This window comes from Zhengella mangrovi (genome assembly GCF_002727065.1).
Taxonomy (GTDB): domain Bacteria; phylum Pseudomonadota; class Alphaproteobacteria; order Rhizobiales; family Rhizobiaceae; genus Zhengella; species Zhengella mangrovi.
In genome coordinates this window covers 1-55,885 of sequence record NZ_PDVP01000009.1, presented here as the reverse complement: position 1 = coordinate 55,885, position 55,885 = coordinate 1, and the positions used below count along the sequence as shown (strand labels likewise).

The window sequence follows — 55,885 nt, the reverse complement described above, 5'->3', positions numbered from 1 at the left end:
AGGTTGTCGCGGATCACGGAGAGGTCGACCGACAGTCCGACGGCGATAAAGAACAGGCCGAGCAGCAGGCCGCGGAACGGCTCGATATCTGCTTCCAGCTCGTGCCGGTAGCTCGATTCCGCGAGCATGACGCCGGCCAGGAAGGCGCCCATGGCCATCGAGAGCCCGGCCCATTGCAGCAGCATGCCCGACCCTATGACGATGAACAGCGCCGCCGCGATCATCACCTCGCGCGCGCCGGTGTTGCCGAGAAACCGGAAGGCCGGGTTGAGCAGGTAGCGCCCGGCCAGCACCACCGCTGCCACCGCCGCGACCGCGATCGCCACATCCGCCCAGATATTGCCCGGCGCGTCCGGCGAATAGGGGGCCAGGAAGGATGCCAGCGCCAGCAGCGGCACGATGGCGAGATCCTGGAACAGCAGGATGGAAAAGGCCGTCTGGCCCCAGCGTGTGTTTGTCGCGCCGTCGTCGTCCAGCAATTGCAGGGCAAAGGCGGTGGAGGACAGCGCCAGGCCGAAGCCCGCGATCAGCGCACCGCTGCCGCCCATCAGGCCGGTGGCCAGCAGCGCGGCGTAGATCACGAGGCCCGCGCCCAGCACCTGTGCCAGCCCCAGGCCGAAGATTGCGCGGCGCATGGCCCACAGCCGGGCGGGTTTCAGTTCCAGGCCGATGATGAACAGCAGGAAGACCACGCCGAGTTCGGCGACGTGCATGATCTCCTCGGCATCGGTGATCCGCTTGGCGATCGGGCCGATCACGATCCCTGCTGCCAGGTAACCGAGGACGGTCCCAAGGCCGATTCGCTTGAAGATCGGGGCCGCGATGACGGCGCCGCCCAGCAGCAGCAGTCCTTCGGTGAAAAGCGAGGCGGATTCGGTCGCCATGGTCAGTTCCGTGTTCCCTTCCTTCCCCCCGTGCCATTGATTGTTGCAGGCTGCGCCAATAGATGGAACAGGAAACCGCAACAATAGCCAGATCCGGCCGGACCTGGCGCTGTCTGATGGATTGGAAGGTCATGGCCAGGGCTGCCGACATGCGCGAACTGGAAACGCGCGTCCAGGAACTTGTTGAAGCGGCGGGCCGGGCCGGTGCCGATGCGGCCGACGCGGTTGTGGTGCGTGGTGGCTCGACATCCGTGTCGGTGCGCCTCGGCAAGGTTGAGAACACTGAATCGTCGGCCAGCGACGATGTGTCCCTTCGTGTCTTCTGCGGCAAGCGTGTCGCCAGCGTGTCGGCGACCACCGGCTATGATGCCGCGCGGCTGGCCGAACGCGCCGTCGCCATGGCCAAGGCCTCGCCGGAAGACCCGTTTGCCGGCCTGGCCGACCCGGAGCGGCTTGCCCGCGACATTCCCGACCTCGACCTGTTCGACCCCGCCGAACCCGCGCCCGCGGCCATGACCGAGACCGCGCTGGCCATGGAGGCAGCGGCCATGGCCGTCCCTGGCGTCGCCAACTCGCTGGGTGCCGGCGTGTCGGCCGGGTTCGGCGGCCTCGTCCTGGCCACGTCGCACGGCTTTCTCGGCAGCTACCAGTCCAGCCGGTTTTCGCGTTCCGTTTCCGTGCTGGCCGGCGAGGGCACGAAGATGGAGCGCGATTACGACTTTTCCTCCCGTCAGCATTTCGCCGAGCTTGAATCGCCCGACGTGATCGGCCGAAGGGCGGGCGAACGGGCGGTTCGCCGCCTCGGCGCACGCAAGGCGAGGACCGGGCCGGTGACGGTCGTCTTCGATCCCCGCGTCGCGCGCGGCCTGGCCGGTTCGCTCGCCTCGGCGATCAACGGCGCGGCCGTGGCGCGCAAGACCTCCTTCCTGCGCGACCGGATGGGACAGGCCGTCGCTTCCTCCGCCATCACGCTGACCGACGAGCCGCGCCGGGTGCGCGGACCGGCGTCGCGCCCCTTCGATGGCGAAGGCGTTGCCGGCGAGCCCCTGGTCATGGTCGACAGGGGCATCCTGCAGCACTGGTTTCTTTCGTCGGCAACGGCGCGCGAACTGGGCCTCCAGACCAACGGGCGCGGCGTGCGCTCCGCCTCGTCCGTCGTGCCGTCTTCGACCAACCTGGCCATCGAGCCGGGCGATGCCTCGCCGGAAGACCTGATCGGCTCGCTGAAGAGCGGCTTCTACGTGACCGAGGTCATCGGTCAGGGCGTCAACATGGTCACCGGGGACTATTCGCGCGGGGCCTCCGGCTTCTGGATCGAGAACGGCGAACTGGCCTGGCCGGTTTCCGAGGTCACCATCGCGTCCAATCTGAAGGACATGTTCATGGCGATGACGCCGGCCAATGACATCGACCGGACGTTTTCCACTGCCGCACCCACCCTGCTCGTGGAGGGCATGACGCTTGCCGGCGAATGACGCGGCCCTTGTCGGTCTGGACGGCGAGCTGGCCCTGTTGCGCGAGGCCGCGCGTGAGGCCGGCCGGATCGCCCTGCGCTATTTCCGCCGCGATCCCGATGTCTGGATGAAGGACGGCAATTCGCCGGTCAGCGAGGCCGACCTCGCCGTCGACAGCTTTCTGCGCGACGGCCTGATGGCCGCCCGGCCGGACTATGGCTGGCTGTCGGAGGAAACCGCCGACGACCTGGCAAGGCTCGAGGCGCGCCGCACCTTCGTCGTCGACCCGATCGACGGAACCCGGGCCTTCGTCGATGGCAGGGACGTCTGGTGCGTTTCCGTCGCTATCGTCGAGGACGGCCGGTCGATTGCCGGCGTGCTGGATTGTCCTGTCCTCGACGAGGTCTACGAGGCCAGCGCCGGCGGCGGAGCGCGCCGCAACGGCGAGCCGCTCGCCGTCAACGGCACCCGCGACGAGCCGGTCTTGGGCGGTCCGGCCTGGATGACGCGCCAACTGCCCGCCGCCCTGCGCGACCGCATGCACCGCATCGCGCACATCCCGTCGCTGGCCTACCGCCTGGCCATGGTGGCTGACGGCCGGCTCGACGGAACCTTCATCCGCCCCGACAGCCACGACTGGGATATCGCCGCCGCCGAACTGGTCCTGCGCGAGGCCGGCGGATCCCTCGTCGGCAGCGATGGCGACACGCCGCCCATGGCGACCCGCAATTCCCGTCACGGCCGCATGGCGGCGGGGTCGCCGGCCATGCTTCCACAATTGCTGTCAACCTTGCGGACGATGACTTGAAATCGCCATCCCATGGTTTCAATACGCGCCGCAGTATGCTCTATGCTCCTTGCAATCCTCCCCAGAAGGACGTGTCCTCATGACTGATGCTCCGGAAAAGAAGCAACTCCTCCACCTCGTCTTCGGCGGCGAGCTCAAGGCGCTCAACAGCACAGAGTTCCGCGACCTCGATGCGCTGGACATCGTCGGTGTCTATCCGGATTTTCAGTCGGCCCGGACCGCCTGGCGCGCCAAGTCCCAGGAAACCGTGGATAACGCGCTGATGCGCTACTATGTCGTTCATCTCCATCGGTTGCTGGAGCCGGACGAAAAGGTCTGACCGGGGTGACCCTGGTGCAGCCCGGAACCGGACGGCGGGTAAAGAAGGTCACGCCTCTCAAGCGTGCGTGGATTGCGATACGCGAGCCGCTCGCCCGCTCCATGATGGTCAAGCATGCCGTCGCGCGCCTGATCTACGGCTGGCTCGTGCTCGTCATGCGGACCAACCGCCTCGTCGAGGGATCGGTTGACCTGCCCGGGCTGTCGCGTGGCGAACGGAGCATGATCACGACCACCTGGCACGGGCGGCACTTCATGTTTGCCTGCCTCAACCGCTACCGGGTTCCGTTGACGATCATGGTCTCCCGCTCTGCCGACGCGGAGATGAACGCCATGGTCCTCAAGCTCGGGGGGATCGAGACGGTCCGTGGCTCAGGCGGTCGGGCCGGCCAGCACCGGGCGGAAAAGGGCGGCGCCAGTGCCCTGATCCAGATGAAGCGCGTGCTGGACGCCGATGAATGGGTCGGCATGGTCGCCAACGTCATCAAGGGGCCTGCGCGCGAGGCCGGCATGGGCGTCATCACGCTGGCCCGTATCTCCGGCAAGCCCATCCTGCCCGTGGCCTATCAGACCAGCCGGCGGATCGTGCTTGAAAAGAGCTGGGACAAGTCGGTCATCAACCTCCCGTTCGGCCGCGCCGCGTCCCTGGCCGGCGAGCCCATCCATGTCGCCGCCGACGCGACCGACGAGGAAATGGAGGCGGCACGTCAGCGCCTGACAGACGAACTCAACCGCATTCACGACCGCTGTGATGCGCTGCTGGATGGCCGGGCATGAGCGATCGTCTCGCCCGTTCGATCCTCTGGACCTACCGCTGGCTCGGCTGGGTCGCCTATCCGCTCGTCGGCGGGTACATCGGATGGCGCGCGGCCAAGGGCAAGGAAGACAGGCGGCGGCGCAAGGAGCGCTATGGTATCACGCGCATGCCGCGCCCGGACGGGCCGCTGGTCTGGATCCACGCTGCTTCCGTGGGCGAGATGAGCGCGGTGTCGCCGCTGGCCGAGCAGATCGCCGATCTCGGGGTCAACGTGGTCCTGACAACGGGAACCGTGACCTCCGCCCGGATTGCCCGCGACCGCTTCTCCGGCAACATCATCCATCAATATGTGCCGCTTGATCTCAAGCCATCGGTGTCGCGCTTCCTGGGCCATTGGAAACCGGACCTGGCGATAATCGCCGAATCGGAGATCTGGCCGCTGACGATCCTCGAACTCGGCGCCCGGCGGGTGCCTCAGGTTCTCGTCAACGGCCGCCTCTCGGACCGCTCCTTCAAGGCCTGGACCAAGCGGTCTTGGCTGGCGGAAGCGCTCCTGGAAAACCTCGCGCTCGTCATGGCCCAGTCCGATGTCGACGGCGAGCGTTACCGCTCGCTGGGGGCAAGGCCGGTGATCGTGACGGGCAACCTCAAGGTCGACACGCAGGCACCCACCGTCGACCTGGGCGAACTGGAGCGGCTCACCGAGCAGGTTGCCGGCCGCCGCACATGGGTTGCCGTTTCCACCCACGACGGCGAGGAGGTGATTTGCGCCGAGGTGCATCGCACGCTCAAGCGCCGCCATCCGGATCTCCTGACCATCATCGTGCCGCGCCATCCCACCCGTGGCGACGACGTCGAATCCGCGCTCGGCGCCATGAACCTGGCCGTCGCAAGGCGCAGCCGTGGTGACCGGATCACCGCCGAGACCGATATCCTCCTCGGCGATACGATCGGCGAAATGGGCCTCTACTTGCGCCTCGCGGACATCGCCTTCGTCGGCAAGTCGCTGACGGGCGAGGGCGGGCAGAACCCGCTCGAGCCGGCCATGCTCGACTGTGCCATCCTGTCGGGCAAGAATGTCCAGAATTTCCGCGAGAGCTACCAGCGCCTGATCAAGAACGGCGGTGCCAAGCTGGTCAAGGACAAGGAAATGCTGGCCGGTGCCGTCAATTACCTCTTCAACAACGAAGCGGTCCGCGTGTCGATGAAGCAGAACGCGGTCCAGACCGTCGAAAGCATGCGCGGCGCCCTGGCGCGAACCATGCGCGGCCTTGAGCCCTTCATCCATCCGCTCGTCGTGGAGGCGCGCCTCGACCGCGGCAAGAAGGGCGACGATGCATGAGCGGTGAGGCTCCGCCGTTCTGGTGGCGGAAACCGGGATGGCAGGCTGCGGTTCTCTGGCCGGCATCCTTCCTCTATGGCCGGGTGGCCGGCTGGCGCATGGACATGGCCCGCCCGCCCTATGCGCCGCTGCCAGTCCTGTGTGTCGGCAATTTCACCGTCGGCGGGTCCGGCAAGACCCCTGTGGCCATCGCCATGGCGAAGGCGGCGCTCGCTGCCGGCCGCAAGCCGGGCTTCCTGAGCCGCGGCCATGGCGGCAGCCATGCCAGGCCCCACCTTGTCGATCCGGCCCATGACACCGCGCGCCATGTCGGCGACGAACCGCTGCTGCTGGCCGCCCATGCGCCCGTGGCCGTCACCCGGGACCGGAAGGCCGGTGCGGCCCTGCTCCGCGAGACGGGCTGCGATTTCCTGATCATGGACGATGGCTTCCAGAGCCGCCGCATCCATTTCGACTACAGTCTGCTCGTCGTGGATTCCCGCCGCGGTCTCGGCAATGGCCACATCATACCCGGCGGACCGGTACGCGCGCCGGTCGTCACGCAACTGCGCCAGGCCAGCGCCCTTCTCGTGATCGGTGACGGCGACGCCGCGTCGCGCCTCGTTCGCGTGGCCGCCCGCGCGGCCCGGCCGGTTTTCCACGCCCATGTGCAGCCGCGCGAGGCGGTTCGTTTCGCCGGTCGCAAGTTCGTGGCTTTTGCCGGCATCGGCGAGCCCGAGAAATTCTATGACACGGTCGAGGCCTGTGCCGGGTATGTCGCGGCCTCGCGTAGCTTCGCCGATCACCACTTCTACACCGACGACGATCTGCAGGAACTCCAGGCGCTGGCGGCCTCCAACGGCGCACGCCTGATCACCACGGCCAAGGACGCCGCGCGCCTGACCGGCGGAACGCTATTGGCCAAAGCCTTTCGCGAACAGATCGAGGTGCTCGAGGTGGAGACGGTGTTCGACAGCCCGGACGCGCCGGCGCGCATCATCCGCCAGACCCTGGAAGCCTTCCGCGCACGCCGCGACCGTGGCCAGTCCTGACCGGCGAGACGGTCAGCGCTTGCGCCACTCTGGGTGGGCATCCAGTTCCCGCTGGTGCGAGACGAGGGCATCCCTGTAGGCTTCCTGCCGCTCGACGGACCAGTATTTCAACTCGTCGAGCGCGATCGGCTCGCCGGTGACGGCACAGCGCACGAACGTGCCCGGCGACAGCACCTGGTAGTCGCCATCCAGATATCGGATGCGCGCCTCGCGCGCGCCGGGGCCTTCGAAACGGTTCATCGGAGCCTGCCTTTCATGCCGCACGTTTGACGCCACAAATTCCCGTCCGCGTCAAGGCGTCAGGCGATCAACGCCGGGCGAACAGCTTTTCGATGTCGGAGAGCTTGAGCTCGATATAGGTGGGCCGGCCATGGTTGCAGGTGCCGGAACCGGGCGTGGCTTCCATTTGCCGCAGCAGGGCGTCCATCTCTTCCGGCTTCAGCCGCCGCCCGGACCGCACGGAGCCGTGGCAGGCCATGGTGGCCGCGATGTGATCGACCCGCTCCTTCAGGAGGTCGGTCGTGTCATTGTCTGCAAGCTCGTCGGCGAGGTCGCGCACCAGGCCGGCGACGTCGGTGTCGCCCAGGATCGCTGGCGTTTCCCGCACGGCCACGGCGCCGGGACCGAACCGCTCCAGTGCCAGGCCGAACCGTGCCAGCACGTCGGCATTTGCCGCGAGCCGTTCGACGTCTTCGTCCGGCAGGTCCACGATCTCCGGCAATAGCAGCATCTGCGAGGCCAGCGGCCGGGAATGCAGTGCCTGCTTCAGAGCCTCGTAGACCAGCCGTTCATGTGCCGCATGCTGATCGACGATGACCAGTGAATCCGTGGTCTGGGCAACAATGTAATTCTCGTGGATCTGGGCCCGCGCCGCGCCCAGCGGCTGGGCCATCTGCTCCGGCCTCGCCTCCATCCGGGTCGCGCGCGCATCTGCCGAAGGCGTGACGACGGTCGTGAAGGCGGCCTGCAGCTCTTCACCGAACCCGTTTGGCGTGGTCAGCGGCCGGTGGAACGAGGTCGCCGGATCGAAGGGCGCGGTCGGCCGGTCGGGTTGCCAGGCCCCGTAGGAGGAAGCGCCCGCAGACGGCGCGGCCGAAGGCGCGCTCGCCGGTCGGAACGCGGCCATCATGGCGTCGGCGGCCCCGGTCGAGGGCCGGATGCCCGCGCCCGCAAGCGCCTGCCGGATGGCGCCGACGATCAGCCCGCGTACCAGCCCGGGATCCCGGAAACGGACATCGGCCTTGGCTGGGTGCACGTTGACGTCGACCAGGGCCGGGTCGATGTCGATGAACAGCGCCGCGACCGCGTGACGGTCCCTCGGCAGCGTGTCGATATAGGCGCCGCGAATGGCCCCGGCCAGCATCTTGTCGCGCACCGGCCGGCCGTTGACGTAGACATATTGCGCCAGTCCGTTGCCGCGGGAATAGGACGGGATGGACGTGTGTCCGGTCAGTCGCACGCCCTCGCGCTCCGCGTCGATCTCCAGCGCGTTGACCGCGAACTCCTCGCCCATCACCTGCGCGATGCGGCGGATCTGCGCGCCATCGCTCGAACCGCACCCGGCCAGGTCCAGCAGGGTCCGGTCGGAGCCGGACAACGAGAAGCGCACATGCGGAAAGGCGATGGCGATGCGCTTGACGACGTCGGTGATCGCCGCGCTTTCCGCGCGCGCGCTTTTCATGAATTTCAACCGCGCCGGCGTGGCGAAGAACAGGTCGCGCACCTCCACCAGCGTGCCCGGGTTGCCCGCGGCCGGACGCGGGCCCGTCACCCGCCCGCCTTCGACCAGGATCTCGGCGCCCTCGCCGCCATCCCGGGGCCGCGACCGGATCGTCAGCCGCGACACCGAACCGATCGACGGCAGCGCCTCGCCGCGAAATCCTAGCGAGCGGATGTCGAAAATGTCGTCGGAGAGCTTGGACGTGCAGTGGCGCGAGATCGCCAGCGGCAGGTCGTCGGCCGTCATTCCTGAACCGTCATCCGTCACGCGGACCAGGTTGACGCCGCCGCCGGCGGTGACGACCTCGATGCGGGCGGCGCCGGCGTCCAGCGCGTTCTCCACCAGTTCCTTGACGACCGAAGCCGGCCGCTCGACGACTTCGCCGGCGGCAATCTGGTTGATGACGGTTTCGGACAGGTGGCGGATGGTCATCCGCTTCTCATACAGGGATTCGGCCTTGCGAGGCGAGGGGGCTATCCCTCCCGGTTGCGCATGTGGTGGCCCAGTCGCTCCACGTTCTGCCAGATCAGGTCCCGCAATTGTGGCTCGGCCACGGTCTCGTCCAGCGCCTGGCGGAAGCAGGTCAGCCAGCCCTCGATCTCGGCCGTCCCGATCTCGAAGGGCAGGTGGCGCCGGCGCAGCATCGGTGCCCCGCGCTTCTCGATGAAGGTCTGCGGTCCGCCGAGCCACATCATCAGGTATTCGGTCAGCTTCTCCTCGCTTTCCGACAGGTCCCCCGGGTGGATGTCCCGCGTGGCCCGGGCCTCCGGCAGCGTATCCATCAGGGTATAGAAGCGGGCTGTCAGGCGTTCCACCGCCGGCTGTCCGCCGATGGCTTCGTAAAGACTGATGGTTTCGCTCACGATATCACTCCGGCTTGCAGATCTGGCCGCGCGACATGGCAACGCCGGTGCGGGCGAGCAGCATGACGATGACGGCCACCAGCAGCCCATAGAGGATCTTGCCTGCCAGCAAAAGGCCAGCGCTTCCGATGGCCTGTCCATAGGCCAGCGTGGAGATGGTGAGCGCCGCCATCGGGAAGGAATAGGCCCACCAGGTGATCATGAACGGCAGCCGCCGGACCTTGCCGAGCTGGGTCGCGAAGATCAGCGCGAACAGCACGCCGCTGTAGTAGAGGACGCGGGCGAAGGGATCGATGCCGCCGGTCAGGCCGATCCAGGACACGAAGCCGACAGCCGGCGGTGCGATCAGGATCATCAGCGTCGGCATCAGCCGTTCCGGCAGCGGCGCATGGAAGATCAGCCGGTTGAAGACCAGCGTTGCCAGCACGATCCAGAACAGGATGCCGACGGAAAAGAAGAACCAGGAAATCTCCACGTGGCCGAGCCGCATCCCGGCGATCGGGACAAGGATGTTGCCGACGGCCGGGATGAACCAGGCCGGGTTCAGGTGCGCGGCCTCGAACCTGCGATCGCCGATCCAGGCCGAAACGACGGCCAGCGTCAGCACCAGTTGCAACGCGGTTCCCGTGGCCCAGAAGATCTCGCCCCAGCGGTCATGCATCGGCGTGAGCGCGGTGGCGATCAGGATGAGGCTGATGCTGGCCGCGGGGAAGAAGGCGAGCCGCACCGGATGGTTCCAGTCGGCCCGAACGGCAATCGGGTGGCGGACCGCCTTGGCGAGATAGAGGGCGGCAACGGCCAGGAAGACCAGCGATGTCAGGCCGAGCAGCAGCATCGGCGCGACCGTGTGCGCATCGGAGACATGCTCGAGGCGCATGGTGGCAAGCGTCAGGCCCGCCAGTCCCATGACCACGGCGAAAAGCCCGACCGGCACATGTTCCAGCCTCGAAGGGGAATGATCGGCGGGCGCGCCCGCGGCAATGTCAGACATGATACGCTCCATGCTTATATATGAAAACATGTTAATGTATATTCATATGGCATGCAAGCGTTGACTTGCGTCAGGGACGCTTGATCAGGCAGTCTTCCAGGCGCGACAGGCCGCGTTCCAGCGCCTGCCAGTCCGCGTCTCCCATCTCGGCAAAGACGGCTGCTTCGTAACTGCGGGCAAACGGCGCGAGTTCGGCATAGATGCCGCGGCCGGCCCGTGTCAGTTCGAGATGCTCGACGCGGCGGTCGTTCTCGTCCGATTCCCGTTTCAGCCATCCGCGCTTCTCCAGCGCCGCGACGGCCCGGCTCACCTTGGTCTTGTGTTGTGAGGAATGCGTGACGATGTCGCTGGCGGTCGCGCGGCCGAACTGGCCGAGCGATGCCAGCACCCGCCATTCCGGGCGTGTCATCCCGTGACGCTCGCGATAAATGCGCGAAAAGGAACGGCTGACCAGATCGGCGAGCCGGTTGAGCCGGTAAGGCAGGAAATCCTCCAGCGCCAGGTCTGCGGCGGGATCCTCCGCCTTGCTTGTCTTCGTGTCGGTGGCCATCGTCGCATCCGGGATTGTTGCACATTCAACAGTTGCAATTTCAACAAAAAATTGGCGTTGTCAATTCGCCGCACGGCAATGCGGCGGCGAGGGCGCGGCAGCGGCCTGGGGTCCCGACCGGCCACGGCCATGCTGCACCGCGTCGTCTTTTGTGCAGTGCTCCGCAAGATTGCTATCTTGCATAACTTTCCGCGATTTGCTTCAACCATGCGTGAAATCGGCAGGCTTGGGAGGCAAAATGGAAGCGGCTGGCGCGATAGACGCCTTTGATCGCAAGATCATGGCATTGCTGCAGGATGATGCGCGCCTGACGAATGCCGACCTGGCCGACCGTGTCCACCTCTCGCCTTCACAGTGTTCCCGGCGCCGGCAACGGTTGGAGGAAACAGGTTACATTGCCGGCTACCGAGCCAGCCTCGACCGGGAGCGCCTCGGATTTGGCTTCGTCAACATCATTTCCGTGACTTTGGCGACCCATAACCGGGACAATGCGCACCGGTTTGCCGAATTGATCCGCCGCCTCCCTGAAGTCCAGGAGGCGCATGCCCTCACCGGCGAGATGGATTATCACCTCAAGGTCGTCACGCCGGATCTCAAGGCGCTGTCGGCATTTGTCAACGACGTCTTGCTGCCCCACGAGGCCGTGGCGCATGTGAAGACGGCGATCGTGCTCGAGACCTTGAAGGACAACGGGTCGCTGCCCATCGAAATTCGTTGACCGCTTGGACGGTTTATTGAATGATGTATCAGCTGTTCGCATCGGCGGCGGCGGGGAACTGCAGGATCGCACCAGGATGAAGCAATATAATGCATCAACCGAATGGAGCTTGTTGCAAAATCCTGCATAAAATGGAATGAATGCCGCGCGGCAGGCTGATCTGCCGTCGGCGAGGAAAGCTAGGAAACCGTAGGGAGGAGTTCCGGTGAAACCTGTATCCTTTAAATCTCTCGCAATGGCGGCCGTTATCGGCGCCGGCGCGCTCATGGGCACATCCGTCGCGTCCTTCGCGCAGGAAGTGACGCTCAAGCTGCATCAGTTCCTGCCCGCGCAGGCCAATGTCCCGAAATATGTGCTCGATGTCTGGGCCGACAAGGTCGAGAAGGATTCCAACAACCGCATCAAGATCGAGCGCTACCCGTCCATGCAGCTCGGCGGCAAGCCGCCGGAACTGATCGACCAGGTCACCGACGGCGCGGTCGACATCGTCTGGACCGTGGTCGGCTACACGCCGGGCCGCTACCCGCGCACCGAGGTCTTCGAACTGCCCTTCATGATGACGTCGGCCGAGCCGGTGTCGCGCGCCTTCTGGGAAATGTTCGAGAAGGACATGAAGGACGCCGAGTTCAAGGACGTCCACATCATCGGCGCCTGGGTCCACGGGCCTGGCATGCTGCACACCAAGAACCCGGTCCGTGCGCCGGAAGACATGAAGGGTCTGAAGATCCGTGGCGGCTCCCGCACCGTCAACATGCTTCTGGAAGAGCTCGGTGCCACCCCGGTCGGCATGCCCGTTCCGGCCGTGTCCGAGGCCCTGTCCAAGGGCGTCATCGACGGTACGACCATTCCGTGGGAAGTGACGGCCGCGCTGAAGGTTCCGGAACTGGTGCACAATCACACCGAGTTCTCCGGTCGCGCGCTCTACACCGTCACCTTCGTGCTGGCGATGAACAAGCAGAAGTACGAGAGCCTGCCGGACGACCTGAAGAAGGTCATGGACGACAATTCCGGCATGGAATTCTCCGCCTTCGCCGGCAAGACCCAGGAATACTATGACGGTCCGGCCCGCGAGCTGGCGGTCAAGGCCGGCAACAACATCATCACGCTGAACGCGGAAGAGACCGCCAAGTGGCGTGAGGCGGCCCAGCCGGTTTACGACAAGTGGATCGCCGACATGGACTCCAAGGGCTACGACGGCAAGGCGCTTGTCTCGGAAGCCGAGGCGCTGATCAAGAAGTACTCCGATCAGGCCAAGTGATCGTGGCGGAGGCGGCTGCCCGGCGGCCGCCTCCCTCGCTTTCCTGGCGATTCGAAACGCTGTCGGCCGACCGTGTTTCGCATCGCCACGACAGAGTGCTGTTTCAAACCGATCGGGAGGACCATATGACCAGACGATTGTTCAAGACGCTGGCCGCTGCCGCACTGCTGGGGGCTTCTGCCCTGGCCACTGCCGGAAGCGCCTGGGCGCAGGAAGTCACCCTCAAGCTGCACCAGTTCCTGCCCGCCCAGGCCAACGTGCCGAAGCTGGTGCTCGACGAGTGGATCCGCCGCGTCGAGGAAGCTGCCGGCGGCAAGGTCAAGATCGAGCACTATCCGTCGATGCAGCTCGGTGGCAAGCCGCCGGAACTGATCGACCAGGTCACCGATGGCGTTGTCGACCTGGCCTGGACGGTCAACGGCTTCACGCCGGGCCGCTTCCCGCGCTCGGAAGTCTTCGAGCTGCCGTTCATGATGACCAATGCGGAAGCCGTCTCGAAGGCCTATTGGGACCTCTTCGAGAAGGAGATGAAGGACACCGACTTCAGGGATGTCCACATCATCGGCACCTGGGTCCATGGTCCCGGCGTCATGCACACCAACAAGCCGGTCAACACGATGGATGACCTCAAGGGCATGAAGTTCCGCGCGCCGAGCCGCGTGGCAACCCAGTTGCTCGAGCAGCTTGGCGCCGCCGCCATCGGCATGCCGGTCACCGCCATTCCCGAGGCCCTGTCGAAGGGTGTCATCGATGGCGCGGTCATCCCGTGGGAGGTCACGACCTCGCTGAAGGTTCCGGAACTGGTGCACAATCACACCGAGTTCGCCGACGGCTACGCCTTCTACACCGTCACCTTCACGCTGGCCATGAACAAGGCCAAGTACGAAAGCCTGCCCGACGATATCCGCAAGGCCATTGATGCCAATTCGGGCCTGGAGTTTTCCGCCTTCGCCGGCAAGACCATGGCCGGTGCCGATGGCCCGGCCCGCGAACTGGCCGTGAAGGCGGGCAACAACATCATCACCATTTCTCCCGAGGACAGCGAGAAGTGGAAGGCGGCCGCCCGGCCGGTCTATGACAAGTGGGCTGCCGACATGGATGCCAAGGGGATCGACGGCAAGGCGATGATCGCCGAGGCCCAGGCGCTCATCGCCAAGTACACCGGCAACCAGTGAACGCGGGACCACCTGCTATACGCAAAGCGAATGGCAGGTGGCCCTTTTCAATTGGCGGGACAGGCGGCCATGCCGCATTGCTGCCGCTGATCCGGCGGCGGACACGGGCAAACCGGCCGCTGCCATGAACAAGGGGAGGCACGGCAATGGCACGCGCCATTGAATGGCTGGCACGCTTGCTGGCACTGTTGGGCGGTCTCGTGCTGGTCGCGCTGACGATCATCACCTGCATTTCGATTGCGGGCCGGGCCCTCATATCGCTCGGTCTCGGACCCGTGCCCGGCGATTTCGAGCTTGTCGAGGCAGGCATGGCTTTCGCCATTTTCGCCTTCCTGCCCTGGTGCCAATTGAACCGCGGCCATGCCAACGTCGATCTCTTCACCAGCTTCCTTTCGGAACGGACGAACCGCTGGATCGACCTGATCGCCGAAATCGTCATGGGCATCATCGTGGTGGTCATCACGTGGAAGCTCAAGGACGGCATGTTCGACAAGATCCGCTACCACGAGACCACCTTCATCCTGCAGTTCCCGGTCTGGTGGGCCTATGCCGCCAGCCTCGCGGCCGCAGCCATCGGCTGCATCATTGCGGCCTGGATGATCTTTGTCCGCCTGCGTGAGGTGGTGACCGGAAAATCGGAATTTGGTCCCGGCCTGGGAGTGCACCATTGACCCACTTGGAAATCGGTATCTGGTCCTTCCCGGTCCTGCTCCTTCTCATCTTTCTGCGTCTTCCCATCGGCCTGTCCATGCTCGTGGTCGGAATGGTCGGGTCCTGGATGGTCAGTGACTTCAACTGGCTGCCGATCATGTCGAAGATGAAGAACGAGACCTACTCGACCTTCTCCAGCTATTCCCTGTCGATCGTCCCGCTGTTCTTCCTGATGGGCCAGTTCGCCACGCTGGGCGGCATGTCGCAATCGCTGTTCAAGGCGGCAGAGACCTGGCTGGGGCACCGGCGCGGCGGTGTCGCCATGGCGGCCGTCGGCGCCTGTGCCGGTTTCGGCGCGATCTGCGGATCTTCCCTGGCAACGGCCGCGACCATGAGCCAGGTCGCCCTGCCGGAATTGCGCCGCTACGGCTATTCCGGCGCGCTGGCCACCGGCACGCTGGCCGCGGGCGGCACGCTGGGCATCCTCATCCCGCCATCGGTCGTCCTGGTCATCTATGCCATCCTGACCGAGCAGAATATCGCCAAGCTTTTCGTCGCGGCCTTCATTCCCGGCATCCTGGCAGCCATCGGCTACATGATCGCCATCTCGATCTACGTCCGCATCTACCCGAAGTCCGCCGGAACGCGGGAACGCGCCCCCTATTCGGAACGCTTCCGGGCGCTGTTCGACGTCTGGCCGGTGCTCATCGTGTTCCTGCTCGTCGTCGGCGGCATCTACATGGGCTGGTTCACCCCGACCGAGGGCGCCGCCGTCGGTGCGGCCGGCACCGGGATCATCGCCTTCATCAACGGTGGCCTGACCCGCCGAACGCTCATGGAATCGATCCTGGCCACGGCATCCGCCTCCGCGATGATCTTTTTCATCGTCTTCGGCGCCTCCATCTACAACGGCTTCCTGGCGTTGTCGCAGGTGCCGCAGGAAGTCGCCGAATGGGTCGTTACCCAGGGCTTCAATCCGTGGGTGGTGCTCGTCTTCATCCTGCTGGTCTACCTTGTCCTCGGATGCGTCATGGATTCGCTGTCCATGATCCTGCTGACGATCCCGATCTTCTTCCCCATCGTGTCCGGTCTCGAATACGGCCTGACCCCGGAGGAATTCGCCATCTGGTTCGGCATCCTGGTCCTGATCGTCGTGGAGGTGGGGCTGATAACGCCACCAGTGGGCATGAACCTTTTCGTCATCAACTCGATGGCCAAGGATACGCCCATCGCGTCGACCTACCGCGGCGTGCTTCCGTTCGTGACCTCGGACCTGGTGCGCACAGCCATCCTGGTCATGTTCCCGTCGATCACGCTGGGGCTGATGCGGCTGCTCTACTAGGCCCTTTCGGCGCAAGCCGCCGGGCAGGGAAACCGCCCGGCTTGCGCCGGCACGGACCGGACAGGAAAAAACCGCCGGCGGTGCGTGATGCACCGCCGGCGGTTTTCGTTTGAATGGCACCTGCCGGCAGGCGCCGCGTTGTCGTTACGGGCCTATTGCGCCGCGGCCGGCAGCCCTGGCCTGGCGGGACCTTCCAGCCGCCCGCCCAGGTCGCGCACGGCCTGGTACTGGGTCAGGAAGACGTTCCCGGTCATGTGATGGAAGAAATCCGAGCGCTTCAGCCGGTCCATTACCGGGCCCTTGACCTCCGACATGTGGAATTTCACGCCCAGCGTCTTCAGCCGTTCGTTGATCGCCTCGATGGATTCCAGCGCGCTCATGTCGATCGCGTTGACGGCGGGGCACATCAGGATCACGTGCTTCAATTCCGGGCGCTTGGCGACCATGTCGTAGACCTGGTCTTCTAGGTAGCGCGCGTTGGCGAAGTAGAGGCTCTCATCGACCCGCAGCGTCAGGATCGCCGGGTCCGTGATCACATCATGGCGCTGCACGTTGCGGAAATGCTCCGTGCCGGCGACCTGGCCGACCACCGCCATGTGCGGCTTGGAGGAATTGTAGAGGTGAATCAGGACGGAGAGGGCGACGCCGGCGGAGACGCCCAGTTCGACGCCGAGGAACAGCGTGACGAAAATGGTCGCGGCCACGGCGATGAAATCGGCCTTCGAATAGGTCCAGGTTTTTTTCAGGATCGAGAAATCGACCAGCGACAGCACCGCCACGATGATGGTCGCGGCCAGCGTGGCCTGCGGCAGGAAGGCGAGGAGCGGCGTGAGCACGATGGTCGCGATGGCCAGGCCCACCGCCGTCATCGCGCCGGCGGCCGGCGTTTCCGCCCCGGCGTCGAAATTGACCACGGAGCGGGCAAACCCGCCCGTCACCGGGTAGCCGCCGGTGATGCCCGACGCGACGTTGGCCGCACCGAGGCCGATCAGTTCCTGGTCGGGGTTGATCCGCTGCCGCTTCTTGGCGGCCAGCGTCTGCGCCACCGAGACCGATTCCACGAAGCCGATGATCGAGATCAGCACCGCCGAGCCGATCAGGCCCGCCCACAGGTCCGGCGAAAAGGACGGGATGGTCAGGGGCGGCAGGCCCTGCGGCACGTCGCCGACGAGCTTGACGCCCTTGTCGCCCAGGCCGAAGACGAAGGCGACGAGGGTCGTCACCGCCACCGCGGCAACCGGACCGGCCTTGGACAGGATGTCGGCGGTCTTTGGTCCGAAGCCGCGCGACAGCAGCAGCGGCTTCAGCCCCTTGCGGACCCAGAACAGGAAGGCGGTGGATGCCACGCCGATCACCAGCGTGATCGGGTTCGTGTTCGGGATGTGCGAGATGAGGGAGACCACCAGTTCGTAGAGATTGTGGCCCCCCGCCTTGACGCCGAGAATATGTTTCAGCTGGCTGGCCGCGATGATGATGCCGGATGCCGTGATGAAACCGGCGATCACCGGGTGCGACAGGAAATTGGCCAGGAAGCCGAGCCGGAAGACGCCGAGACCCAGCAGAAAAAGCCCTGACAGGAAGGCCAGCGTGATCGCGGCGGCCATGTATTCGGGCGAACCGGTCTGGGCGATGTTGCCGACCGCCGTCGCGGTCATCAGCGAGACGACGGCGACGGGCCCGACGGCGAGCGCCCGGCTTGTGCCGAAGAGCGCGTAGGCGACGAGCGGCAGGATGGAGGCGTAAAGGCCCATTTCCGGCGGCAGGCCGGCCAGCAGCGCATAGGCCAGCGATTGCGGGATCAGCATGATCGTCACGATGATCGCGGCGACGAAGTCGTTCAGCGCGACATCGCGATTGTATTCGCGTCCCCAGTCGAAGACCGGCATGACCCGCCGGAGCCGGCCGCTTACGGCCTTCAAGGTACCATTCATACTGTGTTCGCGCGTCGAGCGCGCCCCCTGGTTATGGTCGGCGCCAGCCCGCCCGCCGCATGGCGGCGGGCAGGGTGACGCGACCGGCCGGCCGGGGGAGCCCGGTCCGGCTGGTTCAGCCCCGCATCTGCTCGACGAGCATGAACAGGTTCGCGCACCGCGCGCCGCTGCGGCAGTAGGCCAGCATCGGGCGCGGCAAGGTGTCGATGGCCGCCGTCATGTCGCTGACGTTGTCCGGCGTGATCGCGCCGGAGACCACCGGGATGAAGCGGAATTCCACGCCGGCTTCCTTCGCGGCGGCCTCGATCAGCGCATGGTCAATCGCGCCGTCCTCGGTGTCCGGCCGGTTGCAGACCAGGCTCTTGAAGCCCGCGTCGGCGATCGGCTTGACGTGGTCCGGGCTGATCTGCGGCGCGACGGCGAAGTCTTCGGTGATCTGGCGGATTTCCATGCGTTTTATCCCTCGTGATGCAGGGGCCGGCCTTGTCTTGAAACGGCCGGCCCGGCGGTTGACGGTATCAGAGCCCGTTGACCGGGACCTTGAGGAACGTCTTGCCGCTTTCGTCTTTCGGAGGCAACTGGCCCGCGCGCATATTCACCTGCAGCGAGGGAATGATGAGCTTGGGCATGTCCAGCGTTGCATCGCGCGTCTCGCGCATGGCGACGAACTCGTCTTCCGAAATGCCGTCCCGCACGTGGATGTTGTGTTCGCGTTCCGCCTCGACGGTGGTCTCCCACTGGATGTCGCGTCCGTTCGGGCCGTAGTCGTGGCACATGAACAGCCGCGTCTCGCCGGGCAGTTCCAGCACGCGGTGGATCGAGCGGTAAAGCGTGCGCGCGTCCCCGCCGGGGAAGTCGGCCCGGGCCGAGCCGCCGTCGGGCATGAACAGCGTGTCGCCAACGAAGGCGGCGTTGCCGATCACGTGCGTCATGCAGGCCGGCGTATGGCCGGGCGTGTGCATGGCGTGCGCGGTCATGGTGCCGATCTGGTAGCTGTCGCCATCCTTGAACAGCCGGTCGAACTGCGATCCGTCGCGCTGGAACTCGGTGCCTTCATTGAAGATCTTGCCGAACGTGTCCTGCACGATCCTGATGTTCTCGCCGATTCCCAGCTTGCCGCCGAGCTTGCCCTGGATATAGGGCGCGGCCGACAGGTGGTCGGCATGGACATGGGTCTCGATGATCCACTGCAGGTCGAGCCCGTTGGAGCGGATGTGCTCGATGATCCGGTCGGCGCCGTCGTAGCTGATGCGGCCGGCGGCGTAATCGATGTCCATCACCGAATCGATGACCGCGCAGGCAGTCGAGGCCGGGTCCTTCACGACATAGGAGATCGTGTTGGTCGGTTCGTCGAAAAACGCGGTGACCTCGGGCTTCAGGGACATGTCTGGGACGAAAGGCAGGGACATGGTGACACTCCTCGCTTTGAATTCTCTTGGGCTCACGCGGCCTTCAGCCTGAGTGAGCGGTGAAGCGCCATGCGCGCGGCAGCGATGCCGGCCATCATGGCCAGAAGGAAAACGGCGGTGGGGCCGAATCCGATCCCGAGCGCCGGAATGGCGCCACCCGGACAGAAGCCGGCGATCCCCCAGCCGACGCCGAAGGCGGCCGATCCGCCGATCAGCTTGGCGTCGATGGTCCGGCTTGTCGGCACGAAGAACTTCGGCGCGTAGACCGGCTTGGCCATGGCGCCGAACAGGATGCGGTAGCCGATGGCCGTGGGGATCAGGGCGCCGCCCATCACGAAGATCAGGCTCGGGTCCCAGGCCCCGGCGATGTCGAAGAAGTTGACCACCTTGGCCGGGTTGGCCATGCCGGACATGGCGATGCCGATCCCGAACACGATGCCGGCCGCAAGGGCGGAGAGGAAGGATTTCATGGCGTCAGGCTCCGATCACGTGGCGCATGACGTAGACGGTAAGGCCCGTCGTGATCATGAAGGTGATGGTGGCCAGGATGGACCGTGGCGAAAACCGCGCCATGCCGCAGACGCCGTGGCCCGAGGTGCAGCCCGACCCGTAAGTCACGCCCACGCCGACGATGAACCCGCCGACGATCATCGCCGGAAGGGTCACCGGAACTGCGAAGGGAACAATTCCGCCCGCCAGGACGTAGAGCATGGGTCCGGCGACCGCTCCGATCAGAAAGGCGATGCGCCAGCCGTTACCGGCGGTATACGGCGGAAGAATGCCGCCGACAATGCCCGTCATTCCGGCGATCCTGCCGTTGAAAGCCATCAGCATCACCGCCGACAGGCCGATCAGCACGCCCCCCGCAAGTGATTGAAATGGCGTAAAATCCGTTACCATGTTCCGCTCCCTTGGATTTGTCTTTTCGACATGCGGCTTGTTTTCCACCGTTGTGTTTGCTATATATGTGAAAGTGTTCATATATGCAAGATAAAAGATGTTAGCGATGATCTCGACACCGGAAAAGGGTCTGCAGGCACAGATGGATATCGATGAAATCGGCAAGTCGGCGGAAGACGCCGCCAGTCTTCTGGCCGTGATGGCGAATTCCAACCGCCTGATGATTCTCTGCCACCTCATGAATGGCGAGATGGCTGTTCAGCCGCTGGCCGATGCTGTCGGCATGACCCAGTCGGCCCTGTCGCAGCAATTGTCCAAGCTCAGGGCCCTCAAGCTGGTCTCCACCCGTCGCGACGGCCGGACCATCTACTACTCGGTCGCCTCCGACAAGGTCTGCCGCGTTCTGGAAACGCTCTACGATATCTATTGCGCGCCGCGCAAGGCGGGCCAGAACGCCGAAGCCGCCGCGATCTGAAACCACGGCGGCCTCGCAAGGACGAAAGGCCGGCCTGTCAGGCGGCCTCGAACAGTCCGCCGGCACCGGACAGTTTTGACAGGTGATGATCGGTATCGCCGAACAGGATGTCGATCATCGTGATCCGCTTGAAATAGTGGCCGATCGCATATTCCATCGTCATCCCGACGCCGCCGTGGAGCTGGATGGCGTTCTCGCCGGCCAGCCGGCCGCCGCGACCGATCTCCACCTTGGCGGCAGACACGGCGCGCCCGCGCTCGTCCGCATCGTCGCTGTCGGCCATCATCGTGGCATACATGGTGATCGAGCGGCCCTGTTCGAGCGCGATGAACATGTCCACCGCCGCGTGCTGCAGCACCTGGAACTTGCCGATCTCGACGCCGAACTGCTTGCGCGTCTTCAGGTACTCGACAGTCAGCTTTTCCATCGCTTCCATGTTGCCCACCGCCTCGGCGCAGAGCGCCGCGACGGCCTGGTCGACCACCTTGGCGATCAGCGGATAGGCGCCGCCCTCCGGCCCGAACAGGCGTGACGAGTCCACCGAGACGTTTTCCAGCGTCACCTCGGCGGCCCTGGAGCCGTCCTGCAGGCGGTAGCCGCGCCGCGTCAGCCCGGCCGCATCGGCATCGACGAGGAAGACGCACAGGCCGGCCTCGTCGCGTACATCGCCCGAAATACGGGCCGAAACGAAGATCTTGTCCGCCGTGTCGCCGTTGAGCACAAGGCTCTTGGCGCCGTTGAGCACGTAGCTGTCGCCCTTTTTCTCCGCCGTGGTCTCCACATGTGCGAGATCGTAGCGGGCGTGGCGCTCGCTGTGGGCAAAGGCCAGCTTCAGCGATCCGTCCGCGATCGCCGGCACCAGCTCCCCGCGCTGCGCGTCATTGCCGCCTTCGCGCACGAAACCGCCGCCCAGCACCACCGTGGCGAACCAGGGCTCCAGCACCAGCGCGCGGCCGAAGCTCTCCATCACCAGCATGATGTCCTCGGCATCGCCGCCGAGCCCGCCGTCCTCTTCGGCGAACGGCAGCATCATCAGGCCCATCTCGGCATAGCGGTTCCACATCGCCTGGCTGTAGCCTTCCGGCTCGGCCATGTAGGCATTGCGGCTCTCGAACCCGTACTCGTTGGCGAGCATCCGGTCGAGCCCGTCCTTGAGCATGGATTGTACTTCACTCAGGTCAAAGTCCATTTGTCCGTGTCCTGTCAGGGTCTCAAAGCCCGAGCACCGCCTTGGCGATGATGTTCTTCTGGATCTCGTTGGATCCGCCGTAGATCGAAACCTTGCGGTTGTTGAAATAGGACGGCGCGGCATGGGCCGCGTAGTCCGGGCCGATCGGCGGCTCGTTCCAGCCCTGGCCGGTGTCATGCTGGAACGGCATGGCATAGGGTCCCATCACTTCCATCAGCAGGTGCGTGGTCGCCTGCTGGATCTGCGAGCCCTTGATCTTGAGGATCGAGGAGGCCGGGTCAGGCTTGCCGGTATTGCCGCGCTTGGCATCGGCGGAGACCACCCGTAGCTGCGTCATCTCCAGCGCCTTGAGGTCGATTTCCACCGAGACCAGCTTCTCCATGAAGCGCGGGTTCTCGATCAGCGGCCGTCCGCCCGACATTTCCTTGGCCGCCAGTTCGCGGATGCGGGCGATACGCTGCTTCGACATGCCGATACGGGCGATGTTGGTGCGCTCGTTACCGAGCAGGAACTTGGCATAGTCCCAGCCCTTGTTCTCCTGGCCGACGAGGTTCTCCACCGGCACCTTCACGTCGGTGAAGAAGACCTCGTTGATCTCGCGGCCGCCGTCGATGGTGATGATCGGGCGCACCTCGATGCCCGGCGTCTTCATGTCGATCAGCAGGAAGGAAATGCCCTCCTGCTTCTTGGCCTGCGTGTCGGTGCGCACCAGGCAGAAGATCCAGTCGGCATATTGCGCCAGCGTCGTCCATGTCTTCTGGCCGTTGACGATGTAATGGTCGCCCTCGCGCACCGCCCGCGTCTTCAGCGAGGCGAGGTCGGAGCCCGCGCCCGGTTCCGAGAAGCCCTGGCACCACCAGTCGTCGAGATTGGCGATACGTGGCAGGTAGTGCTTCTTCTGCTCCTCGCTGCCGAAGGTGTAGATCACCGGGCCGACCATGTTGACGCCGAAGGCAAGAGGCGCAGGGCAGGGGAATTTCTGCAGTTCTTCCAAGAAGATGTACTGCTTCATCGGGTCCCAGCCGGTGCCGCCCCATTCCTCCGGCCAGTGCGGGACCGCCCAGCCCTTCTCGTTCAGGATGCGCGTCCAGCGCACCAGCCCGTCCTTGTCCGGATACTCGCCATGGATCATGGCGTCGTAGATGTCCTTGGGCAGGGCTTCGCGGAAGAAGGCGCGCACCTCCTCGCGAAAGGCATTTTCCTCGTCGGTGAAGCGAAGATCCATCGCGGTCTCTCCTCAAACGATCTCGAACAGGCCGGCGGCTCCCATGCCGCCGCCGATGCACATGGTAACGACGGCATACTTGACGCCGCGCCGTTTGCCCTCGATCAGGGCATGGCCGGAAAGCCGCGAACCGCTCATGCCGTAGGGATGGCCGACGGAAATGGCACCGCCGTCGACGTTGAGCTTCTCCGGGTCGATGCCGAGCTTGTCGCGGCAATAGATCACCTGCACCGCGAAGGCCTCGTTCAGTTCCCACAGGCCGATGTCGTCCACGGTCAGGCCGTGGCGCTGAAGCAGCCGCGGCACGGCGAAGACCGGGCCGATGCCCATTTCGTCGGGCTCGCAGCCGGCCACGTTGAAGCCGCGCAGGATGCCGAGCGGCTCCAGGCCCTTCTGCTCGGCGAACTTCGATGACACCATCACGTTGGCCGAGGCGCCGTCGGAAAGCTGCGAGGCATTGCCCGCCGTGATCGTGCCGCCTTCGTAGACCGGCTTCAGCCCTGCCAGGCCTTCCGCCGTCGTGCCCGGACGCGGTCCCTCGTCGTGGGTGATCTCCACGTCCTGGTGGCTGACTTCCTTGGTCGCCTTGTCGATCACGGCCATCGTCGCCTTGATCGGCGCGATCTCGGCGTCGAACCGGCCGGCCTCGCGGGCGGCGGCGGTGCGGCGCTGGCTCTCCAGCCCGTACTCGTCCATCTGCTCGCGCGAGATGCCGTAGCGCTTGCCGACGATTTCCGCCGTGTCGATCATCGGCAGGTAGACCTCCGGCTTGATCGCCATCAGGTTCTCGTCCTTGAGCATGTAGGTGTTGCGTTTGTCGTTCTGGACGAGGCTGATCGATTCCAGACCGCCGGCAATGCCTGCTTCCACGCCGTCGTTGCGGATGGCATTGGCCAGCAGCGCCATCGACTGGAGGCCCGACGAGCACTGCCGGTCGATGGTCGTTCCGGCCGCCGTCACCGGCAGGCCCGCGGTCAGCAGCGCGCGCCGCGCCACGTTCAGGCCAGTCGCGCCCTCCTGCATGGCGCAACCCATGATGACGTCCTCGATCTGCCCGCCTTCCAGGCCGGAGCGTTCGAGCGCGTGGCGGATGGCGTGGCCGCCCAGCGTGGCGCCGGGCGTGTTGTTCAGGCCGCCGCGATAGGCCTTGCCGATCGGCGTGCGGGCGGTGGATACGATGACGGCGTCAACCATGTCAGTCTCCCTTGGGGTCGTTGGCGGCGGCGCGAGCTTCTTCGGCCGCCTCGCGTTTGAGATCAATCTTGGAAAGCTTGCCGACGGGCGTTCGCGGCAGGGCATCGCGAATGGCGAGCGCGCGCGGCATTTCGTGTGGTCCGAGCCGCTCCTTGAGATAGGCCTGCAGCGCCTCAAGCGTCAGGTCCGGTGCACCGTCGCGCAGCTTGACGAAGGCCTTGGCGCTCTCGCCGCGATAGCCGTCGGGCACGCCGATCACCAGCGCCTCTTCCACGTCCGGGTGCGTGTAGATCGCCTGTTCGATCATCTGCGGATAGACGTTAAAGCCGCCCGAGATGATCATGTCCTTCTTGCGGTCGACGATGGTGAAGAAACCGTCCTCGTCCATGAAGCCGATGTCGCCGGTCAGGAACCAGCCGTCGGCGAAGCTCGCCGCTGTTTCTTCCGGCCGGTTCCAGTAACCCGACGTCACGTTGTTGCCGCGGATCGCCAGTTCGCCGGTTTCCCCTTGCGCCAGTTCGCGTGACGGCTCCGCCAGGTCGACGATGCGCAGGAAACAGCCCGGCAGCGGGATGCCGATCGTGCCGGCCTTCTGCGGCCAGCCACGTGGCAGGTTGGTGCCGGCCGGCGAGGTCTCGCTCATGCCCCAGCCGCCGAGCAGTTCCAGCCCGGTCTTGCCGGTGAACCGGCGCGCGACCTCCACGGGCATGGGCGCTCCGCCGGACGCCGCCAGCGTCAGCGCCGACAGGTCGCGTTTCTCGAAGCCCGGCGTCTGCGTCATCGCGATCCACATGGTCGGCACGCCCGGCAGCACGTTGGCGCCGGCCTCGATCTCGTCCAGTGCCGCGGCGGGGTCGAAGCGCGTGCGCAGCAGGCATTCGTTGCCGCCCTTCAGGCTGCGCAGCAGCACCGCCGAAAGACCGTAGATATGAAACAGCGGCAGGTAGACCAGCACCTTTTCGCCATCCGGCTTGACCAAGCCCCAGATGTCGTACCAGGCCGTGTAGGACGACACCGCCCCGGAAATGTTGCGGTGGGTCAGCATGGCTGCCTTGGGCATGCCCGTGGTGCCGCCGGTGTATTGCAGCAGCGCGAGGTCATCGATGTCCGTGGTCACGGAGGGCGGGGCGCCCGCCCCGGCCACGAAGTCGTCGTGGCGGGTGATGGCCGACCCCTCGGGCATCGGCCCGGTGTCCTCGCTGGCGCCCCAGGCCGCGTCGTCGAACACGACAACCCGGTCCACCAGGCCCTTGTCCGCCAGCAGGGCCGCACCGGCGCCCAGCTTGCCGAAATTGGTCGTCACCAAGAGCCGTGCGCCCGAATCCGCCAGCTTGTGCGCCAGCACCACCGGCGCATCGAGCGGCGACAGGTGCACGACGACGGCGCCGATCTTCATCAGCGCGAAGAATGTCACCGGATGGGCAGGCGTGTTGGGCAGGAGCAGGGCAACGCGGTCGCCCCGCGAAATGCCGGCTCGCGCAAATCCGGCGGCAGCTTCGCCGGCCATCCGGTCCAGGTCGCCATAGGTGATCGCCCGCCCGCGGAAGTCCAGCGCCGTCCGCCCGCCATGGTCGCGCGCGCCGTCTTCCAGGATCGCCTGGATGGGAAACAGCGCCAGCGTGGCCGGATCCGGGAGGTGGCCCCCCGGATAGACCTTTTCCCATGGCCAGCCACCGGCTGGCGGAGCGGGCAGGGCGGTCATGAGGCGTCCTTGAAGCGCTTGCCCTCGCTTGCCAGGCGGCGCAGCAGGGGCGAGACCTCGAACACCGCCGCGCCCGTGCGGCCGTGCCAGTGGTCAAGGCGCTCGACGATCGTCGCGAGTCCCAACGTCTCGGCCCAGTGCATCGGGCCGCCCTTGCCGATCGGGAAGCCGTAGCCGTAGATCCAGACGACATCGATGTCGGAGGCCCGCTGCGCGATGCCCTCGTCGAGGATCTTCGCGCCCTCGTTGATCATCGGGTAGATCGTCCGCTCGATGATCTCCTCGTCGGAGATGTCGCGCCGGTTGATGCCCTTGGAAGCCGCGGTGTCGAGGATCAGCTTTTCGACCCAGGCATCGGGGATCGGCGTGCGCCCGTCCTCGTAGCGGTACCAGCCCGCGCCCGTCTTCTGGCCGTAGCGGCCGGCCTCGCACAGCGGGTCGGCGAGCGCCGCGGTCTTGCCGAGCGACTTGCGCGTGCGCCAGCCGATGTCGTTGCCGGCCAGGTCGCCCATCTGGAACGGTCCCATCGGCCAGCCGAAATCGCGGAACGCCTTGTCGACTGTCTCCGGCAGGGCGCCTTCCAGCAGCAGCGCCTCCGACTGCGCCGAGCGCGCAGCCAGCATGCGGTTGCCGACGAAGCCGTGGCAGACGCCGACGACCACCGGCACCTTCTTTGCCTTCTTGCCCACGGCCATCGCCGTGGCCAGGACGTCCGGCGCGGTCTTGTCGCCGCGCACGATCTCCAGCAGCTTCATGACGTTCGCCGGCGAGAAGAAATGCATGCCGATCACGTCCTGCGGCCGATTGGTGAAGGCGGCAATCGCGTTGACGTCGAGGTAGGACGTGTTGGAGGCCAGGATGGCGCCCGGCTTGGCGATCCGGTCGAGCGTCTTGAACACCTGTTCCTTGACGCCCATTTCCTCGAACACGGCCTCGATGATGATGTCGCAATCGGCCAGGTCGTCATAGGAGGTCGTGGGCGTGAACAGTGCCATGCGCTTGTCCACGTCTTCCGCCTTCATCGAGCCGCGCTTGGCGGAAATCTCGTAATTGTTGCGGATGCGCTCCAGCCCCTTGTCCAGCGGCTCCTGCGCCATTTCCAGGATGGTCACCGGGATGCCGCCGTTGACCAGCGACATGGCGATGCCGCCGCCCATCGTGCCCGCGCCGATGACGCCGGCCTTCTTGACTTCGCGCGGCTTCACGTCCTTCGTCACGCCGGCCACCTTGCCCGCCTCTCGCTCGGCGAAGAACAGGTGACGCTGGGCGCGCGACTGGTCGGAATTCAGCAGCTTCAGGAAGATCCGCAGTTCTTCAGCGTAGCCTTCCTCGAAGGGCATGGTGATGGCATTGCGCACCGACTGCGCACAGGCATGCGGCGCTTCCAGCCCGCGCGCCTTCTTCGTCATGTCCTTCACAAGCGCGTCGAAGGCGGAAATGTCGGCCCGGGCCGTGGTGATCCTGTCTTCCCGGTCGCGCGGCAGCGGCGTGTGCTTGCCATCGGCAATGGCCTTGCGCAGGAAGTCCACGGCGCCGGCCACAAGGTCCTCGCCCTCCACGATCGCATCGACCAGCCCGTCCGCCAGGCATTCCTTCGCCGGCATGAAGCGCCCGGCGACAATGGCCTGCAGCGCCTTCTCCGGACCGATGACACGCGGCAGCCGCTGCGTGCCGCCCGCACCGGGAATGAGGCCGAGCTTCACTTCCGGAAGGCCGCACATGGCCGAGGGCACGGCAACCCGGTAGCGGCAGCCGAGCGCCAGTTCCAGGCCGCCGCCGAGCGCCGTGCCGTGGATGGCGGCGACCGTCGGCTTGGTCGAGAAGCTCTCCAGCGTCGCGATCAGCGTCAGCAGGCTCGGCTCCAGCCGGGGGCCGCCAAATTCCGAAATGTCGGCGCCGGCCACGAAGGTACGGCCCGCGCAGGTCACCACCACGCCCTTCACGCTGTCGTCGTCGCGCAATGCGATCAGCGCCTCGTTCAGCGGCGCGCGCATGGCGTGGCTGAGCGCGTTGACGGGCGGGTTGTCGATGATGACGACGGCGATCTCATTGTCGCGCGTGACGGTGACGATATCGTTCATGGGGCCTCCGAAAGCAAAGAATGTTGGTGCGGGCGGTCAGGCGCCGCCGGGTTCTGAAAGGAAATCCTGGATCAGCCGGGCCGTGGCCTCCGGCTGCTCGACGCAGGGAATGTGTCCGGCGCCGGGAATGGTCTCGAACCGCGCGCCCGGGATCCTGTGTGCCATCGCCTTGACGAGCGACGGCGGTGTGGAACCGTCCTCCGCGCCGACCAGGGCGAGAACGGGCAGGTCGAGCGCCGCGCTGGACGCGGTCAGGTCGCAATCGCGCAAGGCCGCGCAGGTGCCGACGTAGCCTTCCACCGGCGAGCGGGTCAGCATGGCCTTCATGCCGGCAAACAGCGGATTGTCGTCGCGCCGGAAATCGGCGGTGAACCACTTCTCCATCACGCCGTCGGCAAGCGGGCCGATGCCGTTCGCGCTCACGGCCTCGATGCGCTGGTTCCAGCCGGCCTCGTCGCCGATCTTCGGCGCCGTGCCGATCAGCACCAGCCGGCCGACGAGGGCGGGCCGGGCCGCCGCGATGCCCTGGGCGATCATGCCGCCGACGGAGAGCCCGCAGACATGGGTCTTCTCCACGCGAAGATGGCCGAGCAGGGCCATGAGGTCGGCCACGTGGTCGTCCATGGCATAGGGCGCGGCGGTCGCCTCCGACAGGCCGTGGCCGCGCTTGTCATAGCGGATGACGCGCACCCGCCCGGCGAGTTCGCTTGCCACCGCATCCCAGATGCGGAAATCGGTTCCCAGCGAATTGGCGAAGACCAGGCACGGCAGGTCGCCTTCGCCCGTGTCGTCGTAATGGATCGCCACGCCGTTGACGCGTGCGAACTTCATTCCGGGTTCCTCCCTTTTCCTGACATACTACCGAGTATGTTGGAAATCTGACCGTGGGTCAATCGTCATTCACGGATCATGAAGGGTCGATCGTCATGAAAACAAATTCAAACAATTGAATATTTCCTTTGAACGTGCTCTTTTGGCCCGACAAGAAAAAGCTCCATGGAGGAAACCATGCGTCGTGACGCAGATGCCATCGCGGACCATTTCCGCCTGACCCGACGCCAGATGCTGATGCTGGGAAGCAGCGGCCTGGCGGCCTTGGCCTTCGGCCTATCGGCCCGTCCGGCGCGCGCCGTCGGGAACGTTGCCCTGGGCGACGCCGAGGTCACCATCGTCTCTGACGGCACGCTGACGCTGCCCCTGTCATTCATCGCGCCCGACGTGCCGAAAGACGAACTCGACGCGCTGCTGAAGGCCAATGGCATGGCGACCGATGCCGTGACACCTGATTGCAACGTCACCTTCTTAAGGTCGGGCGACCGCCTGGTGGTCTTCGATGTCGGCTCCGGGTCGAATTTCATGCCGACGGCTGGCAAGCTCCTGGCGAACCTGGAGGAAACCGGCATCGATCCCTCCGAGGTGACGGACGTCGTCTTCACCCATGCCCACCCCGATCACCTGTGGGGTCTGGTCGACGATTTCGACGAGATGATCTTCCCGGAAGCGAATTACTACATCGGCCAGGCCGAATGGGATTTCTGGCGCGCCGATGACACGCTCGCGGCCATGCCGGAAGAGCGCAAGACCTTCGTGGTCGGTGCGCAGAGCCGCCTCGCGGTACTCGAGGACCGGATCAACCTGATCAATCCGGGCGCCGAGGTCGTTCCCGGGGTCGAGGCCATCGACACCTCCGGCCACACGCCCGGCCACCTGTCTTACATGCTGCACGGCGGATCGGAACAGTTGCTCGTCATCGGCGACGCGATCAGCAGTTCCGTCATTTCCTTTGCCCATCCCGAATGGCCCTATGGAAGCGATCAGGACCCGCAGAAAGGCATCGAGACCCGCACGGCGCTGATCGACCGGCTCGCCTCCGACAAGGCCCATGTGGTCGGCTACCACCTGCCGCATCCGGGCAAGGGCCGCGTGGAAAAGGACGGAACGGCTTACCGGTTCGCGGCCGGCTGACGCCGGCAGGAGCGGACGTCATCTCCGGCGGAAAAAGGCTCGGGAAGGGCCTTGGGCGGCAGCCGGATCGACAGGTCCGGACGGAATTCTATTCCGCCGGGTCGTGGCCGGTCCGGCGGAAGGCCGCCGCGATGGATCCCTCCAGCATCCAGGCGAGCCCCATCCGCGCGCCAAGCGCGATCGAGATCATGACGACGGGCGCGGAAAGGGCCAGCGTCGATACGGCGCTCACGCCCTGGCCGATCGTGCATCCCATGGCGAAGACGCCCCCGGTGCCCATCAGGAAGCCGCCGGCCATGTGGCGGGACAGTTCGCGCGCGTCGTCGCAGGCTTCCCAGCGCATGTCGTCGGCCCACCAGGCACACAATGCGGCGCCGAGAACAACGCCGATCATCAGCCCCACGCCGTAATCCGGCACGACGCCGGTGAACGTGGCAAAGTGCATGATGGTGTCGCCGACCGGGACGACGAAGGACGCCGCCTCGATCTGGACCGGCTGGAAGGCGTGGTGAGCGGCCGTCGAGGTGGCCCACCAGCCGAAGGCGACGGCGAGGCCGAGCACGATGCCGGTCAGGATCCGTCCGCGGCTGCGCCGGAAGGCGGCATCCCGGAAGGCCCAGGCGAGCATGAGCGTGGCCACCGCGACGGCCACGGCGATGGACAGGTCCGCCCCGGCAAAATGGGACGCGATGTCGCCGAGTGACTGGCTTTTCACCGGCGCCAGGTCGATCGCCAGGTTATCGACGATTTCCACGCGAAGCTGGGCGATCAGCCCCTTCTGCGCTGCCAGTGCGGAAAGGCCGAGCACAAGCAGCACGACCACGGAGCGCAGGCTGCCGCCGCCGGCCCGCACCAGCGCGCCAAAGCCGCAGGTCCCGACCAGCGCCATGCCGAAGCCGAAGGCCAGTCCGCCGATCACGGCGCCGGTCACGCCGAACAGCGGCGACAGGTAGAACGAGCGGGAAATGTCGGCCACGCCGCCATGGATCATGGCCTGGGTCGCCATCAGTGCGACGGCAGCCGCGAGGATCCAGCTGGAAAGACCCGTCGAATCGGCGGCGTACCAGTGCCGCTCCAGTGCCGACAGGGTGCAGAAGTGCGTCCGCCGCGCGGCATAGCCCATCACCAGCCCGGCAAGCAGGCCGGCCAGGGGCAGGAACCAGGGCGATTCCGCAAATTCCATCGCGCTTCCTCCGGACCGTCCTGTTTCCCCACGCCGGGGCTGGACAGCCTCGTTCTCTTGCCGGTGATCGTACCTGCCAGCTTGGCAGAGTGCAATCGCGCGTGAGCGGCACCGGCCGGGCATGAAAAAAGCCGGCCCGCGGCCGGCTTCGGATCGGTGAGGCTGGCCGGATGGCGGCTGGCTATCCCTCGGCCTTGCCGTCGCCGCTGCGCACCGGCGCGCAGAACAGGCCGTAGAGGGTTTCGATCACCGGCGCCACTTCCTTGCTGGCGAGCGAGTAATAGATCATCCGCCCGTCACGCCGGGTCTCGACGAGCTGGTCGAAGCGCAGACGCGCCAGTTGCTGCGAGACCGCCGCCTGCGGCATGTCCATGATCTGCTCGAGTTCGGAGACCGACTTCTCCCCCTCCGCCAGCAGGCAGAGGATCAGCAGCCGGCTTTCATGGCTGAGCGCCTTCAGCAGGTCGCTGGCCTTGCGCGCCTGCGCGATCAGTTCGCTCATCTGCTCCGGGGCGGATGGATCGAGTTGAGGAAGGGCCATGGTCAATATCCCGCGTTCCGGCCATGGACAGTCGGAACCTATTTATTCAAACTTCTACATGCATAGCATGGTGCGACGCAAAAAATCAATTCGACGGCTGCAATTTGCCGATGAGTTCGTCCGCGAGGTACCAGAAGAACTGGTCACCGGGATAGCCACGGATACGCCCGATTTCCTGTCCGTTGTCAATCAGCACGAAGGTCGGAGTGAATCGCTCGCGCGCCACGTAGTCCAGGTCCTCGGGCCAGGGCCTGGTGATGTCGACACGGCGCAGCGGTGCGACCTGGCCTTCCCTGGTCTTCGGCCAGGCCGGTGCGATCTCGGCGTTGAAGCGGGCGCACCAGGCACAGCCGGGCTGCTCGAGCATGAGCATTTCCGCCGCACCGGCCGGAGCCGCCGCGGTCATCAGGAGACCGATCGCCGAAAGGGTGCGAATGAATTTCACGGGATCACCTCATTTTCGATTTGCAACATATAGCGTATTCCGCATACATTCCAGCCCTCACATGCCGAAGACGATGCCTGCACGGTGCAGCCGGCGGTGACGGGAGGAATGATGCTCGATGTCAGTCTGTGGGGCGCGCTGGTTGCAGGCGTCCTGTCGTTCGTTTCGCCCTGCGTTCTGCCGATCGTTCCGCCGTACCTCGCCTGGCTGGCCGGCCTGAGCTTCGAGGAGCTCAGGGAAAGCGAGACGGTCCGCGGGCGGTCGCGCAAGATCGTCATGGCCGCCGTGGCCTTCGTTCTCGGATTCTCCACCGTCTTCATCATGCTCGGCGCCACGGCGTCCGTCTTCGGCCAGGCCATGCGCCAGGCACTCGCCTGGTCGATCCGGATCGGCCCGCTGGACATCAACGTGCTGGCCGCCGTCGCGGGCCTGGTCATCCTGGTCATGGGCCTGCACTTCCTCGGTGTCTTCCGCATCGGCCTGTTGTACCGCGAGGCCCGGGTCCAGGTGGAGAAGAAACCGGCGGGCCTGCTCGGCGCCTACGTCATCGGCTTGGCCTTCGCCTTTGGCTGGACCCCTTGCGTCGGCCCGGTTCTCGCTGCCATCCTCTTCGTTGCGGGAACCGAGGATACCGCGATGCGTGGCGCCATGCTTCTTGGCGCCTATTCGCTCGGCATCGGGGTTCCCTTCATCATCGCGGCGCTGTTCGCAAGCCGCTTCATCGCCGCCGCGCAGCGCTTCAAGCGCCACATGCACAAGGTGGAAATGGCCATGGGTGGCCTGCTCGTGATAACCGGGTTGCTGTTCATGACGGGCCAGATGTCGCGCATCGCGCAATGGCTCATCGACACCTTCCCCGTGTTCCAGACCATCGGTTGAGGAGAAATCGCATGATTCGCCTGATTGCCCTTTTTGCAATGCTCCTGCTGCCTGCCGTGGCCTTGTCCGCCGAGATCGGCGATGACGGCCTGCACAAGGAGCCCTGGTTCGCAAACACGTTCCGGGACGTCGCCGAGGACATCCAGACCGCCAAGGCGGAAGGCAAGCGTCTTGCCATCGTCTTCGAGCAGCGGGGCTGCATTTATTGCCGCGCCATGCACGAGAAGCTGCTGTCCGATCCCGAGGTCGCCGACTACATCAAGGCCAACTACATGGTCGTCCAGTACAACATGTTCGGCGACACCGAGGTCACCGACCTGGACGGCGAGGATCTGACCGAGAAGACCGCCGCCCGCAAATGGGGCTATGTCTTTACGCCGACGATCGTTTTCCTGCCCGAAGACGTGCCGGAAGGCGAGACGACCGTCGCCAAGGCCGCCGTCGCCACCATGCCTGGCGCGTTTGGAAAATGGACCTTCCTGAACATGTTCCGCTGGGTCCGCGAGAAGGGCTACGAGGGCGACGAGCACTTCCAGAAATACCATGCCCGCATCATCAACGAACTTCGCGCCGCAGGACGCCTTGATGCGGAGTAAGGGATGCGCCAGCATGGGAATGTGCCTTCAATGCGGGACGTCCGTGCGACGAACGATATATATAGAAATTCATATTTATGCATTGAAAGCGGCGGCTTCAGGCGCTAAGGTGCCGGGCTGAAGGAGAAGGGGGAGGCGGATCAACCGCCTGCCGGAATAGCGGAGGAGATATGAACCCGATGAAAATGGGCACAGGACTGGTGACACTTGCCGCGGCCTTCATGGTCGCCGCATCTGCCGGCGCGGCCGAGGTTGCGCCCGACGCCGTTGCATTTACCGATGACGGGGTCAGTGCATCGCTGACGGGCCAGGCGGGCGATCCCGCCGCCGGTGCCAAGACCTTCAAGGATCGCAAGCTGGGCAACTGCCTGGCCTGCCATGCAAACAAGAAAATGGAAGGCGAGCTTTTCCACGGCAATGTCGGTCCGGCGCTCGATGGCGTCGCCGACCGCTGGAGCACCGCGGAACTGCGGGCCATTGTCGTGAATTCCAAGCAGGTCTTCGGCGAGGAAACCGTCATGCCCGGCTTCTACTCGCTCAAGGTTGGACTGAATCCGCGCGAGGACCTCGTCGGCAAGACGATCCTGTCGGCGCAGGAAGTTGAGGATGTCGTGGCCTATCTCGCCACGCTGAAGGAATGATTGGCAGAAAGGAGCCTCATCCCATGACGATGACAAGAAGACAGGCCCTCGGGTTTGGCGCTGCCGCGGCTGCCTTTGCGGTGACGGGCTTCCGGGCCCTGCCCGCCATGGCATCGGCCGAGGACGCCGACAAGATGGTGATGGATTTCACCGGCGGCAAGGCGCCGGAGAGCGGCAAGATCATGCTCAACACGCCGGAAATCGCCGAGAACGGCAACACGGTTCCGGTCTCCGTCGAGGTCGAGAGCGCCATGGAAGGCGATGACCTCGTCGATTCCGTGCTGATCCTCGCCGACGGCAACCCGAACCCGGCCGTGGCCACGTTCCATTTCACCGCGATGAGCGGATCCGCCGCGGCCACCACGCGCATCCGTCTGGCAAAGACGCAGAACGTGATCGCCGTCGCCAAGATGAAGGACGGCTCGGTCTACATGGACAAGAAGCAGGTCAAGGTCACCATCGGCGGCTGCGGCGGCTGATCAGGCAAACGAGGATAGAAGAACATGGCAAAGTCCAAACCCCGCGTGAAGGTTCCCAAGTCCGCGTCGGCCGGGGAAGTCATCACCATCAAGACCCTGATCAGCCACGAGATGGAATCGGGGCAGCGCAAGGACAAGGAAGGCAAGCCGATCCCGCGCCAGATCATCAACAAGTTCACCTGCGAGTTCAACGGCCAGCCCGTGTTCTCCTGTGACCTCGATCCGGCTGTCTCGGCGAACCCGTATTTCGAGTTCAATGCCAAGGTCAACGAGAGCGGCACCTTCAAGTTCACCTGGGTTGATGACGATGGCTCGGTCTACGAGACCGAGAACGAAATCACGGTGAAATGAAAATAAACGCCGGAAAGGGACCTCTGGATCCGTTTCCGGCGGACCGTTCCTGGGAGGGAAATCACGTGAAAAAGACAATTCTCATGATGGGCGCGGCGCTGGGTCTGGCAATGGCCGCCGGCGTGACGGTGCTCAAGGCGGACCCGATCGACGCCAAGCTCGAGATCGACGGCAAGCCGATGGTGACGCGCACCAAGGCACCGGAAGGCCATCCCTTTGACGAGGTGATGTCCGGCTGGCTCTTCCGCGAGCCCGAGACCCGGTCGCTCGAAGAGGATCCGTTCGAGAATCCCGGCATGCTTTCGGTGGAAGAGGGGGAGCAGATCTGGAACACGGTGGAAGGCACGGCCGGCAAGTCCTGTGCGACCTGCCACGGGGATGCCTCGGAGAGCATGAAGGGGATTTCGGCGCACTATCCCAAGTGGGATGCCGAAGCAAAGCGCCCGATCAACATCGAGTTGCAGATCAACAAGTGCCGCAAGGACAAGATGGGGGCTGAGCCTTACGCCTTCGACAAGGGCGGCCAGAAGCCGCTGACGGCCTACATCAAGAACCAGTCGCTCGGCGAGCCGGTCTCGATCGACCTGAGCCAGGGCGACATGCAGGCCTGGTGGGACAAGGGCAAGGAAGAGTACTACACCCGCACCGGGCAGCTCGACCTGTCCTGCGCGTCCTGCCACGAGGTCAACATGGGCAAGATGATCCGTGCGGACCATCTCAGCCAGGGCCAGGTCAACGGCTTCCCGACCTACCGCCTCAAGTCCGGCCTGACCTCGGTTCACAACCGCTTCCGCGGCTGTATCCGCGATACGCGCGCTGAGATGCCGAAGGCCTTTTCCGACGAGTTGATGGCGCTCGAGGTCTACGTGACCTGGCGCGGCACCGGCCTGTCGGTGGAAACGCCGGCAGTTCGCCAGTAAGTCACTGCTTGCGCCGGGGGCGGCCACTGCCGCCGGCGCAGGGAATTCCAGCGAACGTGGGAACCGGTATCACTCCCTCATTCGCGTGAAAGCAAGGAAAGGGCACTGACGCGGTTCAACCGATCGCCGAAATGCCCTGATACTGAACAGACACAAGCGACATGCGGGGAGGATGTGTTCCGGGCCGATGGGTCCGGGATGCTCCTTCCTGTTACCAACGGACAACCGTCCACGAGGACCGGAGAGACTGAACGATGCTGACCAGACGCGATTTCCTGATGGCTACTGCCGCCCTGTCGGCGATCACCGGTCCGGCCCTTGTCGGCAACTGGTCGCGCGCCGCCGCGCAGCAGGCGCTGACCGAAGAGGATCTGCTGGCGACGAAGGACTTCGGTAACGTCACCCTGGTTCACATCACCGACATTCACGCCCAGATGAAGCCGCTCTACTTCCGCGAGCCGTCGATCAACCTGGGCGTCGGCGAGGTCAAGGGCAAGCCGCCGCATGTCACCGGCGCCGACTTCCTCAAGCTCTACAACATCGAGCCCGGCAGCCCGCATGCCTATGCGCTGACCTCGGAGGATTTCGTCGCCCTGGCGAACACCTACGGCAAGATGGGCGGACTTGACCGGGTTTCCACGGTCATCAAGCGCATCCGCGCCGACCGGGGCGACGACAATGTTCTTCTGCTTGATGGCGGCGACACCTGGCAGGGCTCCTACACTGCGCAGCAGACCGCCGGCCAGGACATGGTCGAGGTCATGAATGCACTGCAGCCTGATGCCATGACCGGCCACTGGGAGTTCACCTACGGCGCGGACCGCGTGAAGGAACTCGTCGAAAGCCTGCCCTTCTCCTTCCTGGGGGGCAACATCTACGATGCCGAGTGGAACGAACCGGCCTTCGAGGCCTGGAAGATGTACGACAAGGGCGGCGTCAAGGTGGCCGTTATCGGCCAGGCCTTCCCCTATACCCCGATTGCCAACCCGCGCTGGATGTTCCCCAACTGGTCGTTCGGCATTCGCGAGGAGGACGTGGTCAAGAACGTCGAGGAAGCTCGCTCGGAGGGCGCCGACGTGGTCGTGCTGCTGTCGCACAACGGCTTCGACGTCGACCGCAAGCTCGCCAGCCGTGTTCAGGGCATCGACGTCATTCTCACCGGCCACACGCATGATGCACTTCCCGAACCGGTCATCGTCGATGGGACGCTGGTCATCGCCTCCGGATCGAACGCCAAGTTCGTGTCGCAGGTCGACCTCGACGTCCGGGACGGCAAGGTCCAGGGCTACCAGTACCGCCTGATCCCGATCTTCTCCGATGTCATCACGCCGGATGCCGAGATGACCGCGCTGATCGACAAGGTCCGTGCGCCTTACGAGAAGGAACTGGGCCGCGTCATCGGTCACACCAGTTCGCTGCTTTATCGCCGCGGCAATTTCAACGGCACCTTCGACGACCTCTTCTGCCAGGCCCTGCTGGAGGAGCGCGAAGCCGACATTTCGTTGTCGCCGGGCTTCCGCTGGGGAACGAGCCTGGTCCCCGGCCAGGACATCACCGTGGAAGATCTCCACAATGCCTGCGCCATGACCTATCCGTCGGCCTATCGGTCGATGATGTCGGGCAAGATGCTCAAGGACATCATCGAGGATGTCGCCGACAATCTCTTCAACACCGATCCCTACTATCAGCAGGGCGGCGACATGGTCCGCATCGGCGGCATGGGCTACACGATCGATGTCAACGCTGCCATGGGTTCCAGGATTTCCGGCATGACGCTCCTGAAGACCGGCGAGGCCATCGATCCGGCCAGGGAATATGCCGTTGCCGGCTGGGCGTCGGTCAACGAAGCCACCGAAGGTCCGGCCATCTGGGATGTTGTCGAGGGCTACCTCGCCAAGCATCCCGAGGTCGCGATCGAGGAAAACCGCTCGGTCGTGGTCAAGGCCTGATTGCCGGAAAGAACAAGGCATGGGCTGTCGACAGTCAGCCTTTGCCATGATACATAGAAAAAACTGAATATTTAAATACGGGCGATCCGGGAGGATAGCGATGACGGAAACGAACGGGAAAGGCGCTTCCAGGCGCAGCTTTCTGAAGGCCGGCCTTGCCGGCGGAGCGGCTTTTGCGGCCGGAACGGTGGCGGCGCGCGCCGGTGGCGATCCTGCCATTACGGAGATCCAGGACTGGAACCGCTACCTCGGCGACGGCGTCGATGCGGCGCCCTACGGCAAGCCGTCGGAATTCGAGGCGGAAGTCGTTCGCCGCAACGTTCCCTGGCTGACGGCCGACGCGGTTTCCTCGATCAACTTCACGCCGCTGCATGAACTCGATGGCATCATCACGCCGAACGGGCTCTGCTTCGAGCGCCACCATGCCGGCACGGCGATCATCGATCCGGCCGAGCACCGCATCATGATCAACGGCCTGGTTGACCAGCCGCTGGTCTTCACCATGGCCGACCTCAAACGCTTCCCGCGGGAAAACCGCCTCTACTTTCTGGAATGCGCCGCCAACGGCGGCATGGAATGGCGCGGCGCGCAGCTGAACGGCTGCCAGTTTACCCACGGCATGATCCACTGCGTCATGTACACCGGTGTTCCGCTGAAATACCTGCTGGAAGAGGCCGGCGTGAAGCCGACAGGCAAGTGGGTCCTGGCCGAAGGCGCCGATGCCTCCGGCATGACGCGTTCCATCCCGATGGAAAAGGCGATGGAAGATTGCCTTGTCGCGTTCAAGATGAACGGCGAGGCCCTGCGTCCCGAGCAGGGCTACCCCGTGCGCCTGTGCGTTCCCGGCTGGGAAGGCAACATGTGGGTCAAGTGGCTCCGCCGCCTCGAAGTGGGCGATCAGCCCTGGGCCCAGCGCGAGGAGACTTCGAAGTACACCGACCTGCTCCCCAACGGCAAGGCCCGCCGCCACACCTGGCAGATGGAGGCCAAGTCGGTCATCACCAGCCCCAGCCCGCAGGCCCCCATCACCCATGGCAAGGGCCGCACGATCATCACCGGTCTCGCCTGGTCCGGCGCAGGCACCGTGTCGCGGGTCGACGTGTCGCTGGATGGCGGCCGCAACTGGCAGACCGCCCGCATTGACGGACCCAGCCTGCCCAAGGCGCTTCACCGCTTCTACTACGAGTTCGATTGGGATGGATCGCCGCTGTACCTGCAGTCCCGCGCCATCGATTCGGAAGGCTACATCCAGCCGACCAAGAACGAGCTGCGGGCCGCGCGCGGCGTCAATTCCATCTACCATAATTGCGGCATCCAGACCTGGTACGTGAATTCCGAGGGAGTCGTTGAAAATGTCGAAGTTTCTTAAGCTCACCCTCGCCGCTGCCGCTCTGGCTGCCTTTTCCGGTCTTGCCCACGCCGAGGGCGATGCCGACGCGGGCAAGAAGGTGTTCAACAAGTGCAAGGCCTGTCACGCGGTTGGCGAAGGTGCCAAGAACCGGGTCGGCCCGGAACTGAACGAACTGTTCGGTCGGACGGCCGGCACGGCCGAAGGGTTCAAGTATTCCTCCGCCATGACCGAGGCAGGACAGGGCGGTCTCGTCTGGAACGAGGGAACCATTGGTGCCTACCTGCACGATCCCAAGGGCTTCGTGCCGAAGAACAAGATGGCCTTCGCCGGTCTGAAGGCCGACGAGGACATTGCCAACGTTCTCGCCTATCTCAAGACGTTCTCCACCTCGGGTGGCGACCAGAAGAGCGAGGCCGCCCCGGCCGAAGAGCCGCAAAAGACCGAGGAAAAGGCGGCCGCTGCCGAGCCGGCCAAGGCTGCCGAACCGGCCGCTGCACCGGAGTCCGCCGACGTGATCGCGTCGAAGGGCCATTTCGGTCTGGGCCGCCAGGCCACCGAGGAAGAGATCGCCGCCTGGAACATCGATGTGCGTCCGGACGGCCAGGGCCTGCCGGAAGGCAAGGGCACGGTGTCCGACGGCGAAGTGCTCTTCACCGAGAATTGCGCGATGTGCCATGGCGATTTCGGCGAGGCCGTGGGCCGCTGGCCGGTTCTCGCCGGCGGACAGGGCACGCTGAAGCACGAACGCCCGGAAAAGACGGTCGGCTCCTACTGGCCCTATGCCTCGACTGTTTTCGACTACGTGCGCCGCGCCATGCCGTTCGGCAACGCCCGCTCGCTGTCGGATGACGATGTATACGCCATTGTTGCCTATATTCTTTACCTCAATGACGTCGTCACCGACGAGAACTTCGAACTTTCCAAGGAAAACTTCACCTCGATCCACCTTCCCAACGAGGAAAACTTCGTCGAGGATGACCGCTTCTCCGAGCCGCACTACGCGGAAAAGAAGGAAGCGTGCATGAAGGACTGCAAGCCCGCGCCGGCCGAGATCACCATGCGGGCCCGCGTGCTTGACGTGACGCCGGACGCAGCCGACGATGAAGAAAACCAGGGTGCCGGATCGGTCGATTGACCGGACCGTCGCCCCGGGGACGGACAGCTTGGCTGGGGGATGGGCCGATGCTGAAGACAGGACCGGAAGAGCACGATCACCGGCGCCATGCGGTCCGGCGCGGTTCTGTGGTCGTGTTCCTCATGTTCGCGACGCTGTTCCATGCGGCTCAGACCTTCGCCGGTGACGGAGACCCCGTTGCCGGCGAAAGGCTTTTCGGCCTCTGCAAGGGGTGTCACGAGATCGGCGAAGGCGCCCGAAACAAGGTCGGGCCACATCTGGACGGGATCATCGGCCGCAAGGCCGGCGGTGTCGAGGGCTTCACCTATTCGCGTGCGATGCGGCAAGCAGGGCAGGCCGGTCTTGTCTGGGATGCGGCCAACCTGTCGACCTATCTGCACAAGCCGCGCGATTTCATTGCCGGCAACCGGATGAGTTTCCGCGGCCTTGCCGGCGAGACCGAGCGTGCCGACCTGGTGGCCTACCTCGCGGCAACCGGCGGGGCGGCACCGGCGGACGACCTGGAACGCCGTGACGCGGTCATCGTCACCGGCTTCGCGAAGATCGTCCTGGATATGGAGGGCGACCGCGACTATGGCGAATATCTCGCCGGCGAATGTGTCACCTGCCATCAGGCGTCCGGCCATGCCGACGGCATCCCCTCCATCGTCGGCGTTCCCAGGGCGTATTTCGTCAAGGCGCTTTTCGAGTACAAGAGCAACATCCGCACCAACGAAGTGATGAAACTGCGCGTCGCCAACCTCGCCAACGAGGATATCGCGGCGCTTGCAGCCTATTTCAGTTCGTTGGAACCCGAGTAGAGTGGAACCGTTGGCCGGCCGGTTGGCCCGGGAGCGGTGGACGCTGCCGGACGGCAAGCGAAAGAAGGTACAGGTCAGGGAGGTAAGGACATGTCCAGTTTCAACCGCAGGCAATTCGGCCGGCTTGCTGGCGCATCGGCTGCCACGCTGGCACTGCCGGCTGTCCTGCGCGCACAGGCCCGGCCGAAGGTGGTCGTCGTCGGCGGGGGCGCCGGCGGGACGACCGTCGCCCGCTATCTGGCAAAGGATGCCGGCGAGGCCATCGACGTCACGCTGATCGAGGATTCTGACCGGTTTACCACCTGCTTCTTCTCCAATCTCTACCTGGGGGGCTTCCGGTCGTTCGAGTCGATCACCCATGGCTATGACACGCTGGAATCCAATTACGGGATCACCAAGATTACCGGATACGCGACCGGTGTGGATCGCGGGAAGAAACACGTCGTGCTGAGGGACGGTTCGACCGTTCCCTACGATCGCCTGGTCCTGTCGCCTGGTATCGGCTTCATCTGGGATTCCGTACCCGGCTATTCCGAGGACGCCGTGGATGTCGCGCCGCATGCCTACGAGGCCGGCCCCCAGACGCAACTCCTGAAACAGAAGCTCGACGCGATCACCGACGGCCAGCAGGTCGTCATCGTGCCGCCGCCAAATCCCTATCGCTGTCCGCCGGCCCCCTATGAACGCGCCTCGATGATGGCGCATCTCTTCAAGGCGAAGGGCGTCGATGCCAAGGTGATCATCATCGATCCCAAGGAAAAGTTCTCCAAGCAGGGCCTTTTTCTCGAGGGCTGGGAGAAATACTTCCCCGGCATGATCGAATGGTACGGCCCGGGCGTCCATGGCGGCATCAAGGGCGTCGATGTGGCCGCCGGCAATGTCGAGACCGACCTGGATACCTTCCATGGCGATCTCCTGAACATCATCCCGGCCCAGAAGGCGGGTGAGATCGCCGCTGCCGCCGGACTGACCGACGGGACCGGGTTCTGTCCCATCGAGGCAGCGTCCATGCGGTCCGCCATCGATCCCGCCATCTACGTCATCGGCGATGCGGCCATCGCCGGTGACATGCCGAAATCCGGCTTTGCCGCCAACAGCCAGGCCAAGGTTGCCGCCATGACGATCCGCGGCGAGCTCACCGGTTCGCGTGTCTTTCCGGCCCGCTATTCCAATTCCTGCTGGAGCCTGATCGAGACGGACGACGGCGTGAAGGTCGGGGCCCAATATGTCCCCACCGATGGGCGCATCACCTCGACCACCAGCTTCATCAGCCAGACGCATGAGGATCCGGCGGTGCGCAAGGCGACCTTCGAGGAGTCGCTTGGCTGGTATGCAGGCATCACCGCCGACATGTTCGGATAGGCCGGAAGGCGGCAGGATCCTCCCGGCGCCCGCGGCGGGCAACGCGGGCGCAAACGGAAAGCGGCGGCGTGGAACCATCCACACCGCCGCTTTCTGCCGTCCTGGGAGGAGCGCGTCTATTCGGCCGGGGCGGCCGCGGGCCGGACCGCAACCCGAGCCGGGGCGTCGATGATGGCATGGGCGAGCGCCGCCGAGCCGACCATGGCGGCCAGACCGGCAAGCGAGGAAACCGCCAGCACGGCGCCGCCGGTGAAGCCCGCGCCGATGGTGCATCCGACCGCCAGGATGCCGCCGAAACCCATCAGCACGCCACCGAGCGGATAGCGCCAGGCGGCCGCTGCGCCGGCATCGCCGAAACCGGCGAAGCGGAAATCCCGGAAGGCAAGCGCGGCCAGGAAGGCGCCGGCCAGCGCGCCGATCAGGACACCCTGGTCGAGGCCGAAGCCGTCGGACGCGCCGGTCGCCAGTTCGCCGGTCGTGGCCAGCGGGCGGATGAAGGAAAGGCTCTCCGCCTGGATCGGCTCGAACACCTGCAGCGACAGGTCATAGGTGAAGTACCAGCCGCCCACGATCGCCAGACCGACGGCAATGCCGCCGGCAAGCCGCCAGAGCGATGCTCGCGCGGTAACGGCAAGGGCCAGCGCACCGGCCGCCAGCGCAAGGCCGATAACGACGCCGGCGCCCTGGGTCAGGCCCCCATGGGCCAGAAGGTCGTTGCCGCCGATGGCCGCCGTGCTCCACAGGCCGCCGATGCTGTCGCGGGCAGGCACCAGCAGGCCGGAATAGGTGGCAAGACCGGTGACCGCGATGAACGCCAGCGTGACCAGGGCGCGAATGTTGCCGCTGGCCGCCAGCACCATGTGCCGCGAAACGCAGCCGCGCGCCAGCACCATGCCGAGCCCGAACAGGCCGCCGCCGATCAGCGCGCCGGACAGACTTTGCGCGGTGGAAAAGAAGCGGGTCTCCGTGACGTCGACGGTACCGTTCCACAACAGCCATTGGACGCCGAGGACCGCGGTTGCAAAACCGGCAAGCCAGATGGCGGCCGCGCGGCGCTCTCCCGTCATCAGGCCGATGACGGCTGAGCGGGTGCAGAAGGCCGAGCGCTGCGCGGCGATGCCGAACAGGAGACCAAGGGCCGCGCCGCCGGCCAGTGCTGCGCCGTTCTCGCCGAGCGCATCGATGAGGGGAACGAGATCGATCATGATCGCTGTCCTTCCGGATTGGTGAATGGCGAAAGGATAGGGAAGACAGCGCAAAAATCGCCGTTCCGGATTGCCGGCTTCCCTCCGGAAAGAGAAAATTGTTCCAACTGTTGATCCGGATGAAAAAAATTCGCCCGCCTGGAGGTGGTCGGCGGTTGATGCGATCCGGCGCGGACGGGACAGGAGCTCGTCTGCCAATTCGTTGGCCGGGCCGGGAAACCGGAAAAACCGCGCCCGTTCTCCATGCCGTCGTGTCCGGTTGACACGCGCCGGGATGCGGCCGTCAACGGCTGCTGCGGCCATCCGTTCCATCGCACGGGATGCTTGCCTTGTGAATTGTCACGGGGCAGGTTGGCACCCGACCGAACATCAGCAATCCATTGCCGGGAGGGCCATCGATGGCCGACATCAAGCTGCACAACTATTTCCGCTCCTCCACTTCCTATCGGGTGCGTATCGCCCTGGCGATGAAGGGCGTGGACTACGACTATGTCGCCCATCACCTGCGCCATGGCGGCAACAGGGCGCCGGACTATCTGGCCGTCAATCCGCAGGGCCTCGTGCCCGCGCTCGTCTGGTCCGACGGCACGGTGCTCGGCCAGTCGCTCGCCATCCTCGAGTTCATCGACGACATGGTGCCGGAGCCACCGCTGATGCCGACGGACGCGCATGGCAAGGCCCGCGTGCGCATGCTGGCGCAGATGGTCGGTTGCGACATCCACCCGGTGAACAACCTGCGCATTCTGAACGCCCTGCGCGAGCGTTTCGGCGCCGATGACGCCGCCGTGGCCGACTGGTTCCGCCACTGGGTCGGCGAGACCTTCCGCCCCATGGAGCAGATGCTGGCCGAAAGCGATGCCACCGGCACCTTCTGCCATGGCGACCAGGTGACGATCGCCGATCTCTGCCTGGTCGCCCAGGTTGCCAACAATGGCCGCTTTGGCGTCGATATGGACCCTTACCCCACCATCCGCCGCATCAACGAGGCCTGCATGGCCATCGACGCTTTCCGCCAGGCCGCGCCGATGAACCAGCCGGACGCCGAATAGATAAGGATTCCCTGAAACAAGGATTGAAATGAGGCCGGCAAGCTGGGAACCTGCCGGCGCAAATGGCAGACCAAGGGGAGGATGACCGCCATGATGAGCCGCGAGCAGAACGATCTGATCACGCGGATCGGTCCGGGAACGGCTGCCGGCGCGGTATTGCGGCGCTACTGGCAGCCGGCCGCGCTGGCCGAGGAACTGGTTTCGGCCCGCCCCGTCGTGCCTGTCACCCTGCTGGGCGAGAAGCTGGTCCTGTTCCGCGACGAAGAGGGCGAACTCGGCCTGATCGGCCGCCACTGCCCGCACCGGGGCGCCGACATGTGCTACGGCCGGCTGGAAGACAACGGCCTGCGCTGCCCGTTCCACGGCTGGCATTTCAACCGGGATGGCCAGTGTGTCGAGCAGCCTGCCGAGCCGGAGGGCAGCCGGATGCACGAGAACATCCGCGCGGTGTCCTATCCCGTGATCGAGCGTAACGGCATCGTCTTCGCCTACATGGGACCGGGCGATCCGCCACCCTTTCCCGCGCTCGATTGCTTTGCCGCGCCCGATAGCCATGTCTTCGCCTTCAAGGGGTTGTGGGAGTGCAACTGGCTGCAGGCGCTGGAAGTGGGCATCGATCCCGCCCACGCCTCGTTCCTGCATCGCTTCCTCGAGGACGAGGACCCGTCGAAGGGCTACGGCCAGCAGTTCCGCGACAAGGCGGCCGACACCGAAATCCCGATGACGAAGCTGTTGCGTGACTACCCCCGCCCGGAAATCGTCGTGGAAGACGCACCGCACGGCCTTCGCCTCGTCGCCTTGCGCCACATGGAAGACGGCCGCACCCATGTTCGCGTCACCAACCAGCTATTCCCGGAAGCCATCGTCATCCCCATGTCCCGGGAGATGACGATCACGCAATGGCACGTGCCGGTCGATGACGAGACCTGCTACTGGTTTTCCATGTTTACCAGCTTCGGCGCACCGGTGAACAAGACGCTGATGCGCGAACAGCGGCTGAAGGAACACCGCCTGCCGGACTACGCGCCGCGGAAGAACCGTGCCAACAATTATGGCTACGACCCCGCGGAGCAGAAGGACCGCACCTATACGGGCATGGGCATGGACATCAATGTCCACGACCAGTGGGCGGTCGAGAGCATGGGCCGCATCCAGGATCGCACGGAAGAACATCTCGGGCGCTCCGATGTCGGCATCTCCCGCTACCGCCGCATGTTGCGTGGCGCCATCGAGGCCGTAGGCAAGGGCGAGGACCATGCCCTGCCCATGGCCAACGGATCGGCGGCGGCGATCACCGGTCCCGCCGCCGTGGATGCCATCGGTGCGGCCGGTGAGGACTGGCGCAGCGTGTATGAACGCGCCGACGCGGAACGCCGCGCGGGCTGTTCCTGGTCTTGAGGGCACAACCCATGGGGGGACATTCCGTCGACAGCCTGAAATCCGGTCTCGTCGGGCAGAAGCGCCTGCTGGATGACGAGGGCTTCCGCCGCGCCGCCGAGATCTGCGCCGGGATGGAAGCCGGCGAATTCGAAACGGTGCGGATCTGTTTCATCGACCAGCATGGCATCTTGCGCGGCAAGACGCTGGTGGCCGATGCGCTGGCCTCCGCCTTCCGCTCCGGCGTCGCCATGACCTCGACGCTGCTCCTCAAGGACACGTCGCATCGCACCGTCTTCGACGTATGGGGACCCGATGCCGGCTTCGGGCGCGGCAGGCTGACCGGCGCCGGCGACTTCCTCATGGTGCCGGACCCGCGCAGCTTCCGCCCGCTGCCCTGGTCGCCGCACTCCGCGCTCATTCTCAGCGACATCTGGCAGGCGGACGGCGAGCCGCTGGGCTTGTCGGCCCGCGCCATCCTGGGCAATGCCGTCGACCGGCTGAACGCCGCCGGCCTCGACGCCCTGTTCGGCCTGGAACAGGAGTTCTTCGTCTTCGCCGTCACCGACGAGAAACTCGCCCATGGCGATGGCGGCATGCCGCCGTCTCCGCCCGAGACCCAATTGCTGACCCATGGCTACCAGTACCTGACCGAGGCGCGCTACGACGCGCTGGAACCGGTGATGGACGAGATCCGCCGCGCGGCCCAGGCCATGGACCTGCCCGTCCGGTCCATGGAGGTCGAGTTCGGGCCAAGCCAGTTCGAGTTCACCTTCGAACCGCAACGCGCCCTCGAGGCCGCCGATGGCGCCGTACTGTTCCGCCATTGCGTCAAGTCCGTTTGCGCCCGCAACGGCCTGCATGCCACTTTCATGTCGCGACCCCGCGTCGACCATGGCATGGCCAGCGGCTGGCACGTCCACCAGTCGGTGACCGGCCTGGGGACCGATGACAATCGCTTCACGCCGCAGGCCGGCCGCGAGCCGACCGTCACCGCCTCCGGCTGGATCGCCGGACTGCTTGACCATGCCGCGTCCGGCTGCCTGCTCACCACGCCCACGGTCAACGGCTACAAGCGCTATCTCTCCGCCCTGCTGGCGCCGGACCGCGTCCAGTGGGCCCATGACAACAAGGGCGCCATGCTGCGTGCTCTCTTCCGCGAGGGCGACGGTGCCAGCCGCATCGAGAACCGCACGCCCGAGCCGGCGGCCAATCCGCATCTCGTGCTTGCATCGCAGATCCTCGCCGGCCTCGACGGCGTCACGCGCGGACTGACCGCCCCCGCGCCAGTCGAAAGCCCCTATGCCGGCGATGCCGAGCGCCTGCCGCGCCATCTTGGCGCAGCCATCGAGGCCTTCGCGGCAAGCGAATTCTGGCGCGATGCACTGGGCGAGGGCGTCGCCGACTGGTTCGTCCGCATCAAGCGGGCCGAATGGGATCGCTACCTGTCGGAGATTTCCGAATGGGAGCATCGTGAATATTTCTCGCTGTTCTGAACGGCGCACAACAGGATCGACCGGAGGAAGAAATCATGTTTCGCAACCCGTTTTCGCTGGAAGGCAAGATCGCCGTCATCACCGGTTCGTCGCGCGGCATCGGCAAGGCCATTGCCGAATGCATGGCCGGCCTCGGGGCGAAGGTGGTGGTCTCCAGCCGCAAGGCCGACGCCTGCGAGGAAGCCGCGTCGGGCATCCGCGAGGCCGGCGGCGAAGCGCTGGTCGTGCCGTGCAACATCTCCGACAAGGCGCAGGTGGAAAACCTGGTCGCCGAAACCGAGGCGCACTGGGGCAAGCCGGACATTCTCGTCTGCAACGCCGCCGTGAACCCCTATTACGGCCCGCTGACCGGCCTGCCGGACGAGGCGTTCGACAAGATTTTCGCCAACAACGTGAAATCCAATCTCTGGCTTTGCGGCCGGGTGATTCCCGGCATGGCCGAAAAGGGCAACGGCTCCATTGTCATCATTTCCTCCATTGGTGGCCTGCGTGGCAACGGCGTCATCGGCGCCTATGGCATGTCGAAAGCGGCGGACGTGATCCTCGCCAAGAACCTCGCCGTCGAGCACGGGCCGAGCGGCATCCGCGTCAATTGCGTTGCGCCCGGCCTCGTCAAGACCGATTTCGCCCGTGCCCTCTGGGAGGACGAGAAGGCGATGAAATTCCGCAACGCCATGACGCCGCTGCGTCGCATCGGCCGGCCGGACGAGATCGGCCCCGTTGCCGCCTTCCTGGCCTCAGATGCCGCCAGCTTCATCACCGGCGAGACCATCGTCGCCGACGGGGGCGTGACGAGCGCGTGACCAAGCCCGCCTGGCATGACGATCTCCAGGCATTTTCCGCCTGGTGCCGGCAGGTCCTGGCCGAGGCTGCTGCCGGAAGCGATTTGCAGCCGCGCCTGATGCAGGTCGCCACCATTGCCCCCGATGGCAGTCCGCGCCTGCGCACCGTCATGCTCCGCTCGGTAGAGCGCGGCGGCTGGCGCGTGACCTTTCACACCGACGCGACCAGTTCCAAGGCGGCCGAGCTTGCCGCCGATCCGCGCCTCGAGATCCATGTCTGGCGCCAGGACCTGCAACTGATGATCCGCCTTCGCGGTACGGCGCTCCTGGCCCGCCCCCCGGAACCCGACGCGCTGGCCGCCTGGACCGGGCTCCCCGATCGCACCCGTCACGTCTATCGCCTGGCCGCACCCCAGGGCGGCACCATCGCGGCAGGGGGGGCTTATGCCCGCCACGAGCCGCCGGCGGCCGGCATCGCCGATCCGGGACTGGCGCACTTTACCGTCGTCAATGTTGCCGTGGACGAGATCGAGGGCGTGTCACTGGAACCCGCCGGCCATCGCCGCGCGGTCTGGCAGGCGCCGGGACGGGGCAGGGCCGACCGCTGGCTGGTGCCCTGATCAGGTCACCGCGTTGGCCGCGGCGAGCGCTGCGGACAGGTCGGCTTTCAGGTCGGCGACATCTTCAAGTCCGATCTGAAGGCGGATCAGGGGGCCGCCGTAGTCGGACCGGCTGACGGTGCGGTCGCCGAGATAAACGTGGATGGCCAGGCTTTCGTGGCCGCCCCAGGAATAGCCGATCCCGAAGATCCGCAGGGCATCGAGGAAGGCATGCGCCTTTTCCTTGCCGCCGCCGTCGAGCACGATGGAGAACAGGCCGGAGGAGCCGCAAAAGTCACGCTTCCACAGGTCGTGGCCCGGGAACGACGGCAGGGCGGGATGCAGCACACGGCTGACGCCGGCCTGGCCCTCCAGCCATTGCGCCAGCGCCAGCGCGCTTTCGCCATGGCGTTGAAGGCGGACGCCCATTGTCTTCAGGCCGCGCTGCACGAGGTAGACATCGTCCGGCCCGGCGCAGGTGCCGAGCGTCATGAAACCCTCGTTGAGCTGCTCCCAGCAGGCAGCGTTCGCCGAAACGGTGCCGAGCAGCACGTCGGAATGACCGCCGGGATACTTGGTCGCGGCGTGCACCGAGATGTCGACCCCGAAATCGAGCGGCCGGAAAAAGAGCGGCGTCGCCCAGGTGTTGTCCATCATCACGACGGCATCCTGCGCGTGCGCCACCGCGCAGATGGCCGGGATATCCTGGATTTCGAACGTGTTGGAGCCGGGCGATTCGGTCCACACGACCCTGGTGTTCGGCTTCATCAGCGTGGCGATGCCGGCGCCGATCTCGGGCGGATAGTATTCGACCTCGATGCCGAGGCGCTCGAGCATGGTATCGGCGAAACGCCGGGTCGGATTGTAGACCGAATCGACGATCAGCAGGTGATCGCCGGCCGACAGGAAGGAGAGCAGCGGCACCGTGACGGCGGCCAGCCCGGAGGGAACGCAGATTGTTCCTGCCGAGCCTTCCAGGGCGTTCATGGCATCGGCCAGCGCATCGGTTGTCGGCGTGCCGCGTGTCCCGTAGGTGTAGCGCTGCTTGCGCGATTCCAGCGTCGCCGCGTCCGGAAACAGCACGGTCGAGGCATGCACCACGGGCGGCTGGACAAAGCCGTGGAACGACCGCGGATCATGCCCTGCATGTGCCAGCCGCGTGTTGATCCCCATGGTTTTCTCATCCTCCGGCGCCATGCCCCGATTCCTTCCCGCTTGAATGCCATTGCGCAAGGCATAGGACGCGCCAGTCTCCGTCGCAAGTATCGGATATGCCGGACCGTCGGCGGCGCGCTGACCTTGCGGCAGGTGGTCTGGCCATGCACGGAAATGCATCATTGCCCGCAGACTGTGCTTGACGATGCGACCAAGAGCGAATTTGATAGTCGCTGCAATGGGAACCGGGCACAGGGGACCATCGGTTGTTTGGCCGGATGGAATGCCGAAACGGCAGGCCGTGGCCGGATTGAATAATGAGGCCGGATGTACCGGCCGGTAAACAAGGGGTTTTTGCCACATGAAGAAACAGATTCTCACAGGCGTATTCGGCGCAGCCATGCTGACGGTTGCCGCCTCCGCGGCCTCCGCCGCGACGCTGGACGACGTCAAGGCCAAGGGCTTTGTGCAGTGCGGCGTGTCCACCGGTCTTGCCGGTTTCTCCGCGCCGAACGACAAGGGTGAATGGTCGGGTCTCGACGTCGATCTCTGCCGCGCCGTCGCTTCCGCCATCTTCGACGATCCGAACGCTGCGAAGTTCTCGCCGCTGTCCGCCAAGGAGCGCTTCACCGCGCTGCAGTCGGGCGAGGTCGACATGCTGCCGCGCAACACGACCTGGACGATCAGCCGCGACACCGCGCTCGGCCTGAACTTCCGCGCCGTGAACTACTATGACGGCCAGGGCTTCATGATCAACAAGAAGAACCTGCCCGACATCACCTCCGCCCTGCAGCTGTCCGGCGCCGCCGTCTGCGTGCAGGCCGGCACGACGACCGAGCTGAACCTCGCCGACTACTTCAAGGCGAACAACATGCAGTACAACCCGGTCGTCTTCGAAAAGCTCGAAGAGGTCAACGCGGCCTACGATTCCGGCCGTTGCGACGTCTACACGACCGACCAGTCCGGCCTTTACGGCATCCGCCTGACGCTGAAGAACCCGGACGACCACATGGTTCTGCCGGAAATCATTTCCAAGGAGCCGCTCGGCCCGGCCGTGCGCCAGGGCGATGACCAGTGGTTCGACATCGTCTCCTGGACGCATTTCGCCATGGTGGCCGCCGAGGAACTCGGCGTGACCTCCGCCAATGTCGAGGAGATGAAGAGCTCCGCCAACCCGGACATCAAGCGCCTGCTGGGTACCGAGGAAGGTGGCAAGCTGGGTGAGAACCTCGGCCTGACCAACGATTGGGTCGTGCGCATCATCAAGCATGTCGGCAACTACGGCGAAGCTTTCGAGCGCAACGTCGGCTCCGGCTCCAACCTGAAGATCTCCCGCGGTCTGAACGCGCTGTGGACCAAGGGCGGCCTGCAGTACGCCCCGCCGATCCGCTGATCGCGGCCGCGAGGCTCGCCTGAAACAAGCACGGCAGGCGGCTCCGGCCGCCCGCCACTTCTCCCGGTTCGCCGGGCAAGGCCCACCTGAAAACACCACCGGGCCGCTCAAAAAAACAGACAAGCTCATGAGGGGATCATGGCTTCCACAGATATCTCCGGGGACCGGGGCAGTGCGTCCGCATCGTGGTTCTATGACCCGAAGGTGCGCGGCATCGTCTACCAGGTGCTCGTTTTCGCCGGGCTTGTCGCCCTCGTCTGGTGGATCACCAGCAACACCATCGAGAACCTGCACCGGGCGAACATCGCCTCCGGCTATGATTTCCTGAACAGCCGGGCCGGTTTCGACATCGGCCAGACACCGGTCGATTATACGAGCGATTCGACCTACGGGCGTGCCTTCATCATCGGCATGATCAACACGGTCATCGTGGCCTTCGCCGGTGTGCTGACGGCCACCATCGTCGGTTTCCTGGTCGGCCTCGGGCGCCTCTCGCACAACTGGCTGATCCGCAAGATCTGCATGGTCTACGTCGAGATCTTCCGCAACATCCCGCCGCTGCTGGTCATCTTCTTCTGGTACTTCGGCGTCCTGTCCGTGCTGCCGCAACCGCGCGACAGCGTCGACCTGCCGCTCGGCGCCTTCCTCAACAACCGCGGCATTTTCCTGCCGCGCGCGGTCTGGGGCGAGGGCGCCGGCCTGATCGCGATTGCCATCCTCGTCGCCATCGTCGCCATTTTCCTGGTGCGCCGCTGGGCCTGGCAGCGCCAGATGGCCACCGGCCAGCCGTTCCCCGTGCTGTGGACGTCCGTCGGCCTGCTCATCGGCCTGCCGCTGCTGGCCTTCATCGTCACCGGCTTCCCGCTGACCTGGGACATCCCCGAACTCGGTCGCTTCAACCTGCGCGGCGGCCTCCAGGTGAAGCCGGAATTCCTTTCGCTCTACCTGGCGCTGTCCTTCTACACCGCGGCCTTCATCGCCGAGATCGTCCGCGCCGGCATCCTGGGCGTCGCCAAGGGCCAGACGGAGGCGTCCTACGCGCTCGGCCTGCGTCCCGGTCAGACGTCGCGTCTGGTCATCGTGCCGCAGGCGATGCGCATCGTCATTCCGCCGCTGACCAGCCAGTACCTGAACCTGACCAAGAACTCCTCGCTGGCCATTGCCATCGGCTACCCGGACCTCGTCGCCGTCGGCGGCACGGTCCTCAACCAGACCGGCCAGGCCATCGAGGTCGTCGTCATCTGGATGGTGGTCTACCTGGGTCTGAGCCTTGGCACCTCGCTGTTCATGAACTGGTTCAACGCCAAGATGGCGCTGGTGGAGAGGTAAGCACCGATGCAGGAACACGACCTCTCCTACGTCCGCATGGAAATGATCAACGCGCAGGCCGCCCCGGTCAGCGAAAAGAGCTGGGGCGCCTGGATCCGGAAAAACCTGTTCGCCAGTGTCACCGACAGCACCATGACGCTGATCGCCCTGGCCGCGATCCTCTATTTCCTGCCTCCCATGCTGAACTGGCTCTTCGTTTCCGCGCAGTACACCGGGACCGACCGCACGTTCTGCGCCACCGAGGCCCAGGGCGGCATTCAACCGAACGACTGGGCCGGCGCCTGCTGGGCCTTCGTCGGCTCGAAGTTCGAGCAGTTCCTCGTCGGCCGCTACCCGATCGCCGAGCGCTGGCGCGTCTGGGTCACCGGCCTGGCCTTTTTCGGCCTGATGATTCCGATGCTCACGCCCTCGGTGCCGCGCAAGGGTCTGAACGCCATCCTGTTCTTCGGCGTTTTCCCGGTCTTTGCCTTCATCATGCTCTACGGTGGCATCTTCGGCCTGGAAGTCGTCGAAACGCCGCTCTGGGGCGGCCTCATGGTCACCCTGGTGCTGTCCTTCGTCGGCATTGCCGTGTCGCTGCCCTTCGGCATCGTCCTGGCGCTCGGCCGGCGCTCCAACATGCCGGTGATCAAGAGCCTGTGCATAACCTTCATCGAGGTCGTGCGCGGCGTGCCGCTGGTCACCGTCCTGTTCATGGCCTCGGTCATGCTGCCGCTGTTCCTGCCGCAGGGCGTCACCTTCGACAAGCTGCTGCGCGCGCTCATCGGCGTGGCCCTGTTTGCCTCCGCATACATGGCGGAAGTGGTGCGCGGCGGCCTGCAGGCCATTCCGAAGGGCCAGTACGAGGGCGCCGATTCGCTTGGTCTCGGCTACTGGCAGAAGATGAACCTGATCATCCTGCCGCAGGCGCTGAAACTGGTGATCCCGGGCATCGTCAACACCTTCATCGGCATGTTCAAGGACACCAGTCTGGTCTACATCATCGGCATGTTCGACCTGCTCGGCATCGTCCGCCTGAACTTCTCCGATTCCACCTGGGCATCGGCGCAGACCCCGGCGACCGGCCTCGTCTTCGCGGGCTTCATATTCTGGATCTTCTGCTTCGGCATGTCCCGTTACTCGATCTTCATGGAACGCCGGCTCGACACCGGCCACAAGCGATAGGAGCCAGCCAATGGCCGACGTTCACACCGCTGAAGCCACCGCGAAGCCTGCCGGCATGCAGGTCTCGGAAACCGAAGTCGCCGTGGAAATCATCGGCATGCACAAGTGGTACGGCGAGTTCCACGTGCTGCGCGACATCAACCTGAAGGTCATGCGCGGCGAGCGCATCGTCATCGCCGGCCCGTCCGGCTCGGGCAAGTCCACCATGATCCGCTGCATCAACCGGCTGGAAGAGCACCAGAAGGGCAAGATCATCGTTGACGGCATCGAGCTGACCAACGACCTGAAGAAGATCGACGAGATCCGCCGCGAAGTCGGCATGGTGTTCCAGCACTTCAATCTCTTCCCGCACCTGACCATCCTGGAGAACTGTACGCTGGCGCCCATCCACGTGCGCAAGATGCCGAAGAAGGAGGCCGAGGAGATCGCGATGCACTACCTGCAGCGCGTCAAGATCCCCGAGCAGGCCAACAAGTATCCCGGCCAGCTCTCCGGCGGCCAGCAGCAGCGCGTCGCCATCGCCCGATCGCTGTGCATGAGCCCCCGCATCATGCTCTTCGACGAGCCCACCTCGGCGCTCGACCCGGAGATGATCAAGGAGGTGCTCGACACCATGGTCGGCCTCGCTGAAGAGGGCATGACCATGCTCTGCGTCACCCACGAGATGGGCTTTGCCCGCCAGGTGGCCAACCGCGTCATCTTCATGGACCAGGGCCAGATCGTGGAGCAGAACGCCCCCGATGAGTTCTTCGACAACCCGCAGCACGAGCGCACCAAGCTGTTCCTCAGCCAGATCCTGCACTGAGCGGCTGTCCCGTCATCCCGGGCTTGTCCCGGGGGCCCGGCCTTTCCGTGTCCGGCGCTCGCATATCCGGGTGGCATGCGTCCTCGCCGCCACGCCCGGTTTTTCATCCCGTCTGGCTCTTTGAAGGCTTCTGGCCTGCCGGTCGCGCGTGTCGACGCGCAAGACCGGCAGCAGGCCTGCCGATCGCACGTGTTCACGCGCAAGATCGGCAGCAGACAAAAATGCACGAGGGCGGGGCCCCGGCGTCGCCGGAGCGCATGCCTTATCGTGTGCAAGGCCACCGGGGCCCCGCGCGGAGATTTGATGTCGCAGGCCGGGCATCACCGGCACACCCGCCCGCCTGCGCCTCTTCGGATCGTGCTGCCGCCTCCGGACGAAGTCCTGCCGAGGGGCCTGTGGCATGATCCGGGCTTCGGGCAGATCACCTCCGCCCTCGCCGCAAGCCGGGCCCGTTCGGGACGCTATGCCCGGACCCCGCCGCTCCGCTTCCGCCGCGCCGACCCGCGTGGCGAACCCGCGGCCCGTCGTCTGCGCGACAGTGGGCCGAGCATAGGGACGGCACGAACGGGTGTGGACAGAAAGCGGACGGATTTTTTGCATGGGACCCGGGACAAGCCCGGGGATGACGAGGCGGAGTTCTGCGCCGCCGCCCACCTCCCCCTCGATGGGGGAGGTCGACAGCCGAAGGCTGGCGGGAGGGGGTGAATCAGGCTTTCATGCCCCCACCCCGCTCGCTGCGCTCACGACCCTCCCCACGCCGGGGGAGGGTGAGTTGCGCCTACGGCAGCAGTTGTTCTCTACGGTTGTTGCCTGGCATCCCGTTTCCGGCCCGGGTTCCGCGACAAGACCGGGGATGACGAGGCGGAGTTCTGCGCCGCCGCCCACCTCCCCCTCGATGGGGGAGGTCGACAGCCGAAGGCTGGCGGGAGGGGGTGAACCAGGCTCTTGTGCCCCCACCCCGCTCGC

The 55,885-nt window shown here is 65.3% G+C and carries 55 protein-coding genes (1 of these 55 cut by a window edge); 33 read left to right on the top strand and 22 right to left on the bottom strand.

All coding sequences use genetic code 11. From position 1 onward, the window contains the following. A protein-coding gene (locus tag CSC94_RS14850) for a monovalent cation:proton antiporter-2 (CPA2) family protein (RefSeq protein WP_099307141.1) crosses the window boundary here: on the bottom strand, window positions 1-884 show its start. 946 nt of this gene lie to the left of the window's left edge; only the first 884 of its 1,830 coding nucleotides appear in the window; its start codon is at window positions 882-884; its stop codon lies off the left edge, out of view. Between the two features lie 131 nt (window positions 885-1,015). Between CSC94_RS14850 and CSC94_RS14845 the strand changes: the two genes are divergently transcribed. From CSC94_RS14845 to lpxK, 6 genes are all read left to right on the top strand, one after another. Continuing rightward, a complete protein-coding gene (locus CSC94_RS14845) occupies window positions 1,016-2,359 on the top strand; it encodes a TldD/PmbA family protein (protein ID WP_099307249.1) in 1,344 nt (447 codons plus the stop codon). After that, window positions 2,346-3,146, top strand: a complete 801-nt coding sequence (locus CSC94_RS14840; protein ID WP_099307140.1) for a 3'(2'),5'-bisphosphate nucleotidase CysQ — start codon at window positions 2,346-2,348, stop codon at window positions 3,144-3,146. The genes CSC94_RS14845 and CSC94_RS14840 overlap by 14 nt, the downstream gene beginning before the upstream one ends. 79 nt (window positions 3,147-3,225) lie before the next feature. Further along, window positions 3,226-3,465 (top strand): DUF4170 domain-containing protein, encoded by a 240-nt coding sequence (locus CSC94_RS14835; protein ID WP_099307139.1) that lies wholly within the window; start codon window positions 3,226-3,228, stop codon window positions 3,463-3,465. Between the two features lie 14 nt (window positions 3,466-3,479). Further along, entirely contained in the window at window positions 3,480-4,241 is a 762-nt protein-coding gene (locus tag CSC94_RS14830) for a lysophospholipid acyltransferase family protein (protein ID WP_245408367.1), read from the top strand. Beyond that, complete coding sequence (gene waaA / locus CSC94_RS14825; protein WP_099307137.1) at window positions 4,238-5,563, top strand: lipid IV(A) 3-deoxy-D-manno-octulosonic acid transferase; 1,326 nt, start codon at window positions 4,238-4,240, stop codon at window positions 5,561-5,563. The genes CSC94_RS14830 and waaA overlap by 4 nt, the downstream gene beginning before the upstream one ends. After that, window positions 5,560-6,594 (top strand): tetraacyldisaccharide 4'-kinase, encoded by a 1,035-nt coding sequence (gene lpxK, locus CSC94_RS14820; protein WP_099307136.1) that lies wholly within the window; start codon window positions 5,560-5,562, stop codon window positions 6,592-6,594. The genes waaA and lpxK overlap by 4 nt, the downstream gene beginning before the upstream one ends. Before the next feature lie 12 nt (window positions 6,595-6,606). Here lpxK and CSC94_RS14815 read toward each other — a convergent pair whose 3' ends face one another. The 5 genes from CSC94_RS14815 to CSC94_RS14795 form a co-directional block, all read right to left on the bottom strand. Beyond that, complete coding sequence (locus CSC94_RS14815) at window positions 6,607-6,834, bottom strand: DUF2093 domain-containing protein (protein ID WP_099307135.1); 228 nt, start codon at window positions 6,832-6,834, stop codon at window positions 6,607-6,609. Between the two features lie 67 nt (window positions 6,835-6,901). Beyond that, window positions 6,902-8,746 (bottom strand): DNA mismatch repair endonuclease MutL, encoded by a 1,845-nt coding sequence (gene mutL, locus CSC94_RS14810; RefSeq protein WP_099307134.1) that lies wholly within the window; start codon window positions 8,744-8,746, stop codon window positions 6,902-6,904. A 41-nt stretch (window positions 8,747-8,787) separates the two neighbouring features. Further along, a complete protein-coding gene (locus CSC94_RS14805; RefSeq protein ID WP_099307248.1) occupies window positions 8,788-9,180 on the bottom strand; it encodes a group II truncated hemoglobin in 393 nt (130 codons plus the stop codon). A 1-nt stretch (window position 9,181) separates the two neighbouring features. After that, window positions 9,182-10,168: an SLAC1 anion channel family protein gene (locus CSC94_RS14800; protein WP_099307247.1), complete on the bottom strand. Its 987-nt coding sequence runs from the start codon at window positions 10,166-10,168 to the stop codon at window positions 9,182-9,184. Window positions 10,169-10,238: 70 nt separating this feature from the next. Next, window positions 10,239-10,718 (bottom strand): MarR family winged helix-turn-helix transcriptional regulator, encoded by a 480-nt coding sequence (locus CSC94_RS14795; protein WP_099307133.1) that lies wholly within the window; start codon window positions 10,716-10,718, stop codon window positions 10,239-10,241. 238 nt (window positions 10,719-10,956) lie between these two features. Between CSC94_RS14795 and CSC94_RS14790 the strand changes: the two genes are divergently transcribed. The 5 genes from CSC94_RS14790 to CSC94_RS14770 all read left to right on the top strand — a co-directional run bounded on the left by CSC94_RS14790 (window position 10,957) and on the right by CSC94_RS14770 (window position 15,862). After that, window positions 10,957-11,436, top strand: coding sequence for an Lrp/AsnC family transcriptional regulator (locus tag CSC94_RS14790; protein ID WP_099307132.1), 480 nt, complete (start codon window positions 10,957-10,959; stop codon window positions 11,434-11,436). A gap of 235 nt (window positions 11,437-11,671) precedes the next feature. Beyond that, window positions 11,672-12,694: a TRAP transporter substrate-binding protein gene (locus CSC94_RS14785; protein WP_099307131.1), complete on the top strand. Its 1,023-nt coding sequence runs from the start codon at window positions 11,672-11,674 to the stop codon at window positions 12,692-12,694. 125 nt (window positions 12,695-12,819) lie between these two features. Beyond that, window positions 12,820-13,869, top strand: a complete 1,050-nt coding sequence (locus tag CSC94_RS14780; RefSeq protein WP_099307130.1) for a TRAP transporter substrate-binding protein — start codon at window positions 12,820-12,822, stop codon at window positions 13,867-13,869. Window positions 13,870-14,015: 146 nt separating this feature from the next. Further along, window positions 14,016-14,540, top strand: a complete 525-nt coding sequence (locus CSC94_RS14775) for a TRAP transporter small permease (protein ID WP_099307129.1) — start codon at window positions 14,016-14,018, stop codon at window positions 14,538-14,540. Continuing rightward, entirely contained in the window at window positions 14,537-15,862 is a 1,326-nt protein-coding gene (locus tag CSC94_RS14770) for a TRAP transporter large permease (protein WP_099307128.1), read from the top strand. Before CSC94_RS14775 ends, CSC94_RS14770 begins: the two co-directional genes overlap by 4 nt. 152 nt (window positions 15,863-16,014) lie before the next feature. On the opposite strand, the gene CSC94_RS14765 is transcribed toward CSC94_RS14770, so the two are convergent. The 5 genes from CSC94_RS14765 to CSC94_RS14745 all read right to left on the bottom strand — a co-directional run bounded on the left by CSC94_RS14765 (window position 16,015) and on the right by CSC94_RS14745 (window position 20,183). Beyond that, window positions 16,015-17,748, bottom strand: a complete 1,734-nt coding sequence (locus CSC94_RS14765; RefSeq protein WP_245408375.1) for a SulP family inorganic anion transporter — start codon at window positions 17,746-17,748, stop codon at window positions 16,015-16,017. Window positions 17,749-17,908: 160 nt separating this feature from the next. Continuing rightward, complete coding sequence (locus CSC94_RS14760; RefSeq protein WP_099307126.1) at window positions 17,909-18,244, bottom strand: protein tyrosine phosphatase family protein; 336 nt, start codon at window positions 18,242-18,244, stop codon at window positions 17,909-17,911. A gap of 67 nt (window positions 18,245-18,311) precedes the next feature. Next, entirely contained in the window at window positions 18,312-19,202 is an 891-nt protein-coding gene (locus CSC94_RS14755; protein ID WP_099307125.1) for an MBL fold metallo-hydrolase, read from the bottom strand. Between the two features lie 32 nt (window positions 19,203-19,234). Beyond that, complete coding sequence (locus CSC94_RS14750; RefSeq protein ID WP_099307124.1) at window positions 19,235-19,672, bottom strand: DUF6691 family protein; 438 nt, start codon at window positions 19,670-19,672, stop codon at window positions 19,235-19,237. Window positions 19,673-19,676: 4 nt separating this feature from the next. After that, a complete protein-coding gene (locus tag CSC94_RS14745) occupies window positions 19,677-20,183 on the bottom strand; it encodes a YeeE/YedE family protein (RefSeq protein WP_099307123.1) in 507 nt (168 codons plus the stop codon). A gap of 61 nt (window positions 20,184-20,244) precedes the next feature. Between CSC94_RS14745 and CSC94_RS14740 the strand changes: the two genes are divergently transcribed. Then, entirely contained in the window at window positions 20,245-20,577 is a 333-nt protein-coding gene (locus tag CSC94_RS14740) for an ArsR/SmtB family transcription factor (protein WP_099307246.1), read from the top strand. A gap of 37 nt (window positions 20,578-20,614) precedes the next feature. Here the strand turns inward: CSC94_RS14740 and CSC94_RS14735 are convergent, their stop codons facing one another. The 6 genes from CSC94_RS14735 to pcaD are packed head-to-tail and all read right to left on the bottom strand — an operon-like array spanning window position 20,615 to window position 28,799. Further along, complete coding sequence (locus CSC94_RS14735; protein WP_099307122.1) at window positions 20,615-21,766, bottom strand: acyl-CoA dehydrogenase family protein; 1,152 nt, start codon at window positions 21,764-21,766, stop codon at window positions 20,615-20,617. 22 nt (window positions 21,767-21,788) lie between these two features. After that, complete coding sequence (gene pimC, locus CSC94_RS14730; RefSeq protein ID WP_099307121.1) at window positions 21,789-22,991, bottom strand: pimeloyl-CoA dehydrogenase large subunit; 1,203 nt, start codon at window positions 22,989-22,991, stop codon at window positions 21,789-21,791. A gap of 12 nt (window positions 22,992-23,003) precedes the next feature. Then, window positions 23,004-24,185 carry an acetyl-CoA C-acyltransferase gene (locus CSC94_RS14725; RefSeq protein ID WP_099307120.1) on the bottom strand — a complete coding sequence of 394 codons (1,182 nt, stop codon included), beginning with the start codon at window positions 24,183-24,185 and terminating at the stop codon, window positions 23,004-23,006. Window position 24,186: 1 nt separating this feature from the next. Continuing rightward, complete coding sequence (locus CSC94_RS14720; protein WP_099307119.1) at window positions 24,187-25,887, bottom strand: AMP-binding protein; 1,701 nt, start codon at window positions 25,885-25,887, stop codon at window positions 24,187-24,189. After that, complete coding sequence (locus CSC94_RS14715; RefSeq protein WP_099307118.1) at window positions 25,884-27,968, bottom strand: 3-hydroxyacyl-CoA dehydrogenase NAD-binding domain-containing protein; 2,085 nt, start codon at window positions 27,966-27,968, stop codon at window positions 25,884-25,886. Before CSC94_RS14715 ends, CSC94_RS14720 begins: the two co-directional genes overlap by 4 nt. Window positions 27,969-28,004: 36 nt before the next feature. Further along, the gene (pcaD, locus tag CSC94_RS14710) at window positions 28,005-28,799 is read right to left on the bottom strand and encodes a 3-oxoadipate enol-lactonase (RefSeq protein WP_099307117.1); all 795 of its coding nucleotides are present in this window, start codon (window positions 28,797-28,799) and stop codon (window positions 28,005-28,007) included. Between the two features lie 177 nt (window positions 28,800-28,976). On the opposite strand from pcaD, the gene CSC94_RS14705 reads away from it, so the two are divergent. Continuing rightward, the gene (locus CSC94_RS14705; RefSeq protein ID WP_205853322.1) at window positions 28,977-29,933 is read left to right on the top strand and encodes an MBL fold metallo-hydrolase; all 957 of its coding nucleotides are present in this window, start codon (window positions 28,977-28,979) and stop codon (window positions 29,931-29,933) included. A gap of 88 nt (window positions 29,934-30,021) precedes the next feature. On the opposite strand, the gene CSC94_RS14700 is transcribed toward CSC94_RS14705, so the two are convergent. From CSC94_RS14700 to CSC94_RS14690, 3 genes are all read right to left on the bottom strand, one after another. Next, entirely contained in the window at window positions 30,022-31,116 is a 1,095-nt protein-coding gene (locus CSC94_RS14700) for a YeeE/YedE family protein (protein ID WP_099307115.1), read from the bottom strand. A gap of 181 nt (window positions 31,117-31,297) precedes the next feature. Further along, the gene (locus CSC94_RS14695) at window positions 31,298-31,657 is read right to left on the bottom strand and encodes an ArsR/SmtB family transcription factor (RefSeq protein ID WP_099307114.1); all 360 of its coding nucleotides are present in this window, start codon (window positions 31,655-31,657) and stop codon (window positions 31,298-31,300) included. A gap of 85 nt (window positions 31,658-31,742) precedes the next feature. Next, entirely contained in the window at window positions 31,743-32,063 is a 321-nt protein-coding gene (locus tag CSC94_RS14690) for a thioredoxin family protein (RefSeq protein ID WP_099307245.1), read from the bottom strand. Window positions 32,064-32,213: 150 nt separating this feature from the next. Between CSC94_RS14690 and CSC94_RS14685 the strand changes: the two genes are divergently transcribed. The 11 genes from CSC94_RS14685 (at window position 32,214) to CSC94_RS14635 (ending at window position 42,565) form a co-directional block, all read left to right on the top strand. Continuing rightward, entirely contained in the window at window positions 32,214-32,981 is a 768-nt protein-coding gene (locus tag CSC94_RS14685; protein ID WP_099307113.1) for a cytochrome c biogenesis CcdA family protein, read from the top strand. Window positions 32,982-32,992: 11 nt separating this feature from the next. Beyond that, entirely contained in the window at window positions 32,993-33,577 is a 585-nt protein-coding gene (locus tag CSC94_RS14680) for a thioredoxin family protein (protein WP_099307112.1), read from the top strand. A gap of 179 nt (window positions 33,578-33,756) precedes the next feature. Next, window positions 33,757-34,218 carry a sulfur oxidation c-type cytochrome SoxX gene (gene soxX, locus CSC94_RS14675; protein WP_425356523.1) on the top strand — a complete coding sequence of 154 codons (462 nt, stop codon included), beginning with the start codon at window positions 33,757-33,759 and terminating at the stop codon, window positions 34,216-34,218. Window positions 34,219-34,241: 23 nt separating this feature from the next. Beyond that, window positions 34,242-34,697, top strand: coding sequence for a thiosulfate oxidation carrier protein SoxY (soxY, locus tag CSC94_RS14670; protein WP_099307111.1), 456 nt, complete (start codon window positions 34,242-34,244; stop codon window positions 34,695-34,697). 24 nt (window positions 34,698-34,721) lie between these two features. After that, window positions 34,722-35,048, top strand: coding sequence for a thiosulfate oxidation carrier complex protein SoxZ (gene soxZ, locus CSC94_RS14665; RefSeq protein ID WP_099307110.1), 327 nt, complete (start codon window positions 34,722-34,724; stop codon window positions 35,046-35,048). A gap of 86 nt (window positions 35,049-35,134) precedes the next feature. Then, window positions 35,135-35,968 (top strand): sulfur oxidation c-type cytochrome SoxA, encoded by an 834-nt coding sequence (gene soxA / locus CSC94_RS14660; protein ID WP_099307243.1) that lies wholly within the window; start codon window positions 35,135-35,137, stop codon window positions 35,966-35,968. A gap of 254 nt (window positions 35,969-36,222) precedes the next feature. Next, on the top strand, window positions 36,223-37,917 hold the full coding sequence (soxB, locus tag CSC94_RS14655; RefSeq protein WP_099307109.1) for a thiosulfohydrolase SoxB: 1,695 nt from the start codon (window positions 36,223-36,225) through the stop codon (window positions 37,915-37,917). 100 nt (window positions 37,918-38,017) lie between these two features. Beyond that, the gene (soxC, locus tag CSC94_RS14650; RefSeq protein WP_099307108.1) at window positions 38,018-39,286 is read left to right on the top strand and encodes a sulfite dehydrogenase; all 1,269 of its coding nucleotides are present in this window, start codon (window positions 38,018-38,020) and stop codon (window positions 39,284-39,286) included. After that, window positions 39,270-40,403, top strand: a complete 1,134-nt coding sequence (locus tag CSC94_RS14645) for a c-type cytochrome (protein WP_099307107.1) — start codon at window positions 39,270-39,272, stop codon at window positions 40,401-40,403. The genes soxC and CSC94_RS14645 overlap by 17 nt, the downstream gene beginning before the upstream one ends. Window positions 40,404-40,450: 47 nt before the next feature. After that, complete coding sequence (locus CSC94_RS14640) at window positions 40,451-41,203, top strand: c-type cytochrome (protein ID WP_245408366.1); 753 nt, start codon at window positions 40,451-40,453, stop codon at window positions 41,201-41,203. Between the two features lie 90 nt (window positions 41,204-41,293). After that, window positions 41,294-42,565 (top strand): NAD(P)/FAD-dependent oxidoreductase, encoded by a 1,272-nt coding sequence (locus CSC94_RS14635; protein WP_099307106.1) that lies wholly within the window; start codon window positions 41,294-41,296, stop codon window positions 42,563-42,565. 116 nt (window positions 42,566-42,681) lie between these two features. On the opposite strand, the gene CSC94_RS14630 is transcribed toward CSC94_RS14635, so the two are convergent. Next, complete coding sequence (locus CSC94_RS14630; RefSeq protein WP_245408365.1) at window positions 42,682-43,770, bottom strand: YeeE/YedE thiosulfate transporter family protein; 1,089 nt, start codon at window positions 43,768-43,770, stop codon at window positions 42,682-42,684. A gap of 398 nt (window positions 43,771-44,168) precedes the next feature. Between CSC94_RS14630 and maiA the strand changes: the two genes are divergently transcribed. The 5 genes from maiA (at window position 44,169) to CSC94_RS14605 (ending at window position 49,094) form a co-directional block, all read left to right on the top strand. After that, on the top strand, window positions 44,169-44,819 hold the full coding sequence (gene maiA / locus CSC94_RS14625) for a maleylacetoacetate isomerase (RefSeq protein WP_099307105.1): 651 nt from the start codon (window positions 44,169-44,171) through the stop codon (window positions 44,817-44,819). A gap of 90 nt (window positions 44,820-44,909) precedes the next feature. Further along, on the top strand, window positions 44,910-46,217 hold the full coding sequence (locus CSC94_RS14620) for an aromatic ring-hydroxylating dioxygenase subunit alpha (RefSeq protein WP_099307240.1): 1,308 nt from the start codon (window positions 44,910-44,912) through the stop codon (window positions 46,215-46,217). A gap of 11 nt (window positions 46,218-46,228) precedes the next feature. Continuing rightward, window positions 46,229-47,692, top strand: coding sequence for a glutamine synthetase family protein (locus CSC94_RS14615; protein WP_099307104.1), 1,464 nt, complete (start codon window positions 46,229-46,231; stop codon window positions 47,690-47,692). A 35-nt stretch (window positions 47,693-47,727) separates the two neighbouring features. Next, entirely contained in the window at window positions 47,728-48,495 is a 768-nt protein-coding gene (locus tag CSC94_RS14610) for an SDR family NAD(P)-dependent oxidoreductase (RefSeq protein ID WP_099307103.1), read from the top strand. Beyond that, entirely contained in the window at window positions 48,492-49,094 is a 603-nt protein-coding gene (locus CSC94_RS14605) for a pyridoxamine 5'-phosphate oxidase family protein (RefSeq protein WP_099307102.1), read from the top strand. Before CSC94_RS14610 ends, CSC94_RS14605 begins: the two co-directional genes overlap by 4 nt. Here the strand turns inward: CSC94_RS14605 and CSC94_RS14600 are convergent, their stop codons facing one another. Beyond that, entirely contained in the window at window positions 49,095-50,270 is a 1,176-nt protein-coding gene (locus CSC94_RS14600) for a cystathionine beta-lyase (RefSeq protein ID WP_245408364.1), read from the bottom strand. It abuts the gene before it with no gap. Between the two features lie 319 nt (window positions 50,271-50,589). On the opposite strand from CSC94_RS14600, the gene CSC94_RS14595 reads away from it, so the two are divergent. The 4 genes from CSC94_RS14595 (at window position 50,590) to CSC94_RS14580 (ending at window position 54,919) form a co-directional block, all read left to right on the top strand. Continuing rightward, window positions 50,590-51,621, top strand: a complete 1,032-nt coding sequence (locus tag CSC94_RS14595; RefSeq protein ID WP_099307101.1) for an amino acid ABC transporter substrate-binding protein — start codon at window positions 50,590-50,592, stop codon at window positions 51,619-51,621. Window positions 51,622-51,759: 138 nt separating this feature from the next. Continuing rightward, a complete protein-coding gene (locus CSC94_RS14590) occupies window positions 51,760-52,950 on the top strand; it encodes an amino acid ABC transporter permease (protein ID WP_099307100.1) in 1,191 nt (396 codons plus the stop codon). Between the two features lie 6 nt (window positions 52,951-52,956). Continuing rightward, complete coding sequence (locus CSC94_RS14585; protein WP_099307099.1) at window positions 52,957-54,114, top strand: amino acid ABC transporter permease; 1,158 nt, start codon at window positions 52,957-52,959, stop codon at window positions 54,112-54,114. Between the two features lie 10 nt (window positions 54,115-54,124). Continuing rightward, window positions 54,125-54,919: an amino acid ABC transporter ATP-binding protein gene (locus tag CSC94_RS14580; RefSeq protein ID WP_280949995.1), complete on the top strand. Its 795-nt coding sequence runs from the start codon at window positions 54,125-54,127 to the stop codon at window positions 54,917-54,919. The last annotated feature ends 966 nt before the right edge of the window (window positions 54,920-55,885 follow it).

Excerpts from the sequence above, each read along its gene's own strand:
- CSC94_RS14845 (WP_099307249.1), top strand. The coding sequence starts at position 1,016 with ATGGCCAGGGCTGCCGACATGCGCGAACTGGAAACGCGCGTCCAGGAA.
- CSC94_RS14835 (WP_099307139.1), top strand. The coding sequence starts at position 3,226 with ATGACTGATGCTCCGGAAAAGAAGCAACTCCTCCACCTCGTCTTCGGC.
- waaA (WP_099307137.1), top strand. The coding sequence starts at position 4,238 with ATGAGCGATCGTCTCGCCCGTTCGATCCTCTGGACCTACCGCTGGCTC.
- lpxK (WP_099307136.1), top strand. The coding sequence starts at position 5,560 with ATGAGCGGTGAGGCTCCGCCGTTCTGGTGGCGGAAACCGGGATGGCAG.
- CSC94_RS14815 (WP_099307135.1), bottom strand. The coding sequence starts at position 6,834 with ATGAACCGTTTCGAAGGCCCCGGCGCGCGCGAGGCGCGCATCCGATAT.
- mutL (WP_099307134.1), bottom strand. The coding sequence starts at position 8,746 with ATGACCATCCGCCACCTGTCCGAAACCGTCATCAACCAGATTGCCGCC.
- CSC94_RS14800 (WP_099307247.1), bottom strand. The coding sequence starts at position 10,168 with ATGTCTGACATTGCCGCGGGCGCGCCCGCCGATCATTCCCCTTCGAGG.
- CSC94_RS14795 (WP_099307133.1), bottom strand. The coding sequence starts at position 10,718 with ATGGCCACCGACACGAAGACAAGCAAGGCGGAGGATCCCGCCGCAGAC.
- CSC94_RS14790 (WP_099307132.1), top strand. The coding sequence starts at position 10,957 with ATGGAAGCGGCTGGCGCGATAGACGCCTTTGATCGCAAGATCATGGCA.
- CSC94_RS14785 (WP_099307131.1), top strand. The coding sequence starts at position 11,672 with ATGGCGGCCGTTATCGGCGCCGGCGCGCTCATGGGCACATCCGTCGCG.
- CSC94_RS14780 (WP_099307130.1), top strand. The coding sequence starts at position 12,820 with ATGACCAGACGATTGTTCAAGACGCTGGCCGCTGCCGCACTGCTGGGG.
- CSC94_RS14775 (WP_099307129.1), top strand. The coding sequence starts at position 14,016 with ATGGCACGCGCCATTGAATGGCTGGCACGCTTGCTGGCACTGTTGGGC.
- CSC94_RS14765 (WP_245408375.1), bottom strand. The coding sequence starts at position 17,748 with ATGCCGGTCTTCGACTGGGGACGCGAATACAATCGCGATGTCGCGCTG.
- CSC94_RS14760 (WP_099307126.1), bottom strand. The coding sequence starts at position 18,244 with ATGGAAATCCGCCAGATCACCGAAGACTTCGCCGTCGCGCCGCAGATC.
- CSC94_RS14755 (WP_099307125.1), bottom strand. The coding sequence starts at position 19,202 with ATGTCCCTGCCTTTCGTCCCAGACATGTCCCTGAAGCCCGAGGTCACC.
- CSC94_RS14750 (WP_099307124.1), bottom strand. The coding sequence starts at position 19,672 with ATGAAATCCTTCCTCTCCGCCCTTGCGGCCGGCATCGTGTTCGGGATC.
- CSC94_RS14745 (WP_099307123.1), bottom strand. The coding sequence starts at position 20,183 with ATGAACACTTTCACATATATAGCAAACACAACGGTGGAAAACAAGCCG.
- CSC94_RS14740 (WP_099307246.1), top strand. The coding sequence starts at position 20,245 with ATGGATATCGATGAAATCGGCAAGTCGGCGGAAGACGCCGCCAGTCTT.
- CSC94_RS14735 (WP_099307122.1), bottom strand. The coding sequence starts at position 21,766 with ATGGACTTTGACCTGAGTGAAGTACAATCCATGCTCAAGGACGGGCTC.
- pimC (WP_099307121.1), bottom strand. The coding sequence starts at position 22,991 with ATGGATCTTCGCTTCACCGACGAGGAAAATGCCTTTCGCGAGGAGGTG.
- CSC94_RS14725 (WP_099307120.1), bottom strand. The coding sequence starts at position 24,185 with ATGGTTGACGCCGTCATCGTATCCACCGCCCGCACGCCGATCGGCAAG.
- CSC94_RS14720 (WP_099307119.1), bottom strand. The coding sequence starts at position 25,887 with ATGACCGCCCTGCCCGCTCCGCCAGCCGGTGGCTGGCCATGGGAAAAG.
- CSC94_RS14715 (WP_099307118.1), bottom strand. The coding sequence starts at position 27,968 with ATGAACGATATCGTCACCGTCACGCGCGACAATGAGATCGCCGTCGTC.
- pcaD (WP_099307117.1), bottom strand. The coding sequence starts at position 28,799 with ATGAAGTTCGCACGCGTCAACGGCGTGGCGATCCATTACGACGACACG.
- CSC94_RS14705 (WP_205853322.1), top strand. The coding sequence starts at position 28,977 with ATGCGTCGTGACGCAGATGCCATCGCGGACCATTTCCGCCTGACCCGA.
- CSC94_RS14700 (WP_099307115.1), bottom strand. The coding sequence starts at position 31,116 with ATGGAATTTGCGGAATCGCCCTGGTTCCTGCCCCTGGCCGGCCTGCTT.
- CSC94_RS14695 (WP_099307114.1), bottom strand. The coding sequence starts at position 31,657 with ATGGCCCTTCCTCAACTCGATCCATCCGCCCCGGAGCAGATGAGCGAA.
- CSC94_RS14690 (WP_099307245.1), bottom strand. The coding sequence starts at position 32,063 with ATGACCGCGGCGGCTCCGGCCGGTGCGGCGGAAATGCTCATGCTCGAG.
- CSC94_RS14685 (WP_099307113.1), top strand. The coding sequence starts at position 32,214 with ATGCTCGATGTCAGTCTGTGGGGCGCGCTGGTTGCAGGCGTCCTGTCG.
- CSC94_RS14680 (WP_099307112.1), top strand. The coding sequence starts at position 32,993 with ATGATTCGCCTGATTGCCCTTTTTGCAATGCTCCTGCTGCCTGCCGTG.
- soxX (WP_425356523.1), top strand. The coding sequence starts at position 33,757 with ATGAAAATGGGCACAGGACTGGTGACACTTGCCGCGGCCTTCATGGTC.
- soxY (WP_099307111.1), top strand. The coding sequence starts at position 34,242 with ATGACGATGACAAGAAGACAGGCCCTCGGGTTTGGCGCTGCCGCGGCT.
- soxZ (WP_099307110.1), top strand. The coding sequence starts at position 34,722 with ATGGCAAAGTCCAAACCCCGCGTGAAGGTTCCCAAGTCCGCGTCGGCC.
- soxA (WP_099307243.1), top strand. The coding sequence starts at position 35,135 with ATGGGCGCGGCGCTGGGTCTGGCAATGGCCGCCGGCGTGACGGTGCTC.
- soxB (WP_099307109.1), top strand. The coding sequence starts at position 36,223 with ATGCTGACCAGACGCGATTTCCTGATGGCTACTGCCGCCCTGTCGGCG.
- soxC (WP_099307108.1), top strand. The coding sequence starts at position 38,018 with ATGACGGAAACGAACGGGAAAGGCGCTTCCAGGCGCAGCTTTCTGAAG.
- CSC94_RS14645 (WP_099307107.1), top strand. The coding sequence starts at position 39,270 with ATGTCGAAGTTTCTTAAGCTCACCCTCGCCGCTGCCGCTCTGGCTGCC.
- CSC94_RS14640 (WP_245408366.1), top strand. The coding sequence starts at position 40,451 with ATGCTGAAGACAGGACCGGAAGAGCACGATCACCGGCGCCATGCGGTC.
- CSC94_RS14635 (WP_099307106.1), top strand. The coding sequence starts at position 41,294 with ATGTCCAGTTTCAACCGCAGGCAATTCGGCCGGCTTGCTGGCGCATCG.
- CSC94_RS14630 (WP_245408365.1), bottom strand. The coding sequence starts at position 43,770 with ATGATCGATCTCGTTCCCCTCATCGATGCGCTCGGCGAGAACGGCGCA.
- maiA (WP_099307105.1), top strand. The coding sequence starts at position 44,169 with ATGGCCGACATCAAGCTGCACAACTATTTCCGCTCCTCCACTTCCTAT.
- CSC94_RS14620 (WP_099307240.1), top strand. The coding sequence starts at position 44,910 with ATGATGAGCCGCGAGCAGAACGATCTGATCACGCGGATCGGTCCGGGA.
- CSC94_RS14615 (WP_099307104.1), top strand. The coding sequence starts at position 46,229 with ATGGGGGGACATTCCGTCGACAGCCTGAAATCCGGTCTCGTCGGGCAG.
- CSC94_RS14610 (WP_099307103.1), top strand. The coding sequence starts at position 47,728 with ATGTTTCGCAACCCGTTTTCGCTGGAAGGCAAGATCGCCGTCATCACC.
- CSC94_RS14600 (WP_245408364.1), bottom strand. The coding sequence starts at position 50,270 with ATGGCGCCGGAGGATGAGAAAACCATGGGGATCAACACGCGGCTGGCA.
- CSC94_RS14595 (WP_099307101.1), top strand. The coding sequence starts at position 50,590 with ATGAAGAAACAGATTCTCACAGGCGTATTCGGCGCAGCCATGCTGACG.
- CSC94_RS14590 (WP_099307100.1), top strand. The coding sequence starts at position 51,760 with ATGGCTTCCACAGATATCTCCGGGGACCGGGGCAGTGCGTCCGCATCG.
- CSC94_RS14585 (WP_099307099.1), top strand. The coding sequence starts at position 52,957 with ATGCAGGAACACGACCTCTCCTACGTCCGCATGGAAATGATCAACGCG.
- CSC94_RS14580 (WP_280949995.1), top strand. The coding sequence starts at position 54,125 with ATGGCCGACGTTCACACCGCTGAAGCCACCGCGAAGCCTGCCGGCATG.